General features: G+C 38.6%; 49 protein-coding genes (2 of these 49 only partly in view). 25 read left to right on the top strand and 24 right to left on the bottom strand.

All coding sequences use genetic code 11. The features are described 5' to 3' along the window. On the top strand, window positions 1-289 hold the 3' end of the coding sequence (locus tag QNI15_RS08160) for a sensor histidine kinase (protein ID WP_314031322.1). The gene continues 1,049 nt to the left of window position 1, outside the view; 289 of the gene's 1,338 nt are visible here — the last part of the coding sequence; the start codon falls outside the window, past its left edge; the stop codon is at window positions 287-289. Between the two features lie 4 nt (window positions 290-293). Here QNI15_RS08160 and QNI15_RS08155 read toward each other — a convergent pair whose 3' ends face one another. The 5 genes from QNI15_RS08155 to QNI15_RS08135 all read right to left on the bottom strand — a co-directional run bounded on the left by QNI15_RS08155 (window position 294) and on the right by QNI15_RS08135 (window position 7,006). Next, a complete protein-coding gene (locus QNI15_RS08155) occupies window positions 294-611 on the bottom strand; it encodes an AtuA-related protein (RefSeq protein ID WP_314031320.1) in 318 nt (105 codons plus the stop codon). Continuing rightward, window positions 608-1,930, bottom strand: coding sequence for an acyclic terpene utilization AtuA family protein (locus QNI15_RS08150; protein WP_314031319.1), 1,323 nt, complete (start codon window positions 1,928-1,930; stop codon window positions 608-610). The genes QNI15_RS08155 and QNI15_RS08150 overlap by 4 nt, the downstream gene beginning before the upstream one ends. Before the next feature lie 19 nt (window positions 1,931-1,949). After that, window positions 1,950-3,245: a CitMHS family transporter gene (locus QNI15_RS08145; RefSeq protein WP_314031318.1), complete on the bottom strand. Its 1,296-nt coding sequence runs from the start codon at window positions 3,243-3,245 to the stop codon at window positions 1,950-1,952. Window positions 3,246-3,249: 4 nt separating this feature from the next. Next, a complete protein-coding gene (locus QNI15_RS08140) occupies window positions 3,250-5,253 on the bottom strand; it encodes an alpha/beta hydrolase domain-containing protein (RefSeq protein ID WP_314031317.1) in 2,004 nt (667 codons plus the stop codon). 112 nt (window positions 5,254-5,365) lie between these two features. Beyond that, window positions 5,366-7,006 carry a carboxylesterase/lipase family protein gene (locus QNI15_RS08135; RefSeq protein ID WP_390902169.1) on the bottom strand — a complete coding sequence of 547 codons (1,641 nt, stop codon included), beginning with the start codon at window positions 7,004-7,006 and terminating at the stop codon, window positions 5,366-5,368. Between the two features lie 182 nt (window positions 7,007-7,188). Here QNI15_RS08135 and QNI15_RS08130 point away from each other — a divergent pair, with 182 nt between their 5' ends. The 10 genes from QNI15_RS08130 to QNI15_RS08085 all read left to right on the top strand — a co-directional run bounded on the left by QNI15_RS08130 (window position 7,189) and on the right by QNI15_RS08085 (window position 17,186). Beyond that, window positions 7,189-7,908 (top strand): NUDIX hydrolase, encoded by a 720-nt coding sequence (locus tag QNI15_RS08130; protein WP_314031316.1) that lies wholly within the window; start codon window positions 7,189-7,191, stop codon window positions 7,906-7,908. Between the two features lie 851 nt (window positions 7,909-8,759). After that, window positions 8,760-10,547: a methyl-accepting chemotaxis protein gene (locus tag QNI15_RS08125; RefSeq protein WP_314031315.1), complete on the top strand. Its 1,788-nt coding sequence runs from the start codon at window positions 8,760-8,762 to the stop codon at window positions 10,545-10,547. Window positions 10,548-10,589: 42 nt separating this feature from the next. After that, the gene (locus QNI15_RS08120) at window positions 10,590-10,880 is read left to right on the top strand and encodes an STAS domain-containing protein (protein ID WP_313996569.1); all 291 of its coding nucleotides are present in this window, start codon (window positions 10,590-10,592) and stop codon (window positions 10,878-10,880) included. 38 nt (window positions 10,881-10,918) lie between these two features. Then, on the top strand, window positions 10,919-11,281 hold the full coding sequence (locus QNI15_RS08115) for a response regulator (RefSeq protein ID WP_313996567.1): 363 nt from the start codon (window positions 10,919-10,921) through the stop codon (window positions 11,279-11,281). A gap of 20 nt (window positions 11,282-11,301) precedes the next feature. Next, complete coding sequence (locus QNI15_RS08110) at window positions 11,302-11,661, top strand: response regulator (RefSeq protein WP_313976109.1); 360 nt, start codon at window positions 11,302-11,304, stop codon at window positions 11,659-11,661. 12 nt (window positions 11,662-11,673) lie between these two features. Then, window positions 11,674-13,791: a chemotaxis protein CheA gene (locus tag QNI15_RS08105; RefSeq protein WP_314031314.1), complete on the top strand. Its 2,118-nt coding sequence runs from the start codon at window positions 11,674-11,676 to the stop codon at window positions 13,789-13,791. A gap of 12 nt (window positions 13,792-13,803) precedes the next feature. Beyond that, window positions 13,804-14,319, top strand: coding sequence for a chemotaxis protein CheW (locus QNI15_RS08100; RefSeq protein WP_314031313.1), 516 nt, complete (start codon window positions 13,804-13,806; stop codon window positions 14,317-14,319). Window positions 14,320-14,324: 5 nt separating this feature from the next. Further along, window positions 14,325-15,167, top strand: a complete 843-nt coding sequence (locus QNI15_RS08095; RefSeq protein WP_314031312.1) for a CheR family methyltransferase — start codon at window positions 14,325-14,327, stop codon at window positions 15,165-15,167. Between the two features lie 214 nt (window positions 15,168-15,381). Continuing rightward, window positions 15,382-16,317: a helix-turn-helix domain-containing protein gene (locus tag QNI15_RS08090; protein WP_314031311.1), complete on the top strand. Its 936-nt coding sequence runs from the start codon at window positions 15,382-15,384 to the stop codon at window positions 16,315-16,317. Window positions 16,318-16,418: 101 nt separating this feature from the next. Next, window positions 16,419-17,186, top strand: a complete 768-nt coding sequence (locus tag QNI15_RS08085; protein WP_314031309.1) for an SDR family oxidoreductase — start codon at window positions 16,419-16,421, stop codon at window positions 17,184-17,186. Between the two features lie 124 nt (window positions 17,187-17,310). Here the strand turns inward: QNI15_RS08085 and QNI15_RS08080 are convergent, their stop codons facing one another. Beyond that, a complete protein-coding gene (locus QNI15_RS08080; protein ID WP_314031307.1) occupies window positions 17,311-17,634 on the bottom strand; it encodes a hypothetical protein in 324 nt (107 codons plus the stop codon). A 28-nt stretch (window positions 17,635-17,662) separates the two neighbouring features. Continuing rightward, window positions 17,663-18,625, bottom strand: coding sequence for a polysaccharide deacetylase (locus tag QNI15_RS08075; protein WP_314031306.1), 963 nt, complete (start codon window positions 18,623-18,625; stop codon window positions 17,663-17,665). 259 nt (window positions 18,626-18,884) lie between these two features. Between QNI15_RS08075 and QNI15_RS08070 the strand changes: the two genes are divergently transcribed. Next, window positions 18,885-19,592 (top strand): hypothetical protein, encoded by a 708-nt coding sequence (locus QNI15_RS08070; protein ID WP_314031305.1) that lies wholly within the window; start codon window positions 18,885-18,887, stop codon window positions 19,590-19,592. A 64-nt stretch (window positions 19,593-19,656) separates the two neighbouring features. Here the strand turns inward: QNI15_RS08070 and chrA are convergent, their stop codons facing one another. After that, window positions 19,657-20,991, bottom strand: a complete 1,335-nt coding sequence (gene chrA, locus QNI15_RS08065; RefSeq protein ID WP_314031304.1) for a chromate efflux transporter — start codon at window positions 20,989-20,991, stop codon at window positions 19,657-19,659. 232 nt (window positions 20,992-21,223) lie between these two features. Further along, complete coding sequence (locus tag QNI15_RS08060; protein ID WP_313996547.1) at window positions 21,224-22,654, bottom strand: sulfatase family protein; 1,431 nt, start codon at window positions 22,652-22,654, stop codon at window positions 21,224-21,226. Between the two features lie 382 nt (window positions 22,655-23,036). Here QNI15_RS08060 and QNI15_RS08055 point away from each other — a divergent pair, with 382 nt between their 5' ends. Further along, on the top strand, window positions 23,037-23,207 hold the full coding sequence (locus QNI15_RS08055) for a hypothetical protein (protein WP_313976132.1): 171 nt from the start codon (window positions 23,037-23,039) through the stop codon (window positions 23,205-23,207). 64 nt (window positions 23,208-23,271) lie between these two features. Here QNI15_RS08055 and QNI15_RS08050 read toward each other — a convergent pair whose 3' ends face one another. Next, on the bottom strand, window positions 23,272-24,048 hold the full coding sequence (locus tag QNI15_RS08050) for an NUDIX hydrolase (RefSeq protein WP_314031303.1): 777 nt from the start codon (window positions 24,046-24,048) through the stop codon (window positions 23,272-23,274). A 268-nt stretch (window positions 24,049-24,316) separates the two neighbouring features. Here QNI15_RS08050 and QNI15_RS08045 point away from each other — a divergent pair, with 268 nt between their 5' ends. Continuing rightward, window positions 24,317-25,828 carry a carboxylesterase/lipase family protein gene (locus QNI15_RS08045; protein WP_314031302.1) on the top strand — a complete coding sequence of 504 codons (1,512 nt, stop codon included), beginning with the start codon at window positions 24,317-24,319 and terminating at the stop codon, window positions 25,826-25,828. A gap of 55 nt (window positions 25,829-25,883) precedes the next feature. Further along, the gene (locus tag QNI15_RS08040; RefSeq protein WP_314031301.1) at window positions 25,884-27,560 is read left to right on the top strand and encodes a carboxylesterase family protein; all 1,677 of its coding nucleotides are present in this window, start codon (window positions 25,884-25,886) and stop codon (window positions 27,558-27,560) included. 125 nt (window positions 27,561-27,685) lie between these two features. Here QNI15_RS08040 and QNI15_RS08035 read toward each other — a convergent pair whose 3' ends face one another. Then, window positions 27,686-28,639, bottom strand: coding sequence for an NADP-dependent oxidoreductase (locus QNI15_RS08035; RefSeq protein ID WP_314031300.1), 954 nt, complete (start codon window positions 28,637-28,639; stop codon window positions 27,686-27,688). A gap of 93 nt (window positions 28,640-28,732) precedes the next feature. Between QNI15_RS08035 and QNI15_RS08030 the strand changes: the two genes are divergently transcribed. After that, complete coding sequence (locus QNI15_RS08030) at window positions 28,733-29,596, top strand: AraC family transcriptional regulator (RefSeq protein ID WP_314031299.1); 864 nt, start codon at window positions 28,733-28,735, stop codon at window positions 29,594-29,596. 113 nt (window positions 29,597-29,709) lie between these two features. On the opposite strand, the gene QNI15_RS08025 is transcribed toward QNI15_RS08030, so the two are convergent. The 5 genes from QNI15_RS08025 to QNI15_RS08005 all read right to left on the bottom strand — a co-directional run bounded on the left by QNI15_RS08025 (window position 29,710) and on the right by QNI15_RS08005 (window position 37,599). Then, on the bottom strand, window positions 29,710-32,550 hold the full coding sequence (locus QNI15_RS08025) for a hypothetical protein (protein ID WP_314031298.1): 2,841 nt from the start codon (window positions 32,548-32,550) through the stop codon (window positions 29,710-29,712). Next, the gene (locus QNI15_RS08020; protein WP_314031297.1) at window positions 32,547-34,946 is read right to left on the bottom strand and encodes a hypothetical protein; all 2,400 of its coding nucleotides are present in this window, start codon (window positions 34,944-34,946) and stop codon (window positions 32,547-32,549) included. Before QNI15_RS08020 ends, QNI15_RS08025 begins: the two co-directional genes overlap by 4 nt. Then, window positions 34,933-35,652, bottom strand: a complete 720-nt coding sequence (locus tag QNI15_RS08015; RefSeq protein ID WP_314031296.1) for a hypothetical protein — start codon at window positions 35,650-35,652, stop codon at window positions 34,933-34,935. The genes QNI15_RS08020 and QNI15_RS08015 overlap by 14 nt, the downstream gene beginning before the upstream one ends. Window positions 35,653-35,706: 54 nt before the next feature. After that, a complete protein-coding gene (locus tag QNI15_RS08010; RefSeq protein ID WP_314031294.1) occupies window positions 35,707-36,870 on the bottom strand; it encodes an AAA family ATPase in 1,164 nt (387 codons plus the stop codon). A 72-nt stretch (window positions 36,871-36,942) separates the two neighbouring features. Continuing rightward, window positions 36,943-37,599, bottom strand: coding sequence for a hypothetical protein (locus QNI15_RS08005; protein WP_314031292.1), 657 nt, complete (start codon window positions 37,597-37,599; stop codon window positions 36,943-36,945). A gap of 336 nt (window positions 37,600-37,935) precedes the next feature. On the opposite strand from QNI15_RS08005, the gene QNI15_RS08000 reads away from it, so the two are divergent. Next, a complete protein-coding gene (locus QNI15_RS08000; protein ID WP_314031291.1) occupies window positions 37,936-38,868 on the top strand; it encodes a bestrophin family protein in 933 nt (310 codons plus the stop codon). 239 nt (window positions 38,869-39,107) lie between these two features. On the opposite strand, the gene QNI15_RS07995 is transcribed toward QNI15_RS08000, so the two are convergent. The 8 genes from QNI15_RS07995 to QNI15_RS07960 form a co-directional block, all read right to left on the bottom strand. After that, entirely contained in the window at window positions 39,108-40,199 is a 1,092-nt protein-coding gene (locus tag QNI15_RS07995) for a hypothetical protein (RefSeq protein ID WP_314031289.1), read from the bottom strand. A 379-nt stretch (window positions 40,200-40,578) separates the two neighbouring features. Continuing rightward, complete coding sequence (locus QNI15_RS07990; protein WP_314031287.1) at window positions 40,579-41,166, bottom strand: hypothetical protein; 588 nt, start codon at window positions 41,164-41,166, stop codon at window positions 40,579-40,581. A gap of 126 nt (window positions 41,167-41,292) precedes the next feature. After that, window positions 41,293-41,889 (bottom strand): hypothetical protein, encoded by a 597-nt coding sequence (locus QNI15_RS07985; RefSeq protein ID WP_314031286.1) that lies wholly within the window; start codon window positions 41,887-41,889, stop codon window positions 41,293-41,295. An 82-nt stretch (window positions 41,890-41,971) separates the two neighbouring features. After that, entirely contained in the window at window positions 41,972-43,072 is a 1,101-nt protein-coding gene (locus QNI15_RS07980; RefSeq protein ID WP_314031285.1) for a hypothetical protein, read from the bottom strand. Between the two features lie 3 nt (window positions 43,073-43,075). Further along, the gene (locus QNI15_RS07975; RefSeq protein WP_314031284.1) at window positions 43,076-44,848 is read right to left on the bottom strand and encodes an HSP90 family protein; all 1,773 of its coding nucleotides are present in this window, start codon (window positions 44,846-44,848) and stop codon (window positions 43,076-43,078) included. A gap of 190 nt (window positions 44,849-45,038) precedes the next feature. Beyond that, window positions 45,039-45,683, bottom strand: coding sequence for a hypothetical protein (locus QNI15_RS07970; protein WP_313996518.1), 645 nt, complete (start codon window positions 45,681-45,683; stop codon window positions 45,039-45,041). A 134-nt stretch (window positions 45,684-45,817) separates the two neighbouring features. Next, on the bottom strand, window positions 45,818-46,561 hold the full coding sequence (locus QNI15_RS07965; RefSeq protein ID WP_313996516.1) for a LytR/AlgR family response regulator transcription factor: 744 nt from the start codon (window positions 46,559-46,561) through the stop codon (window positions 45,818-45,820). After that, complete coding sequence (locus QNI15_RS07960) at window positions 46,558-47,538, bottom strand: sensor histidine kinase (RefSeq protein WP_314031282.1); 981 nt, start codon at window positions 47,536-47,538, stop codon at window positions 46,558-46,560. The genes QNI15_RS07965 and QNI15_RS07960 overlap by 4 nt, the downstream gene beginning before the upstream one ends. 441 nt (window positions 47,539-47,979) lie before the next feature. Between QNI15_RS07960 and QNI15_RS07955 the strand changes: the two genes are divergently transcribed. From QNI15_RS07955 to QNI15_RS07920, 8 genes are all read left to right on the top strand, one after another. Further along, window positions 47,980-50,802: a TonB-dependent receptor domain-containing protein gene (locus QNI15_RS07955; RefSeq protein ID WP_314031281.1), complete on the top strand. Its 2,823-nt coding sequence runs from the start codon at window positions 47,980-47,982 to the stop codon at window positions 50,800-50,802. A 284-nt stretch (window positions 50,803-51,086) separates the two neighbouring features. Then, a complete protein-coding gene (locus QNI15_RS07950; RefSeq protein WP_314031279.1) occupies window positions 51,087-51,650 on the top strand; it encodes a YceI family protein in 564 nt (187 codons plus the stop codon). A 190-nt stretch (window positions 51,651-51,840) separates the two neighbouring features. Continuing rightward, the gene (locus QNI15_RS07945) at window positions 51,841-52,296 is read left to right on the top strand and encodes a heme-binding domain-containing protein (protein ID WP_314031278.1); all 456 of its coding nucleotides are present in this window, start codon (window positions 51,841-51,843) and stop codon (window positions 52,294-52,296) included. A gap of 195 nt (window positions 52,297-52,491) precedes the next feature. Further along, on the top strand, window positions 52,492-53,583 hold the full coding sequence (locus tag QNI15_RS07940) for a sensor histidine kinase (protein WP_314031277.1): 1,092 nt from the start codon (window positions 52,492-52,494) through the stop codon (window positions 53,581-53,583). Between the two features lie 77 nt (window positions 53,584-53,660). Next, window positions 53,661-54,374 carry a LytR/AlgR family response regulator transcription factor gene (locus tag QNI15_RS07935; RefSeq protein WP_314031275.1) on the top strand — a complete coding sequence of 238 codons (714 nt, stop codon included), beginning with the start codon at window positions 53,661-53,663 and terminating at the stop codon, window positions 54,372-54,374. A 338-nt stretch (window positions 54,375-54,712) separates the two neighbouring features. Continuing rightward, a complete protein-coding gene (locus QNI15_RS07930; RefSeq protein WP_314031274.1) occupies window positions 54,713-55,996 on the top strand; it encodes a DUF4270 family protein in 1,284 nt (427 codons plus the stop codon). A gap of 64 nt (window positions 55,997-56,060) precedes the next feature. Further along, the gene (locus tag QNI15_RS07925) at window positions 56,061-57,128 is read left to right on the top strand and encodes a Kelch repeat-containing protein (protein ID WP_313996499.1); all 1,068 of its coding nucleotides are present in this window, start codon (window positions 56,061-56,063) and stop codon (window positions 57,126-57,128) included. A 318-nt stretch (window positions 57,129-57,446) separates the two neighbouring features. Beyond that, window positions 57,447-57,671: the start of an RNA polymerase sigma-70 factor gene (locus tag QNI15_RS07920; protein WP_314031272.1), read on the top strand. Its footprint extends 348 nt past the window's final position; only the first 225 of its 573 coding nucleotides appear in the window; its start codon is at window positions 57,447-57,449; its stop codon lies off the right edge, out of view.

Below are 57,671 nucleotides of genomic sequence, written 5' to 3'. Positions count from 1 at the left end.
AATCAAATATGCCCCCGAAAATGATCTGTTACATATAAAGCTTTTTCGGAATGAGAAAAAACAGGTAACACTGATTTTTGAAAATCACTACTATGGAAGTGGGATAGATCTGAAAGCCTTAACACAGGCATTTTATCAGACGGATACACTAGCCAGTGGATTTGGAATGGGTTTATGGATAAGTCGAAGGATTCTGGAACTTCATCAGGCGACATTATCTTTAACGAATGAAAATGAAATGTTTGGTGTGCAGATTCAATTTCCTTTCTTTCCAATTACAGAAGATTAGCAACCTACAGATTTACTTCAATTTCCATCTCCAATAAAGCAAAACTAAGACTTTTGCCATGAGTATCCATCGACAAAGAGGTAGTAACACCTCCTAGTAATGCCTGTTTACAAACAAAGTGTAATGCAGGTAGATTAGGGAGTTCATAGCGTATAATTTCTCCAGACACAATATCTTTGAGATGTTGTTTTACAGAGTCCGCAGTCACCTGGCTACAAAGAATCGGATAATATTCGGGTTTATAGGGAATCAGCGATAAGGTAAGTGTATTTCCCTTGTCTCCTGCACGACTGTGGGCTATCTCGTAGAGTTTGGTTTTCATGACTGATATAAAGAAATTGTTGATTGAACCTGGGTACGAGGAATTAGTGTAGAAACAATACCTACCACTTCATGGATGTATTTGCGCACTCCACCACCTCCAGCTGGACCATTGGTATACAGTGCTTCTACTTCTTCACCTACCAGAGCTGCCTGTGTTGAGGTTGACGCCATTGCTGCTACCCGCAGGCGTATTTCGTAAGGGTCTGGATGGTGTCCAAAGCTGGTTCGGTGTACAGAAGTACTGCCTATGTAATCAATGCGAATATCTGAAAATGAAGAACTAAGCCGTTGCCGGATAGTTTCACCTGCGAGTTGTGCCCGTTGCAACACATTGCTACCTGCATAGGAAATTTCTCCTTCTCCAATAAAACCTGCTGCATATCCTACACTTACTTTCAAAGTTTCAGGTCTTTGTTTACCTCTACCACCTACTGCCTGCACCTGGTTCTCCTCAAGTTGTCTTAAGTGTACTTCTGTAAAGTCAGCTACTACATCCGGTGTAAAGTATTGACTTGGGTCCATGACTTCGTATAAAAGTTGTTCTTTGGTCGTTGCAAGAGTAATGGTACCACCTGTTCCTGGTACCTTACTAAATATGGCTGTTCCATCTTCCCACACATCAACAAAAGGATGTCCCAGATTGGCAAAATCTGGAATATCTTTTTTACCTGGATCAGCAAAATAGCCACCTGTTAGCTGGCCTGCACATTCCATTAAATGTCCAATTACCGTTGCCTGCCCAATTCGTTCTGTGTCATCTAAAGACCATCCAAAACTATGCACTAATGGCGCAACGAAAAGCGATGGGTCTGCTACACGTCCGGTGATGATGATGTGAGCATCGGTTGCCAGGGCAGGTAACAAGGCATCTGCCCCCAGATAGGCATTGGCAGAAATTAATTTTCCGTAAGTGTGTAAGGGTTCTCCTGTTTCAATAGAGTTTTCAATGCCTGATAACAATGGCAATACATCATCCCCTGTAACAACAGCTACAATGATATTCAGATGTAATTGACGAGCTATTTGACAGATAGTTTCTGCTGCAGCTATCGGGTTGGCTGCTCCCATATTAGTGATAAGCCGAATGTTACTTTTCCTGATCAGAGGCAACAAACCGTGTATCCTACGTTCCAGTAAAGGATCATAGCCTTTGGTTGCATCCTGTAATTTACGTTTCTGAGCCAAAGCAATTGTACGTTCTGCAAGACATTCCAACACCAGATAGTCCAGTTCTCCTTTTTCTGCCAGAATAAGAGCCGGTTCTAGCCGATCTCCGGAAAATCCTGCTCCACAACCTATTCGTATCTTGTGTTTCATGATAAGGTAGTTTTTAAACTTAGATTTGTATAGATCCGGTTGCTAAGGCAATAAGTGTCATAACCAGGGTAGTTCCGAATGCCCATTTAAAAATAAACCGTTGATGGTCTCCCAATTCTACTTCTGCAAGTCCAACCAGTAAGAAAGTGGACGCGGTAAGAGGACTCAAAGGAAATCCTACAGTCATTTGACCTAGTAAGGCTGCTCTTCCTATTTGTAACGGATCTATAGCATAATGTTGTGCTGCCTGACTTAAAATAGGTACTACTCCAAAATAATAGGCATCTGGTGTGAATAACATACTTGCAGGCATACTGGTAAGAGCTGCGAAGACTGGCAATAAATTGCCATGCTCTTGTGGGATAAGAGATACCAGTGTGTGGGCCATCGCATCAATCATTTTGGAGCCCGTCAGAATACCTGAAAATACACCTGCCGCGAATATCATACCTGAAACTAAAAAGATATTGGAGCCATGTGCCTTGAGTACCAATTGCTGTTCTTTCAGTTTGGGGAAATTTATGAGAAGAGCTAGGGTACTTGCTACCACAAACAATACTGGCGTTGGTAGCCATCCCTTCATAAGTATCACTATCAGTGCAATGGTTGTAATAGCATTGAACCAAAGTAAGGACGGACGACGGAATCCTTTTTTTTCTTCACTCAAGTTTGTTTTGGGATCATAGTCTAACGATACAATACCCAGACGCTTCCGTTCTTTTTTACCAAAGTAGTAAGCAACAAACAATACCCATACAATCCCACCAATTATCGCAGGAATATTGGGATTGAACATGTGAACAGCATCAGAATTAAGTGTTGCCATAGCTCTGGCAGATGTGCCAGACCAGGGAACCAGATGCATAGGGCCTACACTTAAGGCAACAATACCTGTTAATATTAATTTATTTATTTGAAGCTGGGTATACAAAGGAAGGAATGCTGATATCACTATCATAAATGTGGCTGTACCATCTCCATCCAGATGTACTATCATTGTTAGTACTGCCGTGCCCATAATTATTTTGAGTGGATCGCCTTGGGCATATCGGATAATTAGTGCAATGACAGGGTCAAACAAACCAACATCCAGCATAATGCTGAAGTAAAGTACTGCAAACATCAGCAAAATTCCGGTTGGGGCTACCTGTTTGATTCCGGTAAGCATCATATCTGACAGTTCTTTGACTGAAAAGCCTGCAATAATCCCAAATACAACCGGAACAATGACTAACGCAGTTAGAACAGACAACCGTTTGAAAATAATAAGCAGTAAAAAAACGAGGATAGTGGAAAAGCCAAGAAATGCGAGCACAGGATTATCTGGAGTTTAGAGTTTCACTTTGTTCAGCCTTTGTAATTTCAATCTGGGCGTCTTCTGGTAATAGGAAGCCTGATTTAACCAGTTCCTCTGCTGCTTTTCTGACTGCTGAAACATATCCTTCGTGACTACCATAACGTTCTTCCAGGGATAGTCGTGGATCTCCTGACGTTATACGTTCTTGTTTTGTCTTGGCAAATGGAATGAACATGCCATTTAATGAAGCAAGATCTCCTTCTCCAAACCCTTTTTGACGAATACTCCAGCCTGTATAGGTGCCTAGAGGAACACGTATGGTAACGTTTCGGATACCGTCTAGTTCATTACCATCTGGGTCTACTTTGGGAACCAGAACTGTATAATTTTTTCCTGGAATAATTTTGGGCGGTTCCCGCAAGATGCCTGTGGTATATTTGGTTGTAAATCCAGGGCCAAAATCCAGTAAAGGAATTTTGTTGACCAATCCACTATAAGGCACTTTGGGAATTTTGGGCCAGCCTGTGCTTTTTTGATCAGGAGAAACAAGTGTTCCTTTGGCTATAGTAGAATAAACACTTTCTGGAGGAGTTTTTCCTGTTACTATCCATTCTTCCAGAGAAATAAGAATAGCCCGCAGATATGGAATATAAGAGTTGGGATTAGTTATAAATCCACTACTCTTATCTGTTATACCATATGGCGTATGTTGGGTACCTGCAAAATGATAGATACGAACATTAGGAGGGAGTACCAGATCTTTCTTTCCATAGGAGTCCGTGGTGGGAAGAGAGGCTCTGAGCTGCCAGTACTCGGATGAGCTTAGTGTCTGTATAACTTTAGGACAGGTACCTGTCTGAATACATTTTTCCAGTATGCCACTTGTAATACCAGAAACAGGATCATAGTGTACGTCCCAGGTAAAGGGAGGTTCATTACTGGGAAATAAGTGATCCTCATGTTGCAATCCGCCTCCTCCAGGACGTCCAAACCGGACATTCAGTGAAATGCGACGAGGGGCAATATGGGCATTAACACCATCAAAAACCTGTTTTAAATTTTCATCCTGGTTAAACCCCAGATGTAGAAATGTTCGTGCAAAGTTACTGCATTGGGATACACCCTGTAAAATGGTTGCTCGTATGGGAATAGATGTACCTGTAATCAGAGGATTACTATTTCCAGATTGATCCTGGGTCTGATATCGGAGAAATGAGACTATATCACGTATAGCGGCAAATCCAAGCCCCATTATCAATGGATTTTTAGCGATATATATCAGTTCATAGATATAATTGGGGTCAAATTTTTCTTTTAGGGAAATTTGGGTGGTACTGGGTGTACCAGGAAAAGGGACTACGCTACAATCCGAAAAAGCCCATTCTGTATTGGGGATTGAAACACGAGTATCAGCTTCATGTATACGTTTTGTGAGGACTAGTCCTCTGTTATCCAGACTAATAGTTTCATAGCTGTGATGGGTGTTTCCACTGAATGCACCACTACTCAGATTAAGTGTCTGAGTCGGTTCCAGTACCTGATACTCAGTTCGTAGCATACCCGTAATCTCTTTGCCGTTTTCTGTTGCAACAGGGACTTTCATTGTCAGTCGGTTGTTTCCTGCTAATACATCTCCCTGCCAGGCACACCAGAGATATACATACCCTCTTTTCAGGAGAGTAGTATCTGGAGGAAATACATTTCCCCGATTGGGCAAGCTTAAAAATAAGATTCCATTATTTCGGTTGTTATCCTTTGGGTGAAGCAGAATAAATTCAGATATATATTCAACTTTTCCCCTAGCATTTTTCGGTGCCAGATCTATATCCTGAATAATTCTATTGAGCGTATGTTTGGGATCTACCTCTCCAATTATCTGACCATATACTTTCTCATATGACCCTATGTTTCCGAATAACCTGGCATTTTCATAAGGCTCTGTTTTCGTAATAAGAATTTTTACTATTTCTGCTCTGAGTGTAATAGAGAGAATGAAGAAAAATGACGTATAAACGAGTTTTTTCATGCTAATTTTACTAACAAGAGACGGTAATAGAGAAACATACACTCGCAGGTATTAGGATATAAAAAACAGACCTGTGAAATCAGTTTTCACAGGTCTGTTGTAAGTCAGAAGTTTATTTGGTAGTTGCTTGTTCTAAAAACAGATAGCGAGCTCTATTTTTATCAGTTTGTACGCCACTGGTTACATCTATATACATAACCTGATCTCCTTTCGCATTTTTCATAACAGGCCACTCTGGAAGACCTTTGCCATTGGGGTTACCAGTTTTGATAAAGTTGGCAAAATAGTTTTGCATAGTTTCTGAAACCTTGTAATCGTCCGCACTCCATTCATATACCTGGTTATGAGGAAGATTTCCCATTGCATACTCAATTTCTGCTGAGTGTACTGCACCCGTTGCCGGAGGCATCTTAATTGCGTTCGCATCCGTATTTTTTACTACACCACCTGCAAGACCAGGGGCTGCATTACCCATTGCTGCTTTCATTTGAGGTCTGGGACGTGTATAATAATAGCGATACACAGGTTTTCCTCCTGTTTGGTTATGTACATCCAACCATTTCCAGGTACTATATCCAATAAACCGATCACCGGCAAGATCTGTAGCGGATTGAGTTACTTCGTTTTCTGAAGATGCAGGATAAAGTTTCAGTGCTTCGGTTGCTTTGTCGCCATATAGTTTCTGTACTGCTTTAGTATAGTTTTCAGCAGTAGGCGACTCTTGTCCCATAATAAACCGATAATTCATCTCTTCTGAGTTCCATCCACCTAACAGAGGCACATGTGCTTGCTGGCCTGCCTTAAAAATGTCAGCAGGGGAAGTAGGGAAGAAATAGCCATCTACAATAGCTGAAAACCATGGTGTACCTGGTTTTGCTGTTGCTTCTAATAGTTGTTCTGCTGGTATAGCCCGTAATGCTGCTAATGAGTTAGCACCTGCGTCTGCTGCAAATTTTACACCTGTCTGCTCTGCTTGGCTAAGAGGCATTAAAGGTTGCAGAGATAATAAAGATCCACTTTCTCCAATGGCACCAGCAATCAGATTTTTAGAATGAGGTGACGCCATCTGTGCACTCACTGCGAAAGATCCTGCTGATTCACCTGCAATTGTAACTCTTTTGGGGTCACCACCAAAGGCTGCAATGTTTTGTTGTACCCAACGCAATGCAGCAGTCTGGTCCATTAATCCATAGTTGCCAGAGGCTTTGTTGGGTGATTCCTTTGTAAGTTCAGGATGAGCCATGAAGCCAAATACACCTAAACGATAATTTACGGTAAGCGCAACAATACCTTTCTGTGCCATGCTTTCTCCATCATAACGGGCTTCAGAACCATCGCCAGCTACGAAGCCGCCACCATAGAAGTATACCAGCACAGGTAGTTTTTCATTTCCGGATTTAGCGGGAGTCCATACATTCAGATACAAACAATCTTCACTCATTCCATTGGAACGGAAACCCATATCACCAAAAATTGGACGTTGCATAGCTCTGGGACCAAATTTGTCTGTTTTAAGTACCCCTGTCCAATTCTTTACAGGCTGCGGTTCTCTCCAGCGCAGATCACCTACAGGTGGAGCCGCAAATGGGATACCTTTAAATGAACGGATGCCACTTTTTTCTGCTGTACCCTCTACAAGACCATTGGCTGTCTTAACCTGATTGGCCTTGTCTGAAATAGTTTTGGGGGCCTGCGCTATAGCCATTGAGATAAACTGAGTAGTCGCAGCCAGTAATAATAGGAGTGTTTTCATAAAGGTGAATGGTATTAAACAATTCGATTATTGAAATAATTTTTTATATTGTCGCAATAGTGAACAATAGTAAAAAACAAATTGGGAACTTCCAAAAATAATGTTGCAAATTGCGACAATAAAAATTTGAAAGGTAGTATACGTTTTTGTGCACCCTATCTGGTTGTTAATTTTGTCTATAGATGAATAACTCTCCCTCGCTTCTTCCTCCCGGTGGTGAAGGCTTTTTACCAGGACTGGCAATAGATCTGGTCATTTTTGGATTTCATGAAAACCAGTTGAAGATTCTTCTGTTGGAATATAAGAACACAGGCTTATTTGCCCTTCCTGCTGGTTTTATTAAAAATGATGAGAATCTGAATGATGCTGCTCGTAGAGCTTTGACAGAACGTACAGGATTACATGATATTTATCTGGAACAATACTATGTATTTGGTGATGTAACACGCCATGATCCTACCCCTTTGGAAGCCATCATGTTAGGAAAGGGACATGTGCCTTCTCACGATCATTGGTTATTACGGCGGTTTGTTTCAGTAGGATATTATGCATTGGTTGATTTCACACAAGCAGTACCTATTCCGGATTTGTTGTCAGATCAATGTGAGTGGCATGATTTGAATAACCTGCCTTCACTGATGTTAGATCATACCACTATGGTAAACAAAGCGTTACAGACATTAAGAGATAATCTGGATCATAAGCTCATTGGGACTAACCTTTTGCCTGAGACTTTTACAATGGGGGACTTACAAACCCTGTACGAAACAATACTTGGTGAAAAATTAAATCGAACCAGTTTTCAACGTAAAATGCTGGATTTAAATATCCTGGAAAGATTAGATAAGAAATGGACTGGTGGTGCACATAAGGCACCTTATCTCTATCGATTCAAAGGCTGAATAGCTCAGAAAATAGTTAAACAAGTCTATCGGTACTATCCATAAATCTACTCAGATTAAGAGGAAGTATACTATAGACAAGGTTAGTTTGTACTTACTATACATTCTTCTGAAGTCTGGTTACTCCTTTTACCAACGTTTTAGTGGGAGTTTTATATAAAAATGCTAAAAGACTGCAGGTTCTCCTATATGTAATTAGTTGGTCAGTTTAAGATAGAATCCTACCTACAAACAAGGATATAGTGCATTTGTTTGTGGTATAGATAGGGTATGAAAAACAGGACAATATAGTTGGAGCCCAAAATTGTCTACTAGTTTTAAAAGAAATGAAAAGTATAGGTTCAGCGCAAGGGAAACCTATTTGTTTATTGATAGACAGCATATATGGAGATCAGTAAATAGGTGAAATCGTAACTTAAAATCTAGCTTCACAACCTTATAAAATTACACAACTACTTCCATCACGGAGTATACATGAAGATGTAATATCTGAAAGTATTTCTCTGCATTGTAAGATCAGGTTGTCATTATTTATAATATCCCCTGACTGGTAATAATCCCCTCAAAATAGCAACCATTCTGCATTTCTTTTCTTTCTACTTTTGGCTATCCACTATATATAAACAGCCAGCATTGACTTCATATATTTATAATCAGGAATTTGCAGAGAATAGATAACTCGTACAACTATCTCCGGATTATAAAGAAATTTTCTATGTCCTTCATTAAACAGGAGAAGTAGAGATCATGATAAGATCAAAGTGAAATATCTTATGTGAGCTTAATTTCTAAATTATCGGCAGGGTGTACTCATATAAATACGATTTGTCTATTTTAAATTTCAGTTAAGCATGCAATTTTCAATAAAGGCCAAATTAATACTTGCTTTCTCGGTATTACTTTTTTTGTCAGCAACAATCTTCTTCTTGGGTAATCGCAATACTAGTACTATCAATACAAGGGTGAATGAGATTGTTGATGTAAATGCCCGGTTAATCACTCTATCAGCAAAGATTGCAGAAGATGTACAATTCATTACCAAACGAGAAAAAGACATCATTATTACTCGTGACCGGGACCAGATGCAGGACTGGATTGATGATAGTGAAGCGCGCAATGCAGATATGAATAAACGAATTGAAGAATTGCAGTCACTTTCCAGTAAGGAAGATAAAGAACTAATAGAGCAGTTTTTAGGTGTATGGAAAGATTATAACAAGAACTTCACTAAAATAAAACATCTGGCATTTACTGTTAATACAGATTCAAGCAATCAAGCAGCTTATACACTTTCTTCTACTGTTACCCGAAAAGTTACAATAGATGCGACTACTATCATGAGTAAGATAGTGAAACGTAATGAGGAATCTTTATCAAAGGCCAAAGAAGAAACTGCTGCAATTTATGGACATGGACAAACAAATATGTTCATTTTAATTATTGCAGGTGCTCTGATATCTGCCGGTATTATCTTTTGGATTATTACTTCGCTGAAAAAATCGCTTCAACAGGCACAAAATGCTATTACTTCACTAGCTGCTGGTAATTTCTCAATCACCATTGATAATTACAATCAGGATGAAATAGGAGCCTTACTGGATCAGATACGATACATGGTTGGTAAACTCAATAATAGTGTTTCATTGGCTAAACGTGTGTCAGAAGGGGATCTCTCATTAGATCAGAACCATAAGATAGAAGGTGAGTTAGACAGTGCACTTAATGAGATGGTAGTTCGTCTAAGAGATATTATGGGTATTATTATGCAGGGAGCCGATAACATCGCTTCTGCCAGCTTGCAGATGAGTGCGTCAGCTCAACAGGTATCACAAGGTGCAACTGAACAGGCTGCCTCTATTGAAGAGGTTTCTTCATCTATTGAACAGATGACGTCCAATATCAATCAGAATACAGATAATGCACAACAAACGGAAAAAATAGCCTTACAGGCTGCAGATGATATTAATAAGGGCAATCAATCAGTAGGAAATACAGTTTCATCAATGAAGACCATTGCTGAGAAGATTACCATTGTTGGAGAAATATCCCGCCAGACCAATCTGCTTGCATTGAATGCCGCTGTAGAGGCAGCTCGTGCGGGTGAACATGGAAAAGGATTTGCTGTTGTGGCGGCTGAAGTACGTAAACTAGCAGAAAGGAGTCAGTTGGCAGCACTGGAAATTGACGAACTTTCCAAAGCCAGCGTTGTAACAGCTGAAATGTCAGGTAACATATTGGAACAACTGGTGCCTAATATTCAGAAGACATCTCGTCTGGTACAGGAAATATCAGCTGCAAGTATAGAGCAGAATTCTGGAGCAGAACAGATCAGCACAGCCATACAGCAGCTTAATCAGGTAATTCAACAAAATGCGGCTTCTTCTGAAGAGATGGCAACCAGCGCTGAAGAATTATCCGCTCAGGCAGAACAACTGAAGGATGCCATTGCTTTCTTTAGAATTGAGAAAAATAGCTATCAGAAGATTCAGAAAATCACGGAGAAGAATAATAAATCTACACGTACTAGTTTTAATCCAGTTCAGACAAAATACACTGCCAATGTACCCAAAGCATCAACAAAAGGGGTAACGATTCACATGGGAGACGATAATCTGGATGAAGAATATGAAAAATATTAACCAAGTTCTTATTTAAAAACAACTACCTGCTATAAACGGATTATGAGTAAGGGTGTCGATATTATTTGTAATGATCAGGCTGAAGGAGTAGCTCAACTTACTATCAGTGGTAATCTCACATTACGAAATGCAACAACAGTGAAACAGGCATTGATTGAAGCACAAGATAAGTATAAGCATTTGTCTGTTCTACTATCAGAAGTTAATGCATTGGATGTATCAGTCATTCAGATTATCATGGCTGCCAAAAGCTCGAATCCGGCGATACAATGGAATATAACCTTATCAGATGATATTCAAACTTTATTGGTTCGGGCTGGGCTGACACTGTAATCTATTAAACCCTGCAATTTTAGATACTATATAGTGTGATGAAAAAAACAATTCTACTGGTTGAGGATACAGGAAGTATACGTTCACTTGTTCAGTTAACCCTGCAAGGGGAAGGATATCATGTATTAGCTGGGGTAGATGGTGCAGATGCACTCAAATACCTGGATGGTACAAACATAGATTTGATAATCACGGATCTGAATATGCCTAATATGAACGGCATTGCTTTTATCCGGGAAGTTCGTATCAGAGAAGATTATAAATATATTCCTATTGTGCTTTTTACAACAGAAGCAGAATCTATAAAGAAAAAAGCCAGAGAGGCTGGGGCTACCGGAGCAATTGCTAAGCCTTTTCAAAAGGACGAACTCCTTGGAACTATAAAAAAATTGATACGATAATTAACCGTCCTTAGTATAACATGGGAAAAACTATACTCATAGTAGATGATTTTGAAAGTTCATTAAATATACTGGAGAAGTCTCTTGAAAAGGCAGGCTATCAGGTTTTGAAAAGTGGTGATGGGCAGGAAGCTCTGACACACTTTGATGGACGTGATATAGACCTGGTAATCACAGATTTGAATATGCCCAACATGGATGGAATTAGCTTAGTGAAGGCGATTCGGGCAAATACAGAATATAAATTTACGCCGGTGATTCTGTTGACTACCAAATCCAATCAACAGGAGCAGGCAAAAGAAGCAGGGGTTACCTCCTTTATGCAAAAGCCTTTTCAGGTAGAGGCATTGTTGGCAAACGTACGGAAAATAGTCAGATAACGCAGCTTTTGTATGGATTCACTACATGAAAAGTTTCTGGAGGAGGTAACAGAATTTGTTACTGATCTGGAAAATGCTCTGCTGGAGCTTGAAAAAAATCCTGAAAACCAGAAACTGATTGAGAAGGTATTTCGGATTATGCATACACTGAAAGGAACCAGTGCTATGTTTGGATTTGATAAGATTGGCAACCTTACACACGATCTGGAAACTATCTATGAATTTATCAGAGAGCAGAAAACTGTTCTTTCAGAGGAAATTCTGAGTCTTACATTTGCCTCGATTGATTTTATAAAAATCCTGGTAGAGACAAATAATGAGCTTCCTACAGAAGAATATAAACTCAAATATGAGACCCTGCTTTTTAGCATAAAAAGGAAGGTTGATATATTGGAAGGCAATCATTCTGCTACATCTGAGACCGCAAATAGCTCTGCCTTAGGAGAGGATACTCCTGAAATTGTATCAGATGAAAAGAAAATAGTTACCTATTATATACAGTTTATTCCTGCCGGACATCTCCTGACAACAGGTGTCAATCCTCTATATATGATTGATGATTTGTATGCATTAGGAGAGTGTAAAGTATTTTTGCGTAATAAGAATATCCCTGATTTATCACAGATTCAGGAAGAGAGTTGTTATCTGTCCTGGGATATCTTTTTGAGTACGTCTGAGGAAAAAAGCGCAATTGCAGATGTCTTTCTGTTTGCCGAAGATGCGTGCACTCTAAAGATTCATAAAATCGCAGATAAGTCTTTGTTGCAGGATGATGCATTTATTCATAAGATGAAAGAACTTTCTGTTGTCACAGAAGGTATTTCATTGGGTAGTATTACAGCCTATCTGCATAGCGCATCTAAAGAATCTGTTCGTAAAGAACAGAAGGCAGAACCCCAAAAAGAAGTAGTAGTGGAAGATGAACCTAAAGTATCTTTATCTAAGATTGCTTCTTCTAAAAATAACTCGCTGACCAGTATTCGTGTTGCATCACGCAAGCTGGATGAAATGATGAATGTAGTCAGTGAATTGATTACAATGCAGGCAAGATTAACGTTGTTGGCAGAGAAGAACAATTCTACCGAACTAACATCCATCGCTGAAAACTTTGATAAGCTGTTACGTCAGTTACGAGATAACTCACTAAAGATATGTCTGGTTCCAATGGAGACTATCTTTTCCCGCTTCCAACGATTGGTAAGAGATCTTTCCAAAGACCTGCAGAAGAATATTATTTTTAGTACAGAAGGAGGAGAAACAGAGGTTGACAAGACTATTATTGAAAACCTGAGTGATCCGATTCTGCATTTGCTTCGCAATAGCATTGATCATGGTATTGAGGATGCTGAGACACGAATCCGGAACGGAAAGTCTGCACAGGGAAAGATACACCTGAAAGCTTTCTACTCTGAGGGAATGGTACAGATTGTCATTGAAGATGATGGAAAGGGAATAGATCCAAAACGGATTCGTGAAAAGGCAATAGAAAAAGGAATTCTAAGTGAGACTACTCCATTAACAGATAAAGAAGCCATCAATCTTATCTTCTTGCCTGGTTTCAGTACTGCTCAGAAAGTAAGTGAAATCTCTGGAAGAGGTGTTGGGATGGATGTAGTCCGACAGCGGATTGAAGAACTTAGAGGTGAGATATATATTGACTCAAAAGTGAATAAAGGAACAACCATGACTATTAAACTTCCTTTGTCACTTTCCATCATTGATGGTATTCTGGTAAAAGCAGATGATACCTGTTTTGTAATACCTCTATCCGCTGTAGACAAGTGCTACGAAATCAGACATGATGAGATACATGCAGGATTTAATGATCTTGTAATTATAGATGGAGAACAAGTGCCATTCTATTATCTGAGAGAGGAGTTTGCAATAAGTGGGGAGGCTCCTGCTATTGAACAGATTGTTACTATAACCTACGAGGGTCAGAAAATAGCGTTAATTGTAGACAAGATTGTGGGAGAGTATCAGTCGGTATTGAAGCCATTGGGGGCTATGGGTATTTCCAAAGGACAGGAACTCTTGCTGGGAGCAACCATTATGGGAGATGGCACTGTAGCTCTGGTGCTGGACAGTGGTAAAATTGTTAAACAACTATTACATAAAGTTTTCATTTAAATAGTTAATCACGTGAGTACAGAATCTGTATCTATTCAGTCCTATTTGTCATTTAAGCTTGGACAAGAGATATTTGCCGCCAATGTATTGACGGTAAACGAAGTGTTGGAAGTCGGTAAAATTACCAAAGTACCTCATGCTCCTGCGTTTATGAGAGGAGTAACAAATCTAAGAGGAACCGTACTTCCAGTGATTGATACACGCGTCAAGTTTGGCATGACGCCTGTAGCTGAGACTCAGGACAGCTGCATTATTGTATTGACCATAGCACAAAATGTAGAGGCAAATGGAGATGCCGGAAAGCATATTGTAATTGGAGCATTGGTAGATTCCGTTGTAGAAGTATTTGAAGCATCACCGGAGCAGATCAAACCATTGCCTGCTATGGGAGTTCGCTACAATGCTAACTTTATTAAAGGCACTTTTAAGGTTGGAGAAGACTTTATTATGTTTCTGGATATAGACAAAGTATTTTCTTCTGAAGAACTAGTCGTATTGAATAATTCTGAAGAAGTGGCTAGTGCCTGAATGTGATGTTTGCTGCTGATGAACCTTCTGTTAAAATGTCTGATGCTGATTTTAAACGGATCAGCACTTACATTTATCAGTCTTGTGGGATAAAGTTACCTGTTGCAAAGAGAAATATGGTTGAAAGCAGATTGAAGAAACGGCTTAAAATTACCCGTCAATCTTCTTTCAAGACTTACTTTGATTTTGTATTTACTACTGCAGGAAAGCAGGAAGAACTGCAATACATGGTAAATGCAATCACAACCAATAAGACGGATTTCTTCAGAGAGTACAATCATTTTGAATTTCTTCGGTCAACCGTACTCCCTGAGTTACTTGATCGAAGCCATAACGTATTGAATGTCTGGAGTGCAGGTTGTTCCAGTGGGGAAGAGCCTTACTCTCTGGCTATGGCATTGAGTGAGTATATGACTGATCATGTCCCGTTCACATTCCGTATACTGGGAACCGATCTTTCTACTGAAGTCCTTAGTAAAGCTATTCGGGCAGTTTATACAGAAGATAGAATTACAGACATTCCTCTTCACCTACGTAAAAAATACCTGTTGCGAAATAAATCACACGAACAGCATGATGTTCGTATAATACCTGATCTTCGGGAAAAGGTTACTTTCCAGCAACTGAATTTTCTGGAGGAAGATCATAGAAAGTTAGGCAACTTCCATATTATTTTTTGCCGCAATGTATTAATATACTTTGATAAGCCTACTCAGGAAATGGTATTGAGTAAACTCATTTCTAAACTTGTAAAAGGTGGTTATCTGTTCATTGGCCATTCCGAATCACTGGCCCATATGAATCTGCCTGTTCAGCAACTTCGTCCCTCTGTATTTAGAAAGTTATAACACAGAATAAATGCACTAATTCTTCCAATTACCTGTTAAGCATGCAGGGAGAGCTATTTTCTCTAGTACAAAATCGGGAGAATGTCTATCTTTATTCCTGATAATGTTTGGGATATGAATCTTACAGAGATTATTTTTTATAAATAAAGCCTGTAAGAACTGGCTCACTTTCATCCTTCTAAATACTGCATAAATCTTTGCAATGATAAAGCAAATGGAAGTCAGAAGTATTGATACTTTTTACAAGGAATTGGCCGAGTCAACACAAAAAGGTCGATACACTTTATTGCCTGAAGGAATCACAAAAGAAACAGGTCATTTTAATGTATTCAATATAGCCAATTTCTTCAATAGATTTAAAGAAACAGGAGAAGCTTTAATGCCTTATAATAGGAGAGCTTATTACAAAATAAGCTTCATCAAAGGACATAACAGAGCAGAGTATGCGGATAAAGTTATAGACATTCAAAAAAGTGCATTACTATTTGCTACTCCTAAAATTCCTTACCATTGGCTTCCTCAGGATCTGGAGCAATCTGGATACTTTTGCATTTTTACAGAGGATTTTCTGATTAAGTCCAAGAGTGGAGTAGCTATTGATGAACTTCCTATTTTTAAATCAGGAGGCTATCCTGTCTTTGAGCTTTCAGATGAAGATATGAATAGGATTGAGGCGATATTTCTGAAAATGAACGAAGAACTATCCTCTGACTATATATATAAATACGATTTGCTTCGAAACTATGTATTAGAGTTGATCCATTTTGGGCAAAAGCTTCAGCCTGCTATGGCATTGACTACCAAACATAATGGAACTGCGCGAGTTTCATCCTTATTTACAGAATTACTCGAACGACAATTTCCTATTGAATCTCCTCAGCAGACTATTGGTCTACGGACTGCAAAAGACTACGCAGAACGATTATCTGTACATGTAAACTACCTTAATAGAGCCCTCAAAGAACAAACAGGGAAAACTACAACAGAGATCATTACTAACCGGATCACACAGGAGGCTAAAATGTTGTTGCGTCAGACTAACTGGAACATTTCAGAAATTGCCTATTGCCTGGGTTTTGAAGAGGTAGCACATTTTTCTAATTTTTTCAGAAAGCAGACCTCTTTCTCTCCCTTAAGTTTTCGTAATTAACCAAGGTTTGAATTTTGCAAACATCGGTTTGTCTGATGCAAACTGCACACCTGCTTTTATCGCCAACTTTGTGTCATACATTTAAACAAATAGTAAACTATATGACACAGAAAACTAAAATCGCATTGGTGACAGGAGGTAGTCGTGGATTGGGAAAAGACATGGCAATAAAGATTGCCCGGAAAGGTATTGATGTAATACTAACCTACAATAACCGAAAAGAAGATGCCTTAGCTGTAGTGGCAGAAATTGAGAAACTTGGACAAAAAGCTTCAACCCTGCAATTAAATGTAGGAGATATAAAAAGTTTTCCCGCATTCATCACTAGCCTTAAAGAAATTCTGGAAAGCGTCTTTCATACACAGAAGCTGGATTTTCTGATTAATAATGGAGGGGCTAATCTGATTATTCCTTCATTTGCTGATACAACAGAGGAAAATTTTGATGAGTTGATGAATATGCATTTTAAAGGTGTATTCTTTTTCACGCAAAAGCTGCTTCCCTTTTTGAATGACGAAGGAGGTATTATCAACATTTCTACGGGTTTAACTCGCGTTTCTTTTCCCGGTTCAGGTACTTATGCCAGTATGAAAGGAGCAATTGAGGTGCTCACCAAATATCTGGCAAAGGAATTAGGCCCTCGTTATATCAATGTAAATGTAGTTGCTCCCGGAGCAATTGCGACAGACTTTAGTGGAGGACGGCTAAAGAATTCTGTGCAAATGCAGGAACATATAAAAAGTGTAACAGCCATTCCTCGTATCGGACAGGCAGAAGATATCGGTGGAATTGTCGCATTTCTCTGTACACCAGAATCCAAATGGATTAATGCTCAGAGAATTGAAGCTTCTGGTGGATTACTTATCTAATATTGATACACAATCTTATAAATCGCCTGCAGGGGATGGTCTGCTTCCAATCCATAATCATTTATGGTAAAGGTACTTTGACTCGTATAAATTATAGTTTTAGAACTGGGTTGATCAGTTTTATCTACAGCTTTCTGTATTCCTCTTTCAATTTTTTCAAATCACTACTCTTTAGCAAATCCAGTACTTTTGTTATATCAGTTCTGGAAAGCGAATAGATAGAGTCTTTATATGCTGGATTATAGTACCATTTCTTGCAGGAACTTGTATCGTTTTGAAAATCAATGATTACATCAATTGAAGGAAAGTCGTCTGATTCTACTCCAAAAGCACTAAGATGCATTTCAACTTTGCTGATTGAATTAGTGTTGGTTGTTTGAGAATTTGTACAGCCTATAAGCCCTGATAAGGCTATTCCCAGAAGACAAAACGTAAGTTTCCTTGCCATTGATATTAACCTGAGAATTGATTGATTATTACCGTCCTTCGAAGTTTACTATGCTGGTGGGCAATTCATAAATGAGCCATGCTTTCTTTCTGATCAGATTCGACTTTTGTTTAATCATCTGTATAAAGTCTTGCAGTCCCACAGGTTCGTTGCCATTGGCATGGACAAGTACGAGGCTACCTTGTTTGGGTTGCTGTTTTTTTGCCAGCCATGCATCACTTCCAATAGGAAGTAAGCCAAAGGCCAGTACCTGATCAAAGATGGCTTTATCAGAGATTAGGCCGGGGAACCGGAAAAATATGGAAGGCGTTAAACCATTTTCAAGCATATACTGCTCATTTAGGAGCACTTCATCTGAGATCTTGGTATTTGGTGCAAGCAGGAAATTAACAGGAAGAGGTTTGGAAGGACTATAATAATGATGATAGGAGTGGTTAACCCAGGTGATATCCAGCTCGCCTTTGTTTACAAGATTTTTTAGATAAGCTAAGTCCTGCATATGTTTTTGTATCCATATACCTGTGATTGTGATAGTGATAGGAATAGGCTTTTCTTCGGGTTCAAACGCAGTAATGAGCTGCTCAAAAAATGAACGGGCAAGAGGCTTGGAGGATGGACAAAGATCTATCGTTAGGCTAAATCCACGTTCTGTGGTATCTGTGCGTTGTATACCTGCATCCTGGAGATTAGAATCTCTTCCTTTTTCCTGATGAAGGGCTTTTATATACGGGGTGTGCTGAAATAAATTTTCGATCTCATTCCATGATTCTTTCTGAATAGCATTGAGGGGTAACTGTCGGGTAGATGTTTCGAGGGTATATGGATTGAGAAGAAGATACATCTGCTGATTGTTTTGTTGCCATTCACGCAAAATGATTTGTTGTGGTTCCGAAATAGTTACTCCATAAAATACCTGATAGGCAGTAATCTGTCCATAACTATGAATAGATACGCCGATAAATAGAAGAGCGGTGATAAAGATGCGAAACATCGAAAAGAGTAGAGATAAAGTGTTGTAAACCAGTAGTACACCAAATATAGCTGAGACAGATAAACTAGTACAGGAGATGTAGAATTATCTCCTTGACTATGTAGAAGCTTTCGGACATATTATTTTGTGTTTGTTTGTTAAGTGTCTGATAGTCTGTGATTTATTTGAGTGGTATGTAATTCTATACTATCTGTACAACAAAGATGTAAAAGAAAATATTTTTACATGTTGAGAATATATAAAACTTAAATTAAAGAACATGGCACATACTGTAGTTGGCATTTTTGATACTGCCTCAGAGGCGCAAAATGCCGTGGAAGAATTGGTTGAAAATGGTTTTGACCGTCATAATATAGATATTTCGTATGGATCTGAGCAAAATAGTAGTTCGGATTGGAGTGAAAATGAAAATACTGGTTTCGGTGAGACTGTCAGCAACTTCTTTAAATCATTGTTTAACGGAAAAGATGAAGCCTATAAATATTCAGAGGTTGCGAAGAATACATCAATGGTAACTGTGTATACTTCTTCTGAAGACCAGGCTGAAGATGTGGCGGACATTCTGGATGATTGTGGTGCAATTGATGTAGATGATCGGGCTATCGTAACCAATACCATCACTACAGGAGGAACTACTATCGGTCGGACAGATACTGCAGGTTCTGAAAATCAGCTAGGCACTGTGACTGATTCTGTGACTCAATATGGGGATAGAGCGAATGAAGACCGTATAAAAACCGGAACATTCCAAGACCCAGTGGGAGGTGATCTGGATGATAGAATTGGTTCATTTGCAGATACAACTCGTACGATTAATAATAGTGAAGATTCAGATAATAATACTATAGATCAACCAGCACAAAGTGACACAACTATACAGCGTCGTTCACGTAGTCGTATTATAGAACGTCCAGTGGGAGATGAACTTCGTTTATGGAAGAATAAGGATCGGGAAACGGATGTATAGTACCAAATTCTAAACAAAAACAGCTGCTTGTCCATCAGGTAGCTGTTTTTGTTTATAGACTATATTATTCTATAAGTCCACTCAGATAAAGTACTAAGCCTGCCAGAGCGCTGATACCAATCCAGGAAATCATTCCCAATAGCTTTTTGGATAATACTACAAATGACAAAATAGCCCAACCCAAGGCAAACCAATTGATAACTGAGATCTTGAATCCCTCCGGGAAGATGACAGATTGAGAAAATGTGAGAGTTAGATTTAAGATGACACCTACCACTGCTGCGGTGACCAATGCCAACATAGATTTGACTTTGGGATTTTGACGTGTTTTTTCTACTAGTGGGGCTCCTATAAGTATGAATAAGAAACAGGGTAGGAAAGTGTAATAAGTGGTTAATACTAACCCATTGGTAGCTGTAAGCAAAGATCCATCAGAATGATTATACCCAGCCAGAAAACCCACAAATGATAAAACCATGATCAAAGGTCCCGGAGTGGTTTCCCCTAGAGCAAGTCCATCAATCATCTGGTTACTGGATAGCCAGTGGAACTGCTCAACTGTGATCTGAGCTATATAGGGAAGTACAGCATAGGCACCCCCGAATGTGATCAATGCTGCCTTCGTAAAAAATACAGCTATCTGCCAATAGAAAGGAAAATCTTCACTTGTGTAATAGAGAATAATTATCGGCAACCCCCATAAGAATATACCAGTTAGTGTCTGAGATAAAAAATGTTTAACGCGAAAAGAAGTAACAGTTGAAGTTGTATTTTGATTGATCAAATATTGATCCTCTTCTTTATCCAAATGAATCTCGTCCTGATAAGACTTCAGGAGATATGGAAACCATCTCTGGCATATCCATGCTATCAGTATGGCCGTAAGAATGAGATAGGGGAAGGAGATAGTAAGAAAAAATATACAAATAAAGCTGCAAATAGCTATAGCATAATATAACGGTCCTACTAGTGATTTGTGAGCAATTTTAACAAGGGCAACTACTATGATAGCTATTACTGCAGGCTTCAATCCATAAAAGAGAGCATAGACCCAAGGGATAGTTCCATAGACAACATACAATAGGCTAAGTCCTAACAGAAAAAAGACTGAAGGAAGGACAAACAGAATTCCTGCTGCTAATCCACCTCGTGTACCATGAAGTAACCAACCAATATAGGTTGCCAGTTGCTGAGCTTCAGGGCCGGGTAATACCATACAATAGTTAAGTGCATGTAAAAAGCGGCCTTCTGAAATCCATTTCTTGTGTGTTACAACAAAATTATGCATGATAGCGATTTGTCCTACGGGTCCACCAAAGCTGATAAAGCCAAGTTTGAGCCAGAACAAAAATGCTTCGTGAAACGAGGGATAAGATATTGGCGTAGATAGTTTGGGCATTGATACAAATGAATTAATACATAGAAATAAGCAAAACAGGGAGGTTGTTGCATCCCTGTTTTAAACTTAGTGATTTCCATATTTTTTTCTCAGGCTATTACTGCCAATATATTTTTATTTTGAAGTTGATTATGAAAGGATGAAAAGACAGTTTTTTGATTATGCTTTATCCTGTTAATTGGTCTAAACGTTTTATGCCAAATCTGTTAGAGAGTCATTAAAATTAAGTGTATTAATTTGTTGCAAGGCCCTTACGTTGTTTATAACGTATCATATGACTGTCATCTGCCGGCATTCGCTGAACAAGGGTAGGAGCTGCTGTCACTTTGGATTTATGTATTGAAAAAGATTTGAGCAAGTCAGCTACCTTCTCAGGATGTACTTTAAACTGATCTGCTTTCTCTCCAATATCTTCTTTCAGATTAAAGAGCAGCGTATCATGTGGGGCGACATCTTTTACACCCTGAATCCCTTTATTTCCTTTGTACGGAAATTTTATCTTCCAGTCTCCTTTTCTGTAAGCTTGTATCTGACCATTGTAATAATAGAGAAATTCGTTCCCTTTGCGATTTGCTTTACCTGCCAGTACAGAAGTAATATCCTCTCCATCTAGCGGATTGGGTGATTTATAATCCGGTGACCCAGCCAGGCTTAAAAAGGTAGGAAAGAGGTCAAACATAGTGGCAAGCTGATCATTTACTTGTCCGGCTTTGATCAATGGAGGATAATAGGCTACAAAAGGAACGCGTTGTCCTCCCTCAAAAGTAGTTTGCTTCCCTTCTCGTAAAACACCAGGCGACCCTCCATCTACATCAAAGGCTAGCCAAGGTCCATTGTCACTAGTAAAGATTACCAGCGTGTTCTGATCCAGATTGTTTTTCTTTAATGTTTTCACCACTTCTCCAACACTCCAGTCCAGTTCTTCAATCACATCTCCATATAGGCCTCGTTTCGACTTCCCACTAAATTCAGAAGAAGCATATAGTGGCACATGAGGCATATTGTGAGCCAGATACAAAAAGAACGGTTTGGATTTATTCTTTTCAATGAACTGAATTGCTTCCTGGGTATACGTTTTTGTTGTCAAATGCTGATCAACTTTAAATTCAGCTACCTCATTGTTTCGCAGGTATACCACTCCCTGCATATCATTGCTGTACGGAATGCCAAAATAATAATCAAAGCCATTCTGTAAAGGCAAGAACTGACGATGATGTCCTAAGTGCCATTTTCCAACTATTCCTGTTGAATAACCTTTTTGTTTCAGAGCCTCTGCAATAGTAACTTCCGAAGCTGGAATGCCTGTATAGCTTTCTGGGAAAAATACTCCATCAATCCCCATGCGACATGGATAGCGACCTGTAAGCAAACCTGCCCTTGTAGGAGAACATACCGGTGAAGGTGTATAGAATGAAGTAAATTTAATCCCTTGAGTAGCTAACTGGTCAATATGCGGAGTACGAACATCTGTAGCTCCATAAGCCCCTATGTCTCCATACCCCAGATCATCTGCCAGAATGAGAACAATATTGGGTTGAGCAGCTTTTTGTGCACTCTCAACTATGTTAGCTTTGGGTCTCTCCTTATATATAGAAAGAAAAATGCCTGTGAAAAACAAAGCTATACTGGTATAAGAAGAGATCAGAATAATTCGTGAACTCATATAAAGTTTGGTCTAAAAGGGAGTAAATGAATTTATTAGAGATGAGGTTGCTTGCTATAAATGTTTCAACTCAGAAAGTCTTTAATCACATACAAAGTGTTTACAATTGTCTGTGCTGAGTCATGGTCTCTGATTTAGTGGTGGTATATAAATCAAAGTTTATTATAATCTATACTAGATCTATAGACAAATATTTAAATTTGTTATTTAACTTCCAAACGTTTTACATTTTTTCTCTATTTGGTTGGATGTTTAAGAAATGTATTTTAGTGAAAGCTATAAAATAGTGAAGAATCACAGAATGCTAGTTTTCATAGCTGGCATGACATTTTATCCTATTGAATCAGATCATGTAATTCATTTACTCTAACTCAATATATTTATGAAATTGTTTGGATGGAATATTGTTTGGGTGTTTGCCTTTGTGTTGCTTATGAGCAGTTGCTCTGTAATTGGAGGAATCTTTAAAGCAGGTTTCTGGACTGGAATTATACTGGTAGCTTTAGTTATTGGTATTGTTATTTATCTTTTTACCCGTAGATCTAATCCATAATATCCATAATAAAAGACATTAGAGGATCACACTATTTATTCAGATAAATAGTGTGATCCTGTGCTCACCAACCTCCGTCAAGCCCTTCTTGCAAAGCTTGTTTGTATTTTTCTGTATCAAAGCTGTAAAAATAAGGGGCTTTGTGGGCTACACCACTTCTGCGTTCTTCCCATCGTTTGAGTATGCCATATCCGGTTATTTTTCGCTGAAAGTTTCTTCTGTCTAGCTTTTTGCCCAGAATAGTTTCATAGAGCTTCTGTAATTCCGGCATGGTGAATTTGTCTGGAAGCAGTGTATAGCCAATGGGTTGATAATTCAAATGTAGTCGCAGGGTTTCGAGTGCTTTGTCTAAAATCAGATTATGATCCAGCATTAACGATTTGATCTCATGTAAATCCCACCAGGTACAGTCATCGGATATTGCGTCAGCAGTAGGTTTTACCTGCGAAAATTCTACGAGTGCATAAAATCCTATACTTATAAACCGTTGAGCAAACCAATTGTCCTCTGTAACTTCAATGCCTGTTTTCCTAGCTGACTCAATTAAGTCTTTGTTATTTGACCTATCAGGATCGCTGAATACATGAAATTGTTGTAAGAAGATGTTGTCTAGTCCGGTTCTTTCTTTTAAAACACGATTTGCTGCTAACTCTACGGATTCTTCTTTACGCACAAATCCACCTGGTAAACCCCACTTATCTCTGTCTTTCATTTTCAGAAGCAGTACTTTGAGCTGGTTTTCATGAAATCCAAATACAACACAGTCGAGAGAAATATGGCTTAAATAGTAGGTAGCTCCTGTTTCTAACAAATTCATCAGAGATTGTTTTTGTTCACTCATAGCATTGGGAATCAATATGCAAAGAAAATAAATTCTTTCGGTATTTGTTTTTCAGATGAAAAAGCCTGTCATTGCGTTGTTGTAACATAATGCAAGATAATATAAAAAAAGTACCAGTATTAGTTTCCTCATTGATCTTGCAAACAGATTGTTAATACTTATAAATTGGCAAAGAATTTCATAACAATGAATAGGTAGAATCGACTAATAAACGAACGTCTTCTCTATGATAATCTGTACAAAATATCTGCTATATCTCTTCATATTTGTGAGTTTGGTTACATATGGACAAACATCTAAACTAACGACTGTTACACTAAAATATGGGAAGATTTCAGGAACAAAGAACCAAAAGGGCAATATATACATGTTCAAGGGTATTCCTTTTGCTGCACCTCCAGTAGGAAATTTACGATGGAAAGAGCCGCAGCCTGTTACACCTTGGAAAGGAGTCCGTAAGTGTGATACTTTTTCTGCCAGTGCTATGCAGACCAAACCTGTTCCTTTTATGATGTATACACAGGAGTTTCTGGCACCCGCTGAACCTTTGAATGAAGATTGCCTGTATCTGAATGTGTGGACTCCCACTAAATCCGGAAATGAAAAGTTGCCAGTAATAGTATGGATTCATGGAGGTGCATTTGTAAGTGGTTCCGGATCTGTTCCTATTTATGATGGCGAAGAGATAGCTGGAAAAGGAATTGTATTTGTTACCGTAAATTATCGTTTGGGTGTATTAGGCTTTTTGGCTCATCCCGAACTTACCAAAGAATCTGCTCATCAGGTATCCGGAAACTACGGATTATTAGATCAGATTACTGCTCTTCGATGGGTAAAAGAAAACATAGCTGGATTCGGAGGAAATCCCAATCTGGTTACTATAGCGGGACAATCTGCCGGAGCATTTAGTGTTAATGCTTTGATGGCTTCTCCTTTGGCTAAAGGGTTATTTCATCGGGTAATTGCTGAGAGTGGAGGGATGTTTAATGGGAATACTGCTGGGCAAAAGTTGGAGGACGGAGAGAAAAATGGACTAGAGTTGGCACAAAAGATGGGGACTGCTTCCATGGCAGAACTACGTGCCAGGTCAGCAGAAGAACTTATAAAAACAGGAGGAATATTTCGGCCTGTTATTGATAACTACGTATTACCTGCTATTTATACAACATTTGCTGCAGGTAAACAAAATGATGTACCAGTATTAACAGGCTGGAATGCCGGCGATGGATTTGCTTCCCCTAATCCATTAAGTGCTACAGCTTATAGAGAAGATGCAGAAAAGAAATACGGTAGTAAAACAGCTGATTTTTTGAAAGCCTATCCGGGAAATACAGATGAAGAAGCCAAACAATCTCAGTTTGCACTTGCACGGGATCAAATATTTGGCTGGCAAAACTACACCTGGGCTAGTCTACAATCCAGATCAGGTAAAAATAAAACCTTTCTTTATTATTTCAGTCAGGTTCCTCCTGATAAGCCTGATGGTATATCCTATGGTGCTTTTCATTCTGCTGAAATTTCGTATGCCCTACATACTCTTCATAAATGGGATCGTCCATGGAGAGAATCAGACCGAAAGTTGGAAGATGTAATGTCCTCTTATTGGGTAAACTTCGCTGCAACAGGTGATCCAAACGGAAAAGGGTTACCTGTCTGGCCTGCCTTTACTACTGATTCCAAACAAGTAATGGAGCTGTCTGACACAGGCAAAGTGCGTGAATTGCCTTCCCGTACTCAGTTTGAGTTCTGGGATATGTACCAGACTTCATTACAGAGATAAAATAGCTTAGTCACGAGACATTTATAGACTTAATTCTTTATTCATAAATAAGTATATGACTTCTAGCCGTACGCTTTCTCTTATTATCCTTAGCTTGTTCATCATACGAGGTACATATGCACAAACACTACCGTCTGGCCCTCAGGTGTTAACATTCTTCTCTAATGCGGATGACACAGAACAACCTTATGGATTGTATCTGCCTAAGAATTACAATCCGCAAAAGAAATATCCTTTGGTAGTGATGCTACATGGCGCCGGATCGAATCACCGTCTTGAATTACGGAGGGTATTTGGAAAAAGTAATGCTCCCGGTGAGACAGATGTAGAAGCAAGCCTTTCTTTTCCGGAATGGAAAGATGTTGAGTATATTGTAGTATCACCTTTTGCAAGAGGTACAGCGGGTTATCAGGGTATTCCCGAAAATGATGTGTATGATGTTCTGGCAGATGCAAAGAAAAGATTCAGCATTGATGAAGACCGTGTTTATCTGACGGGCTTGTCTATGGGAGGAGGAGGAACACTTTGGATTGGACTTAGTCGTCCGGATATCTGGGCTGCGATTGCTCCGGTTTGTCCTGCACCACCCAAAGGAACGCAAGATTTAGCTATGAATGCGCTGAACTTTCCAGTCCATTTCTTTCATGGAGATGCTGATCCGGTAGTGCCAGTGGCAGGAACTCGTGACTGGGTAAAAAAGTTAACTGAACTGGGTACAAAAGTGGAATACAAAGAGTTTCCGGATGTCCAACACGATAGCTGGGTTGGAGCATATAAGGATGAGTTTATTTTTGGCTGGTTTGATCAGTTTAAACGCAATCGTTTTCCAGACCAGGTTCGTTTTGCTACCAGACAATACAAGTACAATCGTGCCTATTGGGTACAGCTAGATCAGTTTACTCCAGGATTATTAGCTAGTATTGACACTAAGTTTACTGCTATAAATGAATTGACGATTAAAACATCTGCACTGGATGCTTTTACTCTTATATTGACAGGTCATCCTAAATTTGTAAAAGCTGCCAAGCCATTAATGATTACTATTAATGACAAAAAAATAAAAGTGCCTGCCTTATCATCTGAGTCTATTTCTTTACAATTACAGGGGGGGAAATGGAGTATTGTCACTACACCTGTGGCAAATGCAAAGAGGACAGCTGAAGAAGGTCCACTGAGTGAAGCTTTTGCTGCCCGACATATCTATGTATATGGTACTGGGGGCAATCCCACACCTGAAGAATTGAAAGCACGACAGGATATCGCTTTACAGGCAGCAAACTGGTCTACTTATCGGGGTGAATTTTTGGGAAGAATTATGTTTTTTCCACGTGTCTTATCAGATAAAGAAGTTCGTCCCAGTGATTTGGAAAGTTCTAATCTGATTTTGTTTGGAACGAAGGAAACCAATCTGCTGATAGAAAAGTATAGTGATCGTTTACCCTTGCAATTGAATGCAACTGCAACCAAAGATCATGGATTGTTTTATGTTTTCCCAGTTGATAAACACTATGTAGCTGTTAACTCCGGATTACCTTGGTGGACTGGACTAAAACCTGAAGGGTATCCGTTTCTTCCTCCTGCTCAACGCATTTTGGGTGATTTCAAGGATTTTATTTTATTCAAAGACTCTGTACGAAATGTAGTAGCAGAAGGATATTTTGGTACTAACTGGAAACCATCAGAGTTAGAAGCAAAAAAGATAGCTGCCCTAGGAGTAGTCTCATTACGCTAGAAACATAACGAAGTGAAAAATATGCCTTGTGTATTGAGTTGGAATGAGTAATGAATCAAGAGGTGGATACTATCCACCTCTTTTCATTGTTAGATGCGTTACAGTATTTGAGAGATTATAAACTCCTATAGGCTTACAACAATCTTACCCTGAGTTTTTCCTGTAGCAATTTGCTGATGAGCTTTTGGCATTTCCTGAAACACATAGTTGTGCGAAATGTGTGATTTCAATGCCGCTGATGCAAGTAGAGTGGCTATCTGTTGCATATCATCTCCGTTTGATACAACTCCCAATCGATGAGTAAATACTTCTTTTGCTTTGGCCTTGTCTGCAATAGTCCCTTCAAAAAAAGTAAGAAGCGTAATCACTCTGCCTCCCTTTTTAACTGTGTCCAGCGATCGTAGTACATGATCTCCATAGATAGAGTCAATAACTATGTCTGCATCCTGTACCCGATCTTCAAACTTTTCCTGTGTGTAGTCAATAAACTCGTCTGCTCCCAAACTTAGTACAAATTCTTTGTTGGAAGTAGAGGCAGTTCCGATCACATAGGCTCCAAAGTGTTTAGCAATCTGAACAGCATAGTGTCCCACTCCACCAGCTGCAGCATGGATCAATACTTTATCACCTTTTTTTACCTTTGCATAAGTCATCAGTGCTTGCCAGGCGGTTAATGCTGCCAATGTAGCAGCTGCCGCTTCTGCATGGTTGATAGTTTGTGGCTTCAATGCCAGATGGGAGGCTGGTGCCGCCACGTATTCAGCATAGGCATTTCCATGTCCTGGAAAGTTTACCATACCAAAAACCTCATCTCCTTTTTTAAATTGAGTGACCTGGTCTCCCGTTGCTACCACAATACCTGATATATCCCAACCCAGAATAAAGGCATCTTCATCTGGTTTAGGTTGAAGATAGGAAATGAGTGCTTGTTGATGTTGCCTTACAAAGGCATCAACAGGATTGATACTAATAGCTTTTACTTGTACTAAAACTTCATCTTTCTTGATAGTTGGAGTTGAGACTTCAGCAAACTGCAATTTTTCAATATCTCCGGTTTCTTTTAATGTGATTGCTTTCATGATAGTATAGTTAGATGTTCATGAAGCAAATTTCAGGAAAATAGCAGTGTGGAGTCTTGTAAAAATTCAGGTTAATCTGGTATCTTTATAGGTATGCAGATACAAAATCTATTTCAGCCCTTTGATATTGAGTTTGTGCGGGTAGATGAATGCCCTATCAAAATGCACAAAAACACTTTTTTCGAACTTGCCTATATTGTAGAAGGAGAAGGTATCTATCATATTGATCAGAATAAATTTAACTATAATGCTGACAATCTGTTTCTTCTGATGCCTTTTGAGGTACAGTTTACCAAGGTGAAACGTACTACCACATTTTTGTTCATTCGCTTTAATAATATCTATTTCAGAGCACAAAAACCCAGTGAACAGCATAGTAATCTGAATGGGTGGATACAGAAACTAGAATATATTTTTCAGAATAATAACTATCAGCAGGGATGTATTATACGAAATGTACCTGACAAACCCCTGGTTCGGTCACTAGTTGCTGCTATTATACAGGAATATGTAAATCAGGGCACGTTGCAGCAAGAGTTGGTACAGCAGTTGGTAAATACACTGATTATAGTGGTCGCCCGCAATATTTCCATGCATGTGGCCGATAAAACCCAGGTAAATAATTCAGCTTTGCTGGATATACTACACTACATACACCTGAATATTTACAATTCTGAAAGGTTAAAGGCTGAAACGATTGCTGCTCACTTTAATATATCTCTCAACTATATAGGCGAATACTTTAAAAAGCATACAGGGCAAAATCTGCAGCAATATATTATCAACTACAAGCTTTCATTGGTTGAGGTAAGACTTCTGCATAGTGATATGCGATTAAATGAAATTGCCTATGAGTTTGGATTTACGGATGAAAGCCACCTCACAAAAACTTTTAAAAAAAACAAAGGAATAACTCCTACCGAATATAGAAAAGGGAGTATAGCTGCTATTTTTTGACAGTAGATTTGCTTTCTATCTGTTAAAAAAGAGGCTATCCCCAATTCTCTAACGAAGTCAGATACTTCAAGAATTGGAGATGACTCTTATTCAAATATAGCTGATGGCAAACACTATATATCCTCTGCACTAGCTTTGTGCACCTGCATCTCTCCAGCCTTTGTGACTACCACAAAATGATTGCGTTTTGCTGCTGGCAAGATGGAGACAATAGGCTGCTTAACCTCAAACGTATGGCAGCATTTAGGATTATCCTGAGTAATGGTATATACCTCTACAATTTGTGAATCTGCTACTATAACAAAGTTATCCGGAATGTAACACAGATGCTGAACGTCCTTTCCTCTGGCAAAAAACTCATTGGATTTCTGCATCTTCCACATTGAATGTCGTATCAGTACACAACCTTCTTCTGTACTCACGATAAAACGAATGGCAGTGTGATGATTGGTCGCAGTCATTTTACGAATAGGTGAACCTAAATCAATTCGTAAATGTCTGTCAGGAATCAACTGGATCAGCGACTCACCATCTGCTGTATGATACATCTCCTTTCTGTAAATCATTTCTCTTACCGGTTGAATAAGTGCAAGAGGTTGTTGATCGGTCTGATGGGTATTGTTGGTAGACAACAAGGTTCCATCTATAGAATATGTACTTAGTACTTCATTGCTGTGTATCGTATGCAATACGACTACCTCTCCATTGTCATTGAAAGAGATACCATGTACAGCATTTGGCAGAAATGACGGATGTAACACACTAATTTCATCCCGAAAATGCATGGACGTAGAGAGCACCTTTTGTTTCTGAGTAAGAGTACAATCCGTATGAAGGATAATGTATTTTGAAAATGCCGGATCATAAATCAGATTAAAATAGGTTGGAGAACCGGAAATAGTACTCCATACAATGTACTCAATATCAAATTCTGAGCTGATGCGGGCTATATAGAGAATGTTCTGTTTAATACCAAAGGCCAGAAACTGATCTTGATAGGCGATTGCCTGAATCCATAAAATATCACTTACCAGTTTGAATGTAGAAACTAATGTATCCTTCTGAACAGTTGGTGCAGTTTGTATAGGCTTGTGTATAACAGGCTGTGTTCTAATCTGATGGATATATCGATTAGCATCTGGAATCAGTAACTGGTCATCCGGAACAAATGTTTTCAGTTTCTGCAGAGACGTTATATTCCCTGCTGAAGCTTGTTCGCTGATAATCGTAAACGCAATATTTTTAGAAATGTCAGAGCTGTCCTGATCGTTATACTGAGGATAGGTCTGGGTCAGCACATTAAGCAAACTGTTCCTTTTACTAGAATGTGTCTGCTGATAGATTCCTTCCATGTATTTGCCCCACTGATCTTTTTCCGTTTTGGCAACCAGATCTGTATACTGGAGCAGACAAGTTTCAGCCTGAGTAGAATCCTGCCACCCATCCAGTAAGATCTGTTTTGTCCGTTGAGGAGATTCCAGCTTATGAAGCGCAAGTCGGGAGGCATCCAGATAGTCTTTCTGTTGTAAAGATCGCTCCAGACATTGTTCATATAATGGATCGGCTTTATCTTTTTGTTCCAGAACTGTATACAGATCTCCTGCTTTTTCAAATCGATTCATTTCTACATAGAGATCAATTGCCTCATGAAACAGGCCGCCTTCTTCGAGACATTCAGCTGCCGCTGCAGTATTTCTCAAATGATCTTTGTACAGCACAGCCGCTTCACGGAAGTGTTTACCCTGTTTAAGGGTGTTGGCTGCACTATGGTAATCACCCAATAAATGTGCATAGATATAGGCTGCCTTTTTGAAGTCACCAGCTTCTATTTCTTTATTAGCCGCATTCTGGTATTTTCTACGTAAATCCTGATAGTAGTTATCTACATTCCATCCGTCCACAGGACCACCTCCGCCCAAACCAGACAGACTGAAGTTGGTATCTCTGCGACTAAGGGTGGTGGAAGGAGGGGCCATTCCTCTATTCTGATAGTTTCCATCCAGCGGAATAGCATATTTTAATGCTTCTTCCATATTTTCGTCAAACATCCGCAGTAATCGTTGTAATTCGCTTTCTCTTTTTTTCTGGAGATCTTCCAGCTTTTCGGATGCCCAGTTTTGTATACCTCCTATCAGCTTGCTAATCGAAGCGCCTATACCACCTCCTGCTCCACCAGAACTACCTGCTCCACTTGATCCTGATCGTGTTTTGGTTGGAGATGGTTTAGTTGATTGGTTCGGATCTGCTTGTGAGAGTTTGCGGAATAAACTCAAAATGGCATTTATAATAGCCCAAATAATACCCATAATCACTCCCAGAATACCAATGAGGAGCTTTAGTAAGAAACTGGTAGTTTGTGAAATAGGGGTTTGAGCTGAAGGTGCCAACTCTTGAATAGGTTTACTTCCTACAGATTCTTGAACAGACTCTTTAAAGGACTGCATAAGTTCCTCCAGCTGCATTTGCTGCAATCCGATTCGTTGCAATCGGGGAGAAGTGGAGATACCAGTATGGGCGAAGCTCCATTCCTTTTCTATGGGAAAGGAATAGGCTATCAGATCTGTCAAATCAATCTGATCTGTTTTCTCAAAGCCAATGAAGCCAATACCTGGATGAAATACCTGATAATCCCATACCAGCAGGGAACGGAGTTCTTCTGGTGTGATAGCAGGACTCAAGTCTGATTGAATGGGAATAAACAGTTTCTCTGCTAATACACCATACGGATTTCGGATATATGGCAGTTTAGCAGATTGATTGCCTCGGAATACTACAAAAAGTCCCGCAGGATGTACAGATCGTATACTTTCGGGTATGATAAAACATACCAGTTGATCAGGATCTATCTTCCAGTGGTTTATTTCTGTCAGCCATTCTTCCGGAGTGGTTCCACGGACAAACGCTCCACCCAGCGTATGCTGACTATGTTCGTTATAGGTTAGAGAAAGTATCATCCAATGGTATCAATAAAAGTTTGAATGTATTTTATATAAAACTCATTAGAGTTTATAGCTTTTGTAGAATCAGGTAAAAATTCAACATTGCCACACCATTGCCCATCAGACGACCAACAGGCTACGGGTCGGTTAATAATCAATAAAATTGTCACATTGGGGATACTACGATCAGAGCTTTGTAAGTGAAGGAGGCCCCGCGAATCAAAGACTACAGAACTTCCATCAGGCCATGTATATCTGGTAAACTTCAGATTCGGATTGGAGATCTTTGGAGGTTTGATTTCTATCCCCTCATCTACAGGATGATATCCTTTAAAGTCAACCCACTTCAGTGTAGAGTGAACTTGATGCCTGACCAGTTTGTGACTCCCTACACACAAGCTTCCTTCAGAGATATACACCTGTTGTACACGACTTAATACATGGTAGCCTGACTGATTGCTTTGATGTATATTTTTCAGATAAGGTTCTTTTGCTACACTTTTTAACTTTTTTATTTTCTGGATGACATCCAGCATAGGTTTTTGGTAAACGATTGTTCCATCAAAGGCATTAATGCAAAACGCGCTGGTATCTAATGTAACGTAAAAATTAGATAACGTTTCTGAATCAAAAATCACTTCATCTGCTTTTTGGATTGTATGTGAAAAGTCAAAACGGATAACCTGATTTCCATTAATAGAATATAGCTGTACACCAGAAGATTTATCTACCATAATATATACATTGCCATCTCCTTGACCAAAGGTGTACCTTCCGGATTCAATAAACTCTACTAATTCATGAGCTCCTGTCTTTTCTTTTGACCAATATAACAATCGCTGATCGGTGGTAACACACAACAATCCTTTAGGATCAACATCAAACGCATGAGATTGAGATACTCTTACTTTTAAAGAGGGATAGAGAAGTGGTGCGGTTTCTTCCTGAAGGAATGCCGGAAATTCAGATGATATATGCTTTGATTTCGGTTTTGTTTTTTTGACAGAGGGAAATAATATTTCTTCCAGATCCAGCTTTGCCTTACTTAGTAACTTCATTCTGCCTTCGATCAACTCAAAAAACTGAAGTTCTCCACTTCTGTTTACAGTAATCAGAAAATTGAGCAATGGTCGTATGGTTGCCAGATGAGCTATAAAGGTATGATCATTTAGTGTTTCTTCTGTTGTAATAAAGAAATTCTCTGTTTCCTGACTAAAGGTTTGTGTAGTAAGAAAAGAAGTTAATGCTTCTCCACAATGTAAAGAAGGATCAAGATGCTCCAACGCAGTGGTAACTCCTTCTTTTGTCGTTAAGTCGATAGGTACAGAAGATTTACCTTTTAATGCAAAACCTTCTATAGTAGCATTTGCTTTATTATTAACCACACAGGCCAAAGCAGCTGACATAGCAAAAATACGTGGAGTACCCCATAGTTTCAAAGTTGTATCCAGTAATATGATCCGCTCAGGATTTTGATGTGTAGGTGGTTGTTCCCGTCTAAGGTATAATGCTTCATTGTTGGCTAACCGGGCCATGAGTACAATATCATCATTGGCTAGTTCACTTAAAAGAAGACGATCAAAATTTCCACGATTGGTAATGTCTGCTACCCCACCTACAGGCTGGTCACTGCTATCTTGTGAATGCATAGGTATATGCAATACAGCAAGCAGGCGTTTGATAAGCCGGCTCAGACTTTCTGTTTCCGGATCATCAGCCAGTTGTTCCAGTAGAGTACGGGTTTCTTCCAATGGAGGAAGAACCTCAGGAGGCATCGGAAGCGTCGATATTCCTGTCCGAAGTTTCTGTCTGAGCTGATCTGTGGTTTCATACACCTTTGAAACCGCATACAAATTTTTTAGGTCAGCAATAAAATGCTGACAAGTGATAGATTTGGTTGTCTGAAAAAGTATTAATCCATCTAACCGTCCGCTTTCCCACTCACTGATTAGTGATTTAGCTTGTTGCTGGGTTGTTTTGTGTTGAGATGTTTCAAAGATGACCTGGAGCAGATGTGTACGTGCCGTGCCACTGCGAAATTCTTTGGGTAGTTCACTGATTCTGTCCAATAGATTGGTTACCCCCGTCAGAAGTGGATCAATATCTTTGAGTAAAGGATTGTGCTTTTCTTTTTCCAGTAAGGCATTTTTTACGGCATACAACATTTCCAAATTAGCCGTTGACGCAAACCAGGTGTCCTGACAAGCTGCCAGCACAAGCAATATCGAACCTAATGGAGGTAGTCCCAGCAACTGTATGTCAGTCATAATAGTGGACAGATCTTCCCGATAGCAAATCGTAGTTCCATTTTGCCACTCCATGATCTGGCCATTCTCTGCCCAGTGCCAGAAATATTGCTGGGGAGGACAGAAATAATCCTGAAAGGCAATAATCTGGTTATTTAGTTTCATGGGATACTTGTGTTAATCGGATGGCACTACGGGTTGCTGGTACAAAACAGGATAGCGGAATAAGTTCCCACTCGTCACTTGAATGAAATACAAGTAAATTTCCTTTTTGGGGATTGAGTTTCTTCTCAATAATATCAGTTATCAGTGGAGGATCAAAATCATATCCGGAGGGTACTAGTAAGGTATTGTGCCTCCAGTATTCCTTACCCGGAATAGAAGGTAATAGGTCACCTATAATAAATACTTCCTCTTTTTCTGAGACAGCAAATCGTACCTGTTGAAGACGAATCTCAGGTGCTGTTTCAGCATAGGCTTTCCAGGTGGCTAAAGAAACAAGTAGGGCAGCCCCTGGTTTCTCCTGTTCAGAGGGAACAAGCTGGGCAATGTATGGTCTTTGAAACTTCCCTGGTAATACAGACACGGGCAACTCTACTGAAATAAATGTAGTAAGAGGCTGCCAGGATAAAGATGGTAAGGTACCTGTTGGCGTTAACCCACCAGCAGGAAACAAACGATTCCGTTCATCCAGAAAATAGCTATGTAAAGCCGGAAGTTGTCGGATGCGTATGTCTATCTTCTCACTTACAGCTATACCACGGAGCCATATGTGATCTCCATTTTCTGCTGCGCGTAAGCCGGGAATACACCGGACTGCTCCCAGAGTTTGTTTGTCTGTATGGTTAAAGACCAGGATTTTCTCTTTCATAGTTTAACGAATAGGCATTGTTATCTGCACTTGTTGCTGAATCAAAAAATCAGTTTATGCTTTTTCCCCGGTATGCAGAATCTTTTTCCATAGTTCGTCCATTTTTTGCTGGACATATTTTCGTTGTTCTTCATTGGTAAGCCATTCACAACGTCCATTCAGATAACGAAGCCTGTCCTTAATTACTGTCCGATCAGGTAACGAGGTTTCTGGTTTATCCCACTTTTCCATTAGTATTACTACTTCCTGATACAACTCATCTGCATTGGGAATGGCATTGATGTGTGCCTGAGGATGAGATTCTGATTTTTCAGGATCTGCCTCTACTACAGAATTAACAATACCAGCTATAATTTCCTGCTGTTCTTCTGTGTCCCAGATATAACGTAACACCCAGAAGTCAGATGGTTGTGCTTTGGTGCGTTTACACAATAATGCACTGGCAGCTATAAGCCGCTGTAGTTTTACTGCCCGTCTGTCAGATACAGAAAGTCCTGCATTTCGTAGTTTCTGAATAAGGTCGATATACAAAGGACGAATCTCATGTAAGTCTACCTGTGCTGTCATAGCTTGAAGCTGTGCTACTTCGTCGGTAGTGATTCTGGGAGGATTATCTACCGATTTACGTTCCAGTTGCCAGCCTGCCAGCAATACTTCGTTTAATAATTTAGGATCTACATAATCACACCGAACCCGGATCAGAAAACGGTCAAAGAGAGCCTGTAAGGCTTCATCTTCTGGTAAATGGTTACTGGCACCTACAAACATTAGAGCAGGTAAATGTTTGGTTTCCCGTCCCCGACGAAATATTTTTTCGTTCAGTGCCATCAGCAAGCTATTAAGAATGGCACTGTTGGCGTTCAATAACTCATCGAGGAAGACTAGTGATGCTTCCGGAAGCATCCCTTCTGTATTGGTTACCAGATCTCCGTCGCGAAGTTTGCGGATATCAAATGGCCCAAAAAGTTCATTAGGTTCTGTAAACCGGGTAAGTAGATATTCAAATGTTTTACCATCCAGCAGCTTGGCTAATTCACGCACCATGGCACTTTTTGCCGTGCCTGGAGGGCCTAATAAGAATAAGTTTTCACGTCCAGCCAGGCAGATTCCCATCAGATCAATGATGTTATCTTTTCCAACAAAGGTGTTCTTAACGTGTTGCAATACCTGATTTAGTTTATCAATGAGCAGAAGGTCTTTTTCTGTACTGGTTTCCATGAAGTTTTGTAGGATGATAATGTTTGGAATAAATAGTGCAGGGATTGTATAGATACGAATGCCCTGTTTGTGTTAATATTCAATATGGGTCAGATCTTTTGTTACATGTTTGAGTTCTGGCCAGAAACGGTCTGCGTGTATACCCAATGCCGCCTTTACCAGATCATACAATTCAGGATGTGTGAGTCGTTTGTGATCACGTTTCTGAATGATACGATCCACATAGGCATATTTTAAGGAAGGGTGTAGTCGGATAAACGTAGTATGATCTGAATTTTCCTCAATATCAACTCCTACAGAAGAAAACGGCCAGGATTGTGCCGTATTTCGCAGAAGTTGTACAAGTACATCATCAGGCGACAGACCTTTGGCAAAATGCATGAGGTCTGGCAGGAAACGCAATGTCAGATCAATAGAGTAGATAGCCTCTGGGGAAGGAGGGCCTGAATAAGGTAAGAGATAGGTTCTAACCTGACTCTCTGTAAGATGGCGCAACAAAATAGACTGACATGCCCGATAAATAAACATAGCTCCCCACAAGGCAGCTTCAGGCAAGAAGGCTGGTGCTGTATGTGGTATGTCTACCAGTGTTGTTGCATAGTATTGCTCCAAAACCTGACAGGATTCCTGTTTTTCTATTTCACTAAAAGGCTCTATCGTTGCATTTACAGTAACATTTCCCTGTTGGGTGAGGTCTGTAATAAAGTTTGTTAATGTTACTGTTTTCATAAATTCATAGTCACTAATAGCAGTTAGTCTGACAACGTCTTAAGAAAGTTAAAAATATATCAGCTTTGCTACTTGTATGGTGTGATGCCCTTAATATACAAAAATAATAGGATTTGTTTAGGAAAAGGAGATAATGGCTTCTGAAATAAAACCTTTGTAAGATGTAACAGAGAAACACTACTTCTGAGAAGATATGAAGCAATGAAAAAGATTTGGGAGCCTGATAGTTGGACGAATAAAATTTTCGGAATAAATTACCACTAGCCGCAATCCCTGCCCTTTCTGTTTTAATCAGAGCTGGCACCGTTTTATCCATTTATCTGTTACTATTGCCTCATGATCATTTACGAAACAAACCAGAACTTTTGGCGTGACATTTCCCATTTAACACGCAGCTGGACCATGCGACGCATCCTAAGGGGTGCTGCTGGTGTAGCAGCTTTTACAAGTGTTTTTTGTGTTCTTTTTATTGAAGTATGGCCTAAAGAGTTTACCATCCCATCCACTATCTTTTCGCTATTAGGTATTGTACTCAGTGTATTGATGGTATTCAGGACCAATAGTGCCTATGACCGCTGGTATGAAGGACGTCGGTTATGGGGAACTTTGGTGAACAACAGTCGAAACCTGGCTATCATGATTCAGGCTACGTTTCCTAAAGAGGATATACAAAGCAGGAGAGAACTGGCTATTCTGATTTCTAATTTTGCCATTGCCCTTAAGGAACATCTGCGGAAAGGGGTGATATGGAGTGAAATGATTCATTTTACCCCTGAAGATCAGGCTTCGTATCAAACCAAAAAACATATTCCCAATCACATAGCCTCACTGATTCACCAGAAGGTGCAGGTTGTTTACCGGAGTGGTGCTCTTGGGGACGCCGATATGATCAATTTCAAACCACATATGCAGGTATTTATGGATGTGGCAGGTGCTTGTGAAAGGATCAAGAAAACACCTATTCCGTTTTCATACAGTGTATACATCAAATTACTGATTCTGGGCTATTCGGTTATGCTTCCTTTTGGTCTGATTCAGGACTTTGGGTATTTTACTATTCCGCTGGTCACGTTTATTTTCTTTACATTTATCGGTATTGAAATAATGGCGGCAGAGATAGAGGAGCCATTTGGACTGGATTGTAATGACTTGCCCACAGGAGATATTGCAAAAACAATTACAACCAATGTTTTTGAGATACTATCTGTCGACCAGTCTGCTCCAGTAACTCAGCCAGCAACTACTGATTTATATACCAAGGTATTCTAGCAATGTCTCAGACCCTGTATGTTATAAACCATTCACTAGATAATAACCAGGGTAGGTAGCGGAATTGCTGAGAATGGAACATGTAATTGTATGTGAACACTATGAATGTAGTGCTATAAAAGCGGCAATTGAAATACTAAAAGAGGTATGTGAATTTGAAGCAGGTAGTATTGATCACTAAGCATTAACCTAAAAATATCTGATCCATTGTTTGTTCTCAGAAGAGACTATACAATGGATCAGTTGCTTTCTATCGTCCAGTGTATTTCATCTTTGAGTGCAGGTAAACTTTTCCAGTTTAGTGCCCTCCCCTGAATAATATAGAGTTTATCCTGAATCTTATAATGAAAAGTTAACAGACTATCCTGTTTGTTATACTCATATCTGATCTGAGTTTGGCGCATGGTATAATCTGTCAATAAAAACACATGAGTTGTACTGTCAATCTGCAATTTGAAATCTTTCATCTGGTCAGCCTGATCCTGAAAAATAATGTATCCATTGCGATGAATAAAAAAGCGTTTTATGGAAGAGAAAGGATTTTGCATAACAGAATCCCTAGATGTGGTTTGTACCTGGTAGGCTCCGTGTAAAAATGGTCTTGCTACCAGATCATCATTAAAAGTCTTACTCTGCCTATAAGGATAAAAAGCTTCCAGTAAAAAGAGGCCAACAATGAATAGTTTGAGTGTACGTTGAATAAGAGCCTGATGACGAAACGTTAAAGTTGAAGTTTCAATGGTTAAAGCTGCTGGTTTCTGCAGAATGAAAAACTGATAGAGTAGACTGACTTGTGGAGATAAGGCAATTAGAGCCAGCAGTAAAAGAAAACAGGAATAGAGCTTAACTGAAATATCAAATCCTATATTGATGGCAACAATATGGATCATGACACCAATTGAAAGGAGCAATCCTACTACACGTGTTCTCTGAAAGAGCAAGAATGAAGCTGCCAGGACCTCAACACAACCTGTAATTACATTATACAGATACGAGGTACCCATTGTGCTCCAATATAAAATATCCTTGCTTAACTGACCGAAAGGGGTATAGAGAATATTGGGCTCTGGCAGATAAAACTGTGCTTTAAAGATTTTATCCACTCCATATTTTAAAAGCTGCAAAGCTAAATAGTAAGAAAAAACTTTTCGCAACAGAATGAATATAGATTCTTTATGAACTCTCCATTTTTTGGATGCTTCAAACAAAAAAGACAGACCTCCTGATAGGATAAGTAAGAGCAGAAGCAGGAAATATAATGAGGTTGAGTCAGAAGAAATCTCTGAATGGACTTCCTCAATACCCACTATAGGTGCAATGACTTGGATCAAATCTCCAAAAAGGAATTGAGTATACCTTTCCTGGAGAGGAAAAAAGATGAAGGGAAAGGGGATGAACAGAACACACAGAAATGCGAAAAGATAAATTCCTGTCTGTAAACAATGACTCAGACGCATTGGTGGTTCGTATAGTCAGAGCAATATATTTACTCTGTTATAAAAAACTGAAGATCAATTCTATAAACGCAGAAGTGAAGCTTAAAATAAATATAATCCTTTCCTTCTACTTATAACACTACTAACTGCATAACTATTGGTAAAGATAACTGTTTTCAACACCATTGATAGAACTAAAAAATTAAATCACACCATTTACATCCCATTGTATTATCAAAACTACAACTTAAACATATAATAATACTGTCATTTTTTACCAACTATTAAATTCGTGAAATTTTATTTCTTTCTCTAACAGTGAATTTTCATATGCAATCACTTCTTTAAAAGCCTGATCAACAATATCTTTATTATCATACCAGATATTGTCCGCCGGGTAGCTGCAAACACCATCTGTTAATTCTGCTAATATAGCACTGGCCATAGATGCAAAACGAAGTTCAAAGCTGTCTAATACATGCCAAACGAACGAAACAGCTTTTTTACATTCTTGTAAGCGACTTTCTATGTTAGGTGGTGCAAATGCAACATCAACTTGTTTTTTTCCACGTAATTTGTCAAAGAGACTGCGTTTGGACTTCAGATTCGCTTTCTCTTCATTTAGATCAAAATTACTGATGTATAGTTCAAAGCCACTTTTAAGTTCCTTGTCTTTCAATATATCCCAATTCGGATTCTTTAATCTAAATTTAAATGGCAAAAAACCTATATCTTTTTGTTGGTCAAACTTAAAGGCAGGATAAACTTCCACAATCATATCATATTCGTTCAAGCGCCTCATAATTTGGGGAATCAAGTCTGGAGAAACTTGCTTGCAATACACTGTGATATTTAAACTCATTATGCCATTTTTGTTAATTCAAGCTAACATACCACATAATGGTGTACTAACTTGATTACTAAATTCAAGAGAACTACAAATGTTCATTGTGACAGGAATGCTTCATATAAGCATCTGGCGCTATATTTAAGACAGCCGTTTTTTTAGTTGTCCCCACTTTAAAGATACAAATGCTGTAAGTACAGCAAATGCACCAGCCAAGCCAACAAGTAGTAGCTTTGAGCTATCGAGAGGATGATGATTTGTGTTTTGAGGTATCAAAGAAAAAGAGCCTTCTTTCTTTTTGTTTTTGGGCAACTTGGTAGTTGATTCTTTGTATTCTATAAATGGGACTGAATCAAGAGAATTCTGAAAGTTATATTCTTCCTGAAGGAAGGTCTTTATTTTCTTTTTGGAATGTTTTTTGGATACAATAGGGTGATTGCTAAGAGTAATGGCATACTTTTCAGACTGATTGCTAGGGCTATTAGATTTATTACTGCAGACTAACACTGTAATCGTATCTGAAACAAACACCACACTGTCAAGGATATGTTTAGGGCGTTTATGGAAAGGGACCTCTCCAAAGTTGGAGCTTTCCAAATCAAAGAAATCATTCTTCAGAGCAGTTCCGAAAGTTTCGGCGCTACCACTATGGCTTTTATGGGCAATAAGTTTGGTTTGCCCATTGGCGAATACACAGATAAAAGTGAAGATACCTGCCAGAACAAGTTTCGTATTCATAGTGATAGGGTATAAAGACGATGATCTTTTCAGAAACAGATAAAGATAAGAATATTTATCCGTTTCTGAAAAAAGTATTGTATCAGTTCTGAATAAGAGAAAGATAATAGGTCATATCTTCTGAATAAAATGTGTTTCCATTGCGTTGATCCAGCTTTTGCACATTCTGCTGACATTGCCCTTCGATCCATGTGATCAGGGAGGCTACTTCATACGTATCTTCTTCGATTGGCTGTATCTCTGCCATTGGCACCTTAAGCTTGATCGTTTTTTTTCCTGCCTTCTGTAGTGCTTTCATAAAAAGAAGAAAACCCAAAAGAAATTGATAGAGATAGGCTTCAGGTTGGGTATTAGTGCAAAATCCGATTTGTTTTTCAATGACCACCCGACCTTTTATGAAATCTTCTGTGAGTGCATAGTATGTCAGTAGATACCCCATTTCTTTCAGTACTGCACTGGTAAGTGGAATTTTCTTTCGGGCCAGAATGGCATGGTCTTTCGCTACCTCTGTATTGCCAGATAGAAAATTTACCATCGCAGTTTTGGAATAGGTATAATCGGGCACTTCCTTGCACTTTTTTGTACCATTTAACAATGGTTGAGACGTATGCAGGAATGCAGGATAATCCCGTAAACTCAAATAGATATCCAGTACATTGTTTGGTTGACAGGCGTCACAATCATCCAGCAGACAGCTACTAGTATCCTGAAGATAGTTTTTCAGGTGCTCCTGGGCTTTAGAAAGGTTCCCGAGATGAGCATAGACAATCATCCGGAAGTAATCTATTATGCGTGTGCCTGTACCATAGTCCAGAAAACGTCTTTCCATATCCTGTTGCAAGTCTTCTATTTGCTGTAAGGAGACAGATGCATAACATGGCAGCTTTATAATGACCCACTTATACATCCATAAAACAGAATACTGATGATTCTTGTTATGACCTTCATCCATTCGTTTTAGCAACCACGGAAAAATGGCTATGGTCTTATCTGGTTTGTGTAGCCAGGTCACTTGTCTGATATACGCAACACGAGCCTCAAATTCGAGATCTTTGTCTTTGAAGAACTGTGCTTTTTGAATGCATTTCTGAAGAATTTTTTCATTTTCTTCAGACTCTTTACCATAGGACAGAATATCAACTACCTCTTGTACTTCCTCAAGAGTTTCCAGTGAGTAACTCATTGTTTATAGATTGGTGTTAAGTAGTATCATGATGTTTTCATTCATGCGATCCAGTTCTTTGCCGGACAATGGATAGTGACCCATCATCAGGGCATTGAAATACAGCATTTGTATATAAGGATCTATTTTCTTTGATGCTTCCGTATACAAAAGTTTCTTGACGATTTCATTTCTATAGTTCAGGAATAGTTTAGCCCGAAATCCTGGGTCAAAGTCAAGTATGGCATCAGAGACACCAGCCCACAAACTATCTGATTCGTCACGAATACTCTTAAAATCTCTTTTCTGAATGGAGTCCTGTGACATATGTAACATGGCTGGAACATGCTCCGGTGAAAATGCTTTAATATCCAGTTCTACGTCAAACTCAATCAGAATGGCTTGAAGTATATCCATGCGTTTACGTATAAGATCATACGTCTCAATATCAATGTCGTTGAGAATATTGCCAAAGTATTCCGGATTGATCTGGCGAGTCTTTCCTGTATGATCCCGATCCTGTAACTTTAAAAGAATTGGGGTATCATAAATATATCCAGCGTTGATTACCAGTTGGTTGTTAGCTCTGGCAATAGGAGCAATCTGCCGGAATTCGTCCAGATCAGAAACAAAAAGAATAGAGCTGGATTGTTGCTGGATCTGTTTTAGGGAAAGATCACCTTGTGTGGTCGGAAATATGAACCAGTTTTTGATAAAAGCAAAGAAATCATCATCTTCCAATGCCAGTGACTTCAATGCCTGTGCATGGGTAACGATAATTTCCTGCATAGCTTCCGGATCTGAATCGCCTAATTTCTTTAGGTACTTTTTGATACTGATACCCAACGATTCTCGTACTTCTTCAAGGATTTCGTTATGGTAAATATCTTCACGGGAAGCTGTTGTACTTAAGTTATCTGAATTGAGGATGGCCCTTACAAAAAAGGCCCAGTCAGGCAAAATATCTCCGCAAGAGTCAGAAATAAACATGCGTTTGACATACAATACATGTTTGCTGACACTGGTTGTATGAGTAGGATGAGGCAAGACATAGGCTAAACCCTGTGTTTGTCCTTTGCTATCCTGAATAGGAAAATAATGAGAAAACCTTTCTCCAAATACACGGTTACCTAGCATGAGCGCCTCACTACCCGTAGAACGGGTAAGCCATGGAAATTCCTTTTGAAAAGTAATCTCAGAGCCGGCATTGTATGAATATTTTATAGGTACAGGTAAATAATCTCCGTACTTATGAAGTAGAAAGGTTAGCTTGTCAGACGTAAGTGCGATGTCTTTCTTGATTGCAAGACGTACTTTGGTACCTGTATATCCGTTGTACTCTGTTGGTTCTATTGCATAGGTGCCATCCGTATTGCCAATCCAGCGCATCGTTGAAGTGCTATTCCAGGCTGTGCTTTCTACTTCGATTTTTTCAGAAACCATGAAGCAGGAGAGAAGCCCAATACCAAACTGACCAATAAACGATTGTTGTTCACGATCAAACATATCAGATGTATTTCTTTTGGAGCTGGAGCCGATTTTAGACAGAAACTCTGTCATCTCATCTGCTGTAAGGCCAATACCATTGTCTTTGATCTGCAACACTCTGGATGTTCCTGTTTCAAAGAAGTCGATTTGAATGATTGGATTAAAACTTTCTTTCAGGCCTCTGGCTGTAATAGCATCATTGGCATTTTGTAATAATTCCCGGATAAATACCTCCCAGCTACTGTATAAACTGTCAGATAAGACTTTTAAGATTCCGGATAAATTGACCTGAAAAATAGAGTTTTCCATAATAAGCGTGTGGCAGAAAAATTTACTGAATGTAATTATAGTGTTAGTATAGCTGAGACATGCAAAATACGCATCACTCTCTGAAATGTTACAAACATACCTATTCTGTTAGGCAAATAAATACCCTGCATGGTAGGTTGGTAACCACGTGAATGATAGAGATTATGTAATAAATAGGATAGTTGTAGATTTACCTTTTTCGGAAAGCGGTATATCGGGATGCTAGAAGAACACGCTGGATTGCAACTGCCCGAATAAGCCAATACTTTATTAGTTCTTCATTGTGTGAAGAGGACTGTAAAACAGAAGTTAACGCTGAAGCAAGAGTTGTATTATCTGTAACTGATTCTGTAATGGATTGAGCTTCTTTACTTAGCTTCAGATTGATTTGTTGCTGAGCCTGTTCCAGTTGCATCCAGGTATCATAGGCAATCTGGATACGGATGGAAACCTGATCCCGTTTGTTTTCCTTCAAAATATATTTCGCTGCATTGTCTTTGTCCTTCTTTTTCTCCAACACAGCCAGATGATACTCATTGCGTTTATACCTGGCATCGACTTCTTTAAACTCTTTTTCTGCTTTTTTGAGTTGCTTATTGCGTTCTTTGGAATCGGGTTGGGCCTCCAGTTCGGCTTTTTGCAGGGTTGCCTGAGCTAGTAAATAGGTAAGAAGCTTTTGATTGGCTAATGACAGCTTCTCATTTTCCTCAATCTGTTTGATTCGTTTGAGCATATGGTGCAGTTGTTCATTGAGACGTGCTTCATAGGCTCTCAAACGATAATATTCTGATCTGTTTTTACGAATAGCGGTTGAATTTGTATGGTATCTGGACATAAATAGACTATATCTGTAAGGGAATAAACACTGATTTAATTTCCCTCAAGATACGAAAAAAAAGCCTATCTATTTGGTATTACAGGAGTTTTATTGTGGCAATTTTGAGTGTATTATAGATACTTTGAAATACCCTAATCTGACTGCAAATGATTACGTTCAATAAACTCTTTAAATGATTTCCGGTAGGTGTCGCCAATAGGAATAAGAGCATTGCCAATCTGAACTTTCTCTTTCATAATTGCATCAATTCCTTCCAGTGCTACAATATAGGAATGGTGTACACGAAGAAAACGATCCTGTGGTAGCTGCTCTTCCAGTGACTTTAGTCTTTGCAGACTTACTACTTTCTGATGATGAGTATGGATGGTTACATAATCTTTTAACCCTTCTACATATAAAATATCTTGTAGGCGGATTTTGACCAGCTTTGTCCCATCTTTTACAAAGATAAAAGGTGAGGCCGGTTCGGTAGGTGGCTTATCAGGTAAAGTTTCTGTTTGCTGTTGTTGACCAGGTGTTGTTAGACGACCCGCCGCTTTTTCTGCGGCTTTTAGAAAACGTTCAAAGGTGATGGGTTTAAGAAGATAATCTGCCACATCCAGTTCGTATCCTTCCAATGCATATTCTGAATAGGCAGTAGTGAGAATCACCAGTGGCTTAACCTGCAGAATTTTCAAAAGAGAAATACCTGTTATTTCTGGCATCTGAATATCCAGAAATAATATGTCTACTTTATTATCTCTCAGAAATTCAAGTGCTTCCATGGGGTTGGAGCAGGTATGTACCAGTGTCAGATACGAAACCTTATGAATATATTGAGTCAGGAGATTGCGAGCCAGGGGTTCATCTTCAACTATAACACAAGTCAGGTTCATGCAGCATTCAGTTTAAGTTCAATCCGGTAGCGATCAGATGTGTCTGTTATTTTCAGACTGTAATTTTCCGGATAGCTAAGGTCTAATCGTCGCTGGACGTTTTGCAGGCCTATCCCGGATTTCTCTGGCTTCAGCGTTTTGTCAGGTAATTTACTGTTCTCTACAATATAAACGCATTCTGTACCCTGAAGTTCCAGTTTTACATTGATCCAGGCCTCAGGGTTGTTATTGCTGACACCATGTTTGAATGCATTTTCCAGAAATGTAATCAGAATCAAGGGCACAATCAGTACATGGCCTGTGGTACCATGTACTTCAAAATGAATAGGAATCTGATTGTTTAATCTGAGTTTCTCCAGACTAATATAATTCTCCATATACTCAATCTCTTTACTTAACATCACACGTGGGTGATTGGAATCGTAGATCATATACCGCATCATTTGTGAAAGTTTGGCAATGACTTCTGTTGTATTAGGAGATTGAGTAAAAGCAAGATAATAGAGGTTATTGAGTGTATTAAAGAGAAAGTGAGGATTAATCTGGGCTTTTAAAAAGCGTAATTCGGCGGATAATTTCTCATTTTCAATAGATTTCTTTTTGGAGTCCAGCTCAAACCACTCAATGGCAAAACGTAGCATAGCCACAAAAACAGTAATAAAAAGCGTGACTACAATAGTCTGGATTATGAACCGGGGACCATACAGATACTCATATTTGTGGGTAAATCCGTCCAGTAAATAACGTTCTGTATACATCCTGATGATATATAATAAGGCAAACGGCAGCAAAAATCCCAGCAAATACTTCCCTGCTTTTTTCTGTTCCAGAAACCTCGGAAGAAAAAAGAAATAGTTTATATAGGCTGGAATAGAAGTAAATATCAGTTGTATAGCTACAATGGTTAGAAATCGTGGCCAGTTAATATTGTCTTTCTGGTAAAAGCTAAGCTGATAACTAAAAAATGAAAGATACATGCACCAGAATGATAAGTGCATTAAGAGGACACGTTTGTGTTGATTCAATGATTGCATAGACCCAGGCAATTCTATCTGTCAGATATCAGATAGATACTCAATGATAGTAAGGACAATGTATACGTTAGATGAAAAGTATGGTTGTAGCGGTAAAGCACCTTACTCAAATAACGTGAAAAAGTGTGAATTAACTAAGTCATCTTTACCGTTCATCCTTAATCTGTGCCATTATTATACAATCAGACATTTTTGATCGATAATCGCCGTAGTTTTCTCGTCAGACTCGTTTGTCGAATAATTAGCCGAACGGTAGAATATAACAAACAGATAGTCTAATGAGGTTTCTTCCATCTTAACATTGTGTATTTCTTTGTGTTTATTCTGACAAAACTGATGAGTGAATTTCTAGCTGATATGAAGTATTTTCAAACCAAAAATGCTATGTATAAAATCTTAGTGTTAACCTTAACACTTTTAACTATGGGGACCCGTGCTGTTTGGGCCCAAACTCAAGTAACAGCATCTGCACCTCGAGGCACTGTACGCATTACAGGTACTGTCATTGATTCGACTACCAAAGAACCTGTTCCTTTCGCTACTGTAGCACTGATCAATCCTGCCACTAAAAAGCCAGTAGATGGAGCTGTATGTGATGACAAAGGAAAATTTACATTGGCTAAAGTATCTGAAGGAAGCTTTGCTTTGCAGATTAGCTTTATTGGCTACAATACAGTTGAAATCAAGCTGCCCACTATAACAGATAAAAGCTCTGATGTGAATATGGGTCAGATTTATCTGTCTTCACAGACACAAAAACTACAGGAAGTAGAGATTGTAGGACAACGCAACCTGATTGAAGAAAAAGTTGACCGTACTGTGTATAACGCAGAGAATGATGCAACTGCCAAAGGGGGAGATGCTACAGATGTATTGAGACGTGTACCTATGCTATCAGTAGATATGGATGGAAACGTTTCGATGCGGGGAAGCCAGAATATCAGAGTGTTGATTAACAACAAACCCTCTACTATCACTGCAGGAAGTATCGCTGATGCATTGAAACAAATCCCTGCTGACCAGATTAAATCTGTTGAAGTAATTACCTCTCCATCTGCCAAATATGATGCGGAAGGTTCTGGAGGTATTATCAATATCATTACCAAAAAGAACAATATGCAGGGTATATCTCTGAACATAGATGGTAGTGCAGGATTAAGAGGGGCAAACCTGGGTCTGAATGGAAGTTATCGTAAAGGTAAGATGGGCTTTTCACTAGGAGGTTTTGGTCGTGGCAACTACAATGTGAACGGGAAGTATGAAAATAGCCAGGAAACTAAAACTGGTTTAAATACACAAAAAGCAAATACCCGTAACAATGGTATGTTTGGCCGTTATACACTTGGATGGGACTATGATATTAATAAATATAACGCGTTATCTGCCTCTGTGCAATATGGCGTTAGAAATAATACATCCTATCAGGATGATTTAACAACATTAGCTACCAGATATGATCTGAGTAATCCACCAACAAGTAATGTAAGTGACGTAAAGGTGAAAGATCTGTCAGGAACGATAGATTTAAATTTAACGTATACTCATTTGTTTGAAAAGCCTCAGAAAGAATTGAGTATTCTTGCATTGTATAGCCGTAATAATCGTACTAACGACTTTCTAGGTATTTCACAAACAGCAGATACTGCTTCTCAGAAAAATATAAATGATAGCCATAACCAGGAGGTGACGCTACAACTGGACTATCAAAATCCGATTGCAAAGAATCAAATGTTAGAAATGGGTGCAAAGAACATAATGCGACAAGTAACCAGCGATTTTCAAACATTTAAAGCACTGGAAGGTGGATCATTTCAACTTATAACAGATGATGTCTATTCCAATAATCTGACATATAATCAGAATGTTACTTCAGGATATGCTTCTTATACCTTTAGTACACAGAATAATTATAGCTTCAAAGTGGGAGGCCGTTATGAATATACTACAATCCGTGCATATTTGCAGGACGAGGCAGATATAGATATTCCATCTTATGGAGTATTAGTACCTAGCCTGAATATTTCCAAGAAACTGAAAAAAGGAAATATGATCAAATTCTCATATAATCGTAGGATTCAACGTCCTTCTATTCAGTTTCTAAACCCTAATATTCAACGAACTAACCAGTTGAATATAACAGAAGGTAACCCAAGATTACAACCTGAATATACCAATAACTTTGAAGTAGGTTATAATACTACTATCAAGACTACATCTTTGAATTTTGCTGCTTTTGTTAGAAATACCAATGATGCGATACAAAGTGTACGGGATTTGTTTGTCAATCCTACAGATTCTCTCACTGGAATTCGTACTACATATCAGAATATTGGAAGTGAGAACTCTTATGGTGTAAACTTATTTGTCAACATTAATCTTTCCAATAAACTATCTCTGAACGGTGGAACAGATGTGTATTATTCAGTATTGGATAATAATAATCCAAATCCTATTTACCGGGCGAGTAATGAAGGTTGGGTATATAACTTCCGTTTCTTTGGAAACTACACTATTAAGAATGGGTGGGGTATACAGGCATTCTCCTTTTACAGAGGCCGTCAGGTACAACTCCAAGGTATACAGGGTGGATTTGGAATTTATAGCTTAGGAATTCGCAAAGAATTCAAGAACAAGAAAGGAAGTATTGGATTTGGAGCAGAAAACTTCTTCACAACAGCTATGCGTATTCGTACAGAATTGAACTCTCCTATTCTTACACAACGTAGTGTAAACGAGATGCATAACATGAACTTTAAAATTACCTTCAGCTATCGTATTGGTAAGATGAGTTTTGATTCAGCACCAAGACGGAGAAAATCTATTAATAATGATGATATGAAAGAAGGTGGTGACAATGGTGGTGGAGGTATGGGAGGAGGCGAAGGACAAGGTCAGGGAGGCCGTCAGCAAATGCAGGGGCAAGGCCGTCCTCCAGGACAAGGAGCACCTCAGCAGGGAGGACAGAGACCAGGCGGTCAATATCCGGGACAAAAGGATGGAATTAAACGGGACAGTACACAATTCAAGAGAGATTCTTTCAAGAAAGATTCAACGATAAAAGACAGTTCCGGAAGCATACAGCCATTCAAAAAGCAACTTCATTCGGAAATATTGGAAGGACAACCAGCCAATAAACCTGCTCCTGAACAAAATGCAAAAAGGATTCAGGATAAAGAAATCATTGCTCCAGCCAAAAAAGATAGTTAACTAGAAAAAAGGCCTGACATACAGTCAGGCCTTTTTTTATTCCTCAAAACCAGACATTCCTCAACCTGCCTACCTTTTTATCCATTCCTACAGGAACAATTATAAGGGGCCAGGAAGAATTAGAATAATACCAGCTGATTGTGTGAATATTTATATTTTTGTTTACCTTGTCCAATACAAAGCTCAGCAGCTTTTGCCCATTAGTTGCTGATACATAGAGCAGAAAATAAATAGGAGGATTGTAAAATTTGTTTTTATCTGTATCACCTAATCTGTGTTAAATTATGAAAAAAATCTTTTTTACCATTGCTCTCATGAGTAGTACCATTGTTACTTTCGGTCAGACCTGGACTTTGGATAAAGCTCATGCAAAATTAGGTTTTAATGTTACCCATATGATGGTTTCGGAAGTAGATGGCTCATTTAAAAATTTTGATCTCAAAGTTACTTCTTCCAAAGACGATTTTTCCGATGCTGTAGTGGAATTGACTGCGGACGTAAACAGTATAGATACAGATAATGATAATCGTGATAAAGACTTAAAAAGTGATAAGTTTTTTGACGCAGCTAAATATCCAACCCTTACCTTTAAAAGTACTTCTATTAAAAAAGCAGAAGGAAAAAAATACAAACTGGCTGGAGATCTGACTTTACATGGAGTAACCAAACCGGTTGTTCTGGATCTAATACTCAATGGCACTACTACAAATCCTATGAACAAGAAAACCATAGCCGGATTTAAAGCCTTGGGAAGTATCAAGCGATCTGATTTCAATCTTGGTTCTGCACCTGCTGCAGTGATTAGTGATGAAGTAAATATTGTAGCAAATATTGAGATTAATAAGTAATGGATTGAAATTCAATAAGCACAGGGTTGTCTTCTTATTTGATGCAACCCTGTGCTGTATACAGTACTAGTGCACCGTTTTATAAGATAATAGTAAAAATATAAGCCTTGGTTTATTTTCATAGTAATTATTTCCCCACTCTTCTCTTACAGGTATAGTTATACCTGATGATTTTCAGTCAAGTAAACGTATGAAGAAAAAAATCTTACTTATTTTTATTGCCATTTTGGTTCTGATTCAGTTTATCCGCCCGGAACGGAATCTAGGGACTGCTGAATCTGAAAAAGATTACACTCACTTTGTTCAGGTAACTCCGGAAGTTGCCGGACTATTAAAAACAGCCTGTTTTGATTGTCATTCTAATCATACGGAATATCCCTGGTATGCAAACATAAATCCTATTGGTTTGTGGTTGAGTCATCATGTGGATGAAGGAAAGAGAGAACTGAATTTTTCAGACTTTGCTCAGTACGAACCCAAAAGAATGGATCACAAGTTGGAAGAAATAGCAGAGGAAGTAGAAGAAGGCCATATGCCTATATCCTCTTATACTTTATTGCACAAGGATGCCAAACTCCATGAAACACAAATAAAAACAATAGTAGATTGGGTAAAGGGAGAAAGGCAAAAAATCAAACTGCCTTGACATATACAATTGAATATAACTGATAAGTAATATAATCGGGTATACATATAAGTAAAATGGTTTACTGAGATCCTGTAAATCATTTTACTTATAGCTACATTTGATACGTTAGTCTACATATTTTACCTTTCTTTCTATTTTCGGATAAATACCTGAGTATTATCACTAAACTTGTGTGGGTTTTTAAGATTTTGCATGGTGTCTATTCGGTCTAAATCGGTTCTTTCTTCTACTCTTTTTGTTATACTTCATGTATGCTTCTGGGTTTTATTTCTGGCAACGCCGCTGGTCTTTAGAAATCATCCTCCTCCAAATCCTGGCCCGCGACCCCCATCATTACCTGACTATTATTTCCTGATATTTAATTTGTTGGATATTCCCTTTTTTTATATCAATGCCTACTATCTGATTCCGAAAGTATTGCGGAAGAAGGGTATAGTCTCGTATATATTTATTGTGTTAGGAGTTGTGGTTGTGGCACTGATTATCAATCATTTTGTTCGTGAATATCTGTTTCATCTACATAATCCTGCAGGAGGAGGTTTTAGACGGCCTTTTCATATAGGTAATCTATTTCCTTTGTTTTTTACGTGGGCATTTAGTACCAGCTTCCGGATTGTTTCTGATAACCTTGTTATGGAACAAAACAGAAAAGAACAGGAAACGGAAAGACTCAAATCGGAGTTATCGTTCTTGCGGTCACAGGTGAGTCCTCATTTTATGTTTAATGTCTTAAATAGCCTGGCAGCTTTAGCTCGCAAGAAATCCGAATTGGTTGAACCTGTTATTATTAAGTTGTCTGAACTGATGCGATATATGTTGTATGAATCGGCTGATACCCAGGTGAGTTTGGAAAAGGAGGTACAATATCTTCAAAGTTATATTGATTTGCAGAAGCTTCGATTCGGAGATGATGTCAAAATTCGTTTTGAGATCATCTATCCTTTAGCATTACAATCAATAGAACCTATGTTACTGATCCCTTTTGTTGAGAATGCATTTAAACATGGAGTAGGAATGATTGAAGATCCTATTATAGAGATTAAACTGGAGGCAGATGACAAGAAACTGGTTTTTACTATAAAAAATAAAGTTAATCAGCTATTTCAGGAGAAAAAGGACAAAGCCTCAGGAATAGGGCTAGCGAACGTAAAAAGAAGATTGGATTTGTTATATCCTGATGCGCATTCTCTTGAAATTATGCAACAGGATTCTATATACCAGGTTACATTAGAACTTCAGTTTAAACACAATAAGATACTGGGTTTAAAGAAGATTCCTCTATAAACTAATTATCTTATAAATGATTTCAACCAAACAAAAGTTTGTTGGATTATCTGTAAAACTACATTAAAACAATACATATGATGAACTGCATTGCTGTGGATGATGAAAGTCTTGCTTTGGATTTGCTGGTAGATAATATTCAGCAGATACCTTATCTGAAGCTTGTGAAAAGATGTAAAAATGCATTTGAGGCTATGGATGCATTGCGTAATGAACAGGTTGATCTGATGTTTTTAGACATTCAAATGCCAGGTATTACAGGTGTACAGTTGTTGCAGGGCCTGTCGTATTCCCCTATGGTCATTTTCATTACTGCGTATGATCAATATGCACTGGAAGGTTTTAATCTGGATGTAGTAGACTATTTGTTAAAACCTGTATCCTTTGAACGTTTTCTGAAAGCTACCAATAAAGCGTATGAGTTGTTTTCTTTACGAAAACAGGAAGTAAAGCCAGCTATAGAAAACGATTATTTCTTTGTTCATGCAGATTATTCTCTGGTAAAAATCAAGATGTCTGAGATTGTGTATGTTGAAGGACTGAAAGATTATCTTAAAATCTATCTGGCAGGACAATCCCGACCTGTGGTTACTCGTATGACAATGAAATCATTGGAAGAGAATCTGCCTGTTTCACAGTTTGTTCGTGTGCATCGTTCCTATATTGTAGCACTGGAGAAAATAGATTGTATTCGTAATCAGAAAATTAAAATAGGAGAAGTGTTTATTCCTATCAGTGAACATTACAGTGAAGCCTTTCTTTCAAAAATAAATCTCAGTAAAATTGAGTAAGCTGATACTTACTCATATAAGAATTTTGTGATAAGGTAGCCTGATCATTTAACATCATTTAACAGTTGGGAATACAATACCTCTTTGCTTTTTATATTTCTATCTCTATTTTTGCAAGTCTTCTGATTTGTCTTTGCATATTTGCACAATATTTTGGAGTACACTCTGTTTTAAATAAGTGAAATGGGCATCAGATCTGTATCTTCATGAGGCAAATCACAACTCCTCCTCCTGAAGGTTTAGCTCATATTTTGTAAAGTACAACTATTTTTGGCATAATAGGATTATTATTGATGACTAACAAAAACAACTTTAACAAGTACCATTGGCTATATCTTTTGTGTATAATTTCTTTGGTAGTTGTCGGATTAAGTGCCTGCGAAAAGGGAGACAATGATGTAGGAATCAAACTTGCTGATAAAGATCAGAATGTAGAGATCCAGGTGTTGGACACATTTACTGTAAGAGCCTCAACTGTTTTTCTTGATTCTATTACTACAGGTGGAAATAGTCGTTTATTAGCTGGACGATATACAGATCCTAAGTTAGGTACAGTACAGGCTACACCTTATTTTGAACTTAGTCATACCAGTTCTTTTAAGTTGACAGAAGACAACAATAAGATTGAGTATGACTCCTTAGTGTTTTCTACCAGTTATGAGTACTGGTATGGAGATACAACGCAATCTCAAACAATCTCTCTGCATGGTTTGCAAAGTGATTTGGACGATGAAAGAACCTACTATAATACAAGTTCAGTTCCGGTTTTAGCTGAATCTTTAGGTAATAAACGATTTAAAGCCAGACCCAAGTTAGGTAAAAATCTGACAATCCGGATGTCCGATGATTTGGGCTTGGCACTATTCAATGCCGCTAAGTCAGACAAGCTGCAGGATCAGGATGATTTTCAGATTATTTTACATGGATTAGCCTTACTAAACGGTGCTAATGATAACGCAGCCGTATTGGGATTTAAGTCTGATAGTACCATGTTAAAGTTGTATTATCATACCAACAATGAGCAAAGCGTAACAGAGTCTATACAGACGTTTCCATTAAGTTCTACATTGAAGTTTAACCAGATACAGGCACTCAATCGCCCTGGAAAGCTGGCAAACCTTCAAAAGCAAGGAGATATCATTTCCTCCACAGAGACAAATGAGGAATTATATCTGCAACAAAGTTTAGGTTTTGCTACTCGAATAGATTTTCCTAGTATTCAGCAATTGCAGAATGTGGGATATGCAAGTTTGAATCAGGCTATTTTAACTATAAAGCCAGTTTCAGGAGCCAACTCTTCTACTCTTCCGTTACCTTCTCAGTTGACTATGTATTATGCTTCTACAAAAAACAAAGCATTATCACCTTTATATACGAGCTATACTACAACTCAACAGGTGGTAAATTATACAACAGACTATACAACAACTGATAAATCTTATTCTTTTGAATTACACGAATATGTAAACTCTATCCTGAAAAGTACAGGCTCTGAATGGAATGGGTTATTAATTATGCCTTATTCTACTTCTCTGGGTGTAGACAGACTAGTATTTGGCAGCCAGAAATCTGCAAACAAGGCAATGAAACTCACCGTGTTTGTTACAATGGTTTCTAAATAACTCCTAACATTATAAAGAGTCACCATAATTAAAATTGTATTTTATTAATTATCATATAAACCTTATGAACCATAAAAGAAATCTATTAGTAGCTGATGAGGCTGGTTTTGCAAGAAAGATAGCCTTTAGTTTAGTTTTATTTGTTTCTGCCTTTGTTTTGAGTAGTTGTGGTGGGGATAGTACTGATCCTGCCGATGGTAACTGGTATCAGATTGAATCAGGTTATAATGGGGTAGCTCGTTATGGTGCAGTTTCTTTTATGATTGGTAATAATGTATATTCAGGACTAGGAATTGATAAAGAAGGTGATCGTTTAAGTGATTTTTATATTTACAATGCAGCCAATGGTTATTGGGATTCTGTTAAGGTTGCTTCTTTTCCTGGTGTGCCAAGAACTGGTGCTGTTGCATTTTCAGCAGGTGGGTTTGGATATGTTGGCTTGGGTTACAATAATGATACTGAAGGTGACTATTTAGCTGATTTTTATAAATATGATCCCACCAAAAATACATGGACAAAAATCAAAGATTTCCCTAGTGGCCGTCAATTTGCTGTAGCTTTTGTAGTAAATAATGTAGCGTATGTTGGTACAGGTATAAATGATAATTATCTCCAGGATTTTTATAAATATGATGCTGTCAATAACGAATGGCTTCCAATAAGAACTTTTGGTGGATCTAAGCGATATGGTGCTACTGCGTTTACTATAAATGGAAAAGGATATGTAGGTTTGGGCATTAACAACGCAGTACCTCAGAAAAATATCTATGAGTATGATCCTGAACAAAACACATGGACTAAAAAAGATCAGCTAACTGATGAAGGTGACTTTAGTGCTCGTAGCCAAGCTGGAGTATTTATATTGAATAACAAAGCCTATATATTTATGGGTACAAGTGGTAGTGCTCAGTTAGGTGATATCTGGGAATATGAACCAACAGCTGATGTTTGGAATCAGAAACAGAAAATTACAGATGATTGCGGTAGTGGCCGGTCTTTCCCATTGGCATTCTCCTATGATAATAAAGGATATATCATGACAGGAGCTTCCTCTGCAAGTTCAGGCTCTGCTTTGGATGATATGTGGCAATTCACACCAGATGTAGTAAAAGTTGATTGTGCTGATGAATAATCAGACTGTCTAAAGCTAAGTATATATAAAGAACTACGAATAGTATGCTTTTATAAAAAGGATATACTATTCGTAGTTTTTTTTTGATCTTACATGAAAAGATGATTGACGTTATTTTGCATAATCAATTATCTGCTATATTTAAATAATAGAGTTGTGTGAGTATAAGTATAGTTTTGCTTTATTATTTTATGTTTTAATCTAAAGTAGTGCTTTTGATTTCCTGTATTTCTTTCTAAACAGAAATAATATTTATGCTACGTAGTAGTAGTATCTGAATAGAATGTCATACAGGTATAGAAATCAAATGCTGATACTTTGAATCTATTGGAGACTCCATACCGACCATTATTTGTGAGCGTATCAGATCAGCAACTTATTGAGGCAATTCGAAAAGGCGACAAACAGTCTTTTGAGATTGTATTTAAACAATATTACAGAACTCTTTGTGAGTATGCCTTTACCATTGTTAAGGATACGGATGAGGCCAGAGATATTGTACAATCCATGTTTCTGAAAATATGGGAAAGGAGAGAAGATTTA

The organism is Xanthocytophaga flava, from assembly GCF_030068545.1.
GTDB classification, from domain to species: Bacteria; Bacteroidota; Bacteroidia; order Cytophagales; family 172606-1; genus Xanthocytophaga; species Xanthocytophaga flava.
Note: the sequence above shows the minus strand (reverse complement) of the source record. Positions and strands in the feature narration are given on the sequence as shown.

What these genes read in the sequence shown, in the direction of transcription:
- QNI15_RS08135 (WP_390902169.1), bottom strand. Translation starts at nt 7,006, where the DNA reads ATGAAAACACTCCTATTATTACTGGCTGCGACTACTCAGTTTATCTCA.
- QNI15_RS07970 (WP_313996518.1), bottom strand. Translation starts at nt 45,683, where the DNA reads ATGTCCAGATACCATACAAATTCAACCGCTATTCGTAAAAACAGATCA.
- QNI15_RS07925 (WP_313996499.1), top strand. Translation starts at nt 56,061, where the DNA reads ATGAACCATAAAAGAAATCTATTAGTAGCTGATGAGGCTGGTTTTGCA.
- QNI15_RS08035 (WP_314031300.1), bottom strand. Translation starts at nt 28,639, where the DNA reads ATGAAAGCAATCACATTAAAAGAAACCGGAGATATTGAAAAATTGCAG.
- QNI15_RS07965 (WP_313996516.1), bottom strand. Translation starts at nt 46,561, where the DNA reads ATGAACCTGACTTGTGTTATAGTTGAAGATGAACCCCTGGCTCGCAAT.
- QNI15_RS08050 (WP_314031303.1), bottom strand. Translation starts at nt 24,048, where the DNA reads ATGAGTGAACAAAAACAATCTCTGATGAATTTGTTAGAAACAGGAGCT.
- QNI15_RS08070 (WP_314031305.1), top strand. Translation starts at nt 18,885, where the DNA reads ATGGCACATACTGTAGTTGGCATTTTTGATACTGCCTCAGAGGCGCAA.
- QNI15_RS08115 (WP_313996567.1), top strand. Translation starts at nt 10,919, where the DNA reads ATGAAAAAAACAATTCTACTGGTTGAGGATACAGGAAGTATACGTTCA.
- QNI15_RS08150 (WP_314031319.1), bottom strand. Translation starts at nt 1,930, where the DNA reads ATGAAACACAAGATACGAATAGGTTGTGGAGCAGGATTTTCCGGAGAT.
- QNI15_RS08020 (WP_314031297.1), bottom strand. Translation starts at nt 34,946, where the DNA reads ATGAAACTAAATAACCAGATTATTGCCTTTCAGGATTATTTCTGTCCT.
- QNI15_RS08060 (WP_313996547.1), bottom strand. Translation starts at nt 22,654, where the DNA reads ATGAGTTCACGAATTATTCTGATCTCTTCTTATACCAGTATAGCTTTG.
- QNI15_RS08110 (WP_313976109.1), top strand. Translation starts at nt 11,302, where the DNA reads ATGGGAAAAACTATACTCATAGTAGATGATTTTGAAAGTTCATTAAAT.
- QNI15_RS07980 (WP_314031285.1), bottom strand. Translation starts at nt 43,072, where the DNA reads ATGAGTTACTCACTGGAAACTCTTGAGGAAGTACAAGAGGTAGTTGAT.
- QNI15_RS07985 (WP_314031286.1), bottom strand. Translation starts at nt 41,889, where the DNA reads ATGAATACGAAACTTGTTCTGGCAGGTATCTTCACTTTTATCTGTGTA.
- QNI15_RS08105 (WP_314031314.1), top strand. Translation starts at nt 11,674, where the DNA reads ATGGATTCACTACATGAAAAGTTTCTGGAGGAGGTAACAGAATTTGTT.
- QNI15_RS08040 (WP_314031301.1), top strand. Translation starts at nt 25,884, where the DNA reads ATGACTTCTAGCCGTACGCTTTCTCTTATTATCCTTAGCTTGTTCATC.
- QNI15_RS08130 (WP_314031316.1), top strand. Translation starts at nt 7,189, where the DNA reads ATGAATAACTCTCCCTCGCTTCTTCCTCCCGGTGGTGAAGGCTTTTTA.
- QNI15_RS07950 (WP_314031279.1), top strand. Translation starts at nt 51,087, where the DNA reads ATGAAAAAAATCTTTTTTACCATTGCTCTCATGAGTAGTACCATTGTT.
- QNI15_RS08025 (WP_314031298.1), bottom strand. Translation starts at nt 32,550, where the DNA reads ATGATACTTTCTCTAACCTATAACGAACATAGTCAGCATACGCTGGGT.
- QNI15_RS08030 (WP_314031299.1), top strand. Translation starts at nt 28,733, where the DNA reads ATGCAGATACAAAATCTATTTCAGCCCTTTGATATTGAGTTTGTGCGG.
- QNI15_RS08000 (WP_314031291.1), top strand. Translation starts at nt 37,936, where the DNA reads ATGATCATTTACGAAACAAACCAGAACTTTTGGCGTGACATTTCCCAT.
- QNI15_RS07940 (WP_314031277.1), top strand. Translation starts at nt 52,492, where the DNA reads ATGGTGTCTATTCGGTCTAAATCGGTTCTTTCTTCTACTCTTTTTGTT.
- QNI15_RS07945 (WP_314031278.1), top strand. Translation starts at nt 51,841, where the DNA reads ATGAAGAAAAAAATCTTACTTATTTTTATTGCCATTTTGGTTCTGATT.
- QNI15_RS08055 (WP_313976132.1), top strand. Translation starts at nt 23,037, where the DNA reads ATGAAATTGTTTGGATGGAATATTGTTTGGGTGTTTGCCTTTGTGTTG.
- QNI15_RS08125 (WP_314031315.1), top strand. Translation starts at nt 8,760, where the DNA reads ATGCAATTTTCAATAAAGGCCAAATTAATACTTGCTTTCTCGGTATTA.
- QNI15_RS07955 (WP_314031281.1), top strand. Translation starts at nt 47,980, where the DNA reads ATGTATAAAATCTTAGTGTTAACCTTAACACTTTTAACTATGGGGACC.
- QNI15_RS07990 (WP_314031287.1), bottom strand. Translation starts at nt 41,166, where the DNA reads ATGAGTTTAAATATCACAGTGTATTGCAAGCAAGTTTCTCCAGACTTG.
- QNI15_RS08085 (WP_314031309.1), top strand. Translation starts at nt 16,419, where the DNA reads ATGACACAGAAAACTAAAATCGCATTGGTGACAGGAGGTAGTCGTGGA.
- QNI15_RS08005 (WP_314031292.1), bottom strand. Translation starts at nt 37,599, where the DNA reads ATGAAAACAGTAACATTAACAAACTTTATTACAGACCTCACCCAACAG.
- QNI15_RS07975 (WP_314031284.1), bottom strand. Translation starts at nt 44,848, where the DNA reads ATGGAAAACTCTATTTTTCAGGTCAATTTATCCGGAATCTTAAAAGTC.
- QNI15_RS08155 (WP_314031320.1), bottom strand. Translation starts at nt 611, where the DNA reads ATGAAAACCAAACTCTACGAGATAGCCCACAGTCGTGCAGGAGACAAG.
- QNI15_RS08080 (WP_314031307.1), bottom strand. Translation starts at nt 17,634, where the DNA reads ATGGCAAGGAAACTTACGTTTTGTCTTCTGGGAATAGCCTTATCAGGG.
- chrA (WP_314031304.1), bottom strand. Translation starts at nt 20,991, where the DNA reads ATGCCCAAACTATCTACGCCAATATCTTATCCCTCGTTTCACGAAGCA.
- QNI15_RS08015 (WP_314031296.1), bottom strand. Translation starts at nt 35,652, where the DNA reads ATGAAAGAGAAAATCCTGGTCTTTAACCATACAGACAAACAAACTCTG.
- QNI15_RS08095 (WP_314031312.1), top strand. Translation starts at nt 14,325, where the DNA reads ATGTTTGCTGCTGATGAACCTTCTGTTAAAATGTCTGATGCTGATTTT.
- QNI15_RS08120 (WP_313996569.1), top strand. Translation starts at nt 10,590, where the DNA reads ATGAGTAAGGGTGTCGATATTATTTGTAATGATCAGGCTGAAGGAGTA.
- QNI15_RS08010 (WP_314031294.1), bottom strand. Translation starts at nt 36,870, where the DNA reads ATGGAAACCAGTACAGAAAAAGACCTTCTGCTCATTGATAAACTAAAT.
- QNI15_RS08090 (WP_314031311.1), top strand. Translation starts at nt 15,382, where the DNA reads ATGGAAGTCAGAAGTATTGATACTTTTTACAAGGAATTGGCCGAGTCA.
- QNI15_RS07935 (WP_314031275.1), top strand. Translation starts at nt 53,661, where the DNA reads ATGATGAACTGCATTGCTGTGGATGATGAAAGTCTTGCTTTGGATTTG.
- QNI15_RS07960 (WP_314031282.1), bottom strand. Translation starts at nt 47,538, where the DNA reads ATGTATCTTTCATTTTTTAGTTATCAGCTTAGCTTTTACCAGAAAGAC.
- QNI15_RS08140 (WP_314031317.1), bottom strand. Translation starts at nt 5,253, where the DNA reads ATGAAAAAACTCGTTTATACGTCATTTTTCTTCATTCTCTCTATTACA.
- QNI15_RS08075 (WP_314031306.1), bottom strand. Translation starts at nt 18,625, where the DNA reads ATGTTTCGCATCTTTATCACCGCTCTTCTATTTATCGGCGTATCTATT.